Source organism: Legionella drozanskii LLAP-1 (assembly GCF_001467585.1).
Taxonomy (GTDB): domain Bacteria; phylum Pseudomonadota; class Gammaproteobacteria; order Legionellales; family Legionellaceae; genus Tatlockia; species Tatlockia drozanskii.
Genome location: NZ_LNXY01000001.1, coordinates 115,344 through 173,014, shown reverse-complemented (window position 1 = coordinate 173,014; position 57,671 = coordinate 115,344). Strand labels below are relative to the sequence as shown.

Below are 57,671 nucleotides of genomic sequence, written 5' to 3'. Positions count from 1 at the left end.
ATTTTCACCGCGTGCTACTCCACAACCGATGAAATCATTGGGACAACGGGCCAACTCGAACAAATGGCGCGGAGTTTTAGGTGGTTTATTAGCCGGTAGTTTATTAGCAAGTTTATTTATGGGCAATGGATTAGGTAGCGGTTTGTTATCTTGGCTGATAATAGGTTCAATAGCCTTTTTCCTCATTAATTTTTTTCGCAGAAGAATGCAGCCGGGGTTGCAGTCAGCGCAAACAAGTGCGTATGGACAAAGTTCATTTAACGAAAATTCTCAGTTTTATGCAGGATCTGCGAGCAATAACTTTTCAAGTTATCCAATGGATTTTGATTCGGAAGCATTTTTACGAGATGCGAAAGTGAAGTTTATTCGTCTTCAAGCGGCTTACGATCAAAAAAACTTACAAGATTTGAATGATTTTACTGCACCTGAAGTGTTTGCTGAAATTAAAATGCAATTGGATGAGCGCGGTCAAGAGCCTAATAAAACCGAAGTGAGTAACTTAGATGCTCAATTACTCGACGTTTCCAGACAAGCCGATTCAACAATGGCTAGCGTACGGTTTACAGGAGTAATTAAAGAGAATCAGGAACCGGCAATACAATTGGATGAAATTTGGCATTTTCGTCAATTCTTCAATAGTAAATCTTGGGTAGTTGGCGGTATACAACAAGAGGTTTATGAAGCTCAATAAACATCTAAACCTGGTTGACGCATGCATCAACCAGGTATAGGTTAGCTATGCTCAAATACACGAAGTCGATGCCCATCTGGGTCAATAGCGACGAAGTTTAAACCAAAATCCATCTGAGTGGGTTCTTGAATCATTGTTATTCCTTTTTTCTTCCAATCCTCATAGAGGTTCTGGACCGCCTGGGTATCAGCAACTAAAATTCCTAATTCAGAGCTTCCCCCTAAAGTAGCTGCTGCTGTAGGTTGTACATCATGCTTGGACCAAAGACCAAATCTAAGCCCATTTTCCAGGGCAAACAAAGCAAAAGTAGGCATCGATTCAGTGGGTTGATTTCCCAGTAAATTGCTATAAAAATCAGCGCTTGCAATGGGGTTATCAACATATAAAATGGCATAACTTGGATAAAGCATATTTATTCTCCAATTGAGGTAAGGTCACCATAGGTTTTAAAAAAGCAAGCTATGGTTCTTTTTGTTTCTTCTCACCGATAATCTTTGCTAATCGTTAAGAAGCCTCAATCGTAAACGAACATGCTGCCAAATTTTGTCAGTAGTATTTATTGCAGAGGTATGCCTTGCAGTTCACGCCATTCCTTCTGTAAAGTGTGGCGTCTTTTAGGGTAGCGGAGATTCATTAAAGTCAACTTTTTAATTCGATCAATTCGAAAATGGCGAAATTCTTGGCGCACTTCACACCAGGCAGCTAAAATGCGGACTTGGTCAAAAAAAACGACGGCGAATGGCCAGATAACTCGCGCTGTTTCGTTATCCTTGAGATCAATATAGGTAATTTCGATTTTTTGTTCGAAACGAATAGCTTGTCGGATAAGAACTTGCTCTTTATCTCCAGTAGGAATCTCATGCCCAGGGCCTACTAAAAGACCTGCTGTTTCAAGTTTATTACGCAAATCCTCGGGGAGTACCGCAGAAATTTTAGCTAGAGCATTGCGTGAGGAAAGTGCTAATCGTGAGTCAGTTTTTTTGGCGACCCACCTTGATCCGAGAACTAAAGCTTCAATTTCTTCTTCAGAAAACATTAAAGGAGGAAGCATGAAACAGGGTCGTAAACGATAACCTACCCCAGGTTCGCCATCAATTTGAGCGCCTTGTGCTTGAAGAGTAACAATATCGCGATATAGCGTTCGAAGACTTATACCAAGTTCTGAAGCAATTGTCGCTCCGCTGACAGGGTAGCGATTACGACGTAAAATTTGCAGCAAATCCAGCAGGCGTTCTGTGCGAGACAAGGTTGGATTCCGGTTGAACAATTAGGAAGACATACTGCCATCTTTGATAGTGGAAAACAACAATTTCATGTTTGAAATGTAGCAACACCCCAAGCGAATTTCTAGCGCTGGATCTTCTCTTTCTTGAGGGGGCATTGCTCAATCAGGTGAATATTTATCTACTCTTATCTGCAAGAACTTCAAATTTCAAGCAACAAGACGTAGCATTGGTATATCTCAACTAAGAGTGAATGCGATGCAAAAACTTTTTTCTTATGGCACCCTGCAGTTAGAAGCAGTACAAATAGCTACTTTTTCTAGACGGTTAGAGGGTAGAAAAGATTATTTACGAGGCTATGTTTTGGAGGATCTAGAAATAACGGACCCCTATGTACTTCAAGTTAGTGGTAAGAAAATGCATCAAATTTTATTCCCCACATTGCAGGATGCAGACCAAGTTGAAGGAATGGTTTTTGATATCACTGAGGCTGAACTATTAAAAGCAGACGAATATGAAGTGAAGGACTATGTGCGTATTAAAATCCGTTTAGCTTCCGGAGTTGAGGCTTGGGTGTACGCTCATCAGTCAACGGTTAGTCAGAATAAATAATCTGAGAAATTCTAAGAATTTAGGTTGGGCTTGGCCCAACACTTCCTTTTCGCCTAAAGTGACCATTACTTCCTTTTTCTAAACGGTAAATATCGCGGTTCCCAAAATAGGTCTTGAATTAACTTTTCTAAATCAGCCTCTTGATTTTTTTGCGCCAATCCTTCTTTTATCGCAGTTCTTGCGACGCGAATAGCGATATGTTTAGCGACTGTTTGTGCATCATCAAGTGAAGGAAGTAGCGGTAGGTAGCTGTCTTTTTTACTGGGTGCATGCTCGCTTAATACTTCGGCAGCTGCCCAAATCATTTCTTTGGATAGTCGAGAAGCTTGTACTGCTAAAATGCCTAAACCAATTCCTGGAAAGACTAGCGCATTGTTGCATTGTGCGATGTCTATTAGACGATTTTGATATTCTACGGCGGGAAAAGCTGTTCCAGTTGCTATGAGCGCTTTACCTTGACTCCAAGCCATAATATCAGCGGGTTGTGCTTCACATTTTTCATCTGGATTGGAAAGAGGGAAAATAACAGGTCGTATGGAGGTTGAGGTCATAATTTCAATGAGCTCTTGGGAAAAGGCACCAGGCTGGGCTGAACAGCCAATTAAAATAGTGGGTTTTACTTGGCGTACTGTGTCCGTTAAGCTAGGGAACGGCTTGTTGAGAATAGGCCATACGCTTATTTCTTTGGCTTTACGAGCATAGGGTTTTTGGGCTTCGGTCAGCTCACTATCGGAATCGACTAAAAGACCTTGTCGATCTATTAACCAAAAACGATGATAGGCTTCTTCTTGTTTTACACCTCTCCTAACCATTGCATCCACAATTTGATCACTGATTCCCGTTCCTGCAGAACCTGCGCCAAATACAACGATTCGATGATCCTCAAGGTTAATGCCAGTGACGTCACAGGCAGATAATAGAGCAGCTAGAGTCACTGCTCCCGTGCCCTGAATATCATCATTAAAGGTGCATAGCTCATTTTGGAATTGATCTAAAATTCGTCTAGCATTGCTACGACCAAAATCTTCCCAATGTAAAAAAGCATTGGGGAAATGAGATCGTACCGCGTTCACAAAAGTGAGAATAAAGTCATCATAAAGCTCAGAAGCAATGCGAGGATGCTGACAACCTAGATATAAAGGGTCGTTCAATAATTCTTGATTGTTTGTTCCAACATCAAGAAAAACGGGAAGTGTGCGAATAGGATTTATACCGCCGCAGAGGGTATAAACCATCAGCTTTGCTACGGGGATATCCATCCCACCAATGCCTTGATCCCCTATCCCTAAAACGCCTTCACCATCAGTTACCACTATTAAATCAATCTCAGGATTGGTGCGATTACTAATAATTTCTTCAATGCGATTTTTATAAGAATGAGCAATGTACAAGCCACGTGGTTGGCGATATTCGTGACTGAAGCGTTTCACTGCCGTCCCCACAATTGGAGTGTAAATGGTGGGCAGCATTTCTCCTAAATGTCGACTTAACAACTTATAAAACAGTACCTGGTTTTTATCATGTAGATTATTAAGATAAATATGTTGTTGTAGGCGAGTTTGATAACTAGAGTATTGAAGATAACTTCGTTTCACTTGTTCATCCAAGGTTTCAACTCGGTGAGGCAGTTTACCAAGCAACCCAAATTCATGCCGTTCATCTTGGGTAAAGGCAGTACTTTTATTCAGTTGCGGGATAGTAAGTAATGGTTTGCCGGAAATGGAGGTCTCTATATATAATTCACCTGTTTCTTCGTCACGAATAATTTTAAAATCTAGCATAGTCTTTTTTATCAAATATAAAGCATATAACAATAACGAATATACAACATTTATTCAATGTGACAAAAAATCTAAGTTCCCAAAATATCAACATAGCGTTAGGTAGAGACAAATGGTAACATCGTGAACTTTATTAGTAATACCAAGAGGATCTAATGCAAAAGTACCTGTTTATGGCTTGTATGTCATTATTATTGGCTGCTTGTTCAACACAGGAGGATGGACAATATTACCGTACACACCCCCAAGCATTGCAAAATGCCGTTAAGGATTGTCCTGCAAAGCAACCAGCCAATATAAGTTGCAAACAATTAGCAGAGGTCGCTACAGGGGTGAATGAGTTGGCTTATCAACTGCAAGTCAATCCGCAAGCCTTTGGTAAGAAAATAATAGCGCTACAAGAAACCTTAGCAAGTCAACAAGCGAACTTAAAAGCTAATCCTAATCAGCCTGAACTTAAAGTGACTGTTCAAAATAACGAAGAGCAGTTGGCTGAGTATTTAGCAATAGTAAGATGGTTAGAATCTCCATAGGGTCAATAATGAGAATTTTGGTAAGTAATGATGATGGTGTACATGCTCCTGGTATAAGAGCACTTGCTAATGAAATGTCTTGCATTGCAGAAGTTACGGTTGTTGCACCTGATCGAAATCGTAGTGGAGCAAGTAATTCCTTAACTTTGACAAGGCCGTTGAGAATTAAGCAACTGGACAATAGTTACTATAGTGTTGAAGGTACGCCTACCGATTGCGTGCATTTGGCACTGACAGGATTTCTCAATCCAATTGCTGATATGGTTGTTTCAGGCATCAATGATGGGGGTAATTTAGGCGATGATATTCTCTATTCCGGAACGGTGGCTGCGGCTATGGAAGGGAGATATTTAGGTTTACCAGCTATCGCGTTTTCCATGGTCGGTGATAACATCCAACACTATGACGCGGCTGCTTCTATTGCACGCCAATTAGTGCTGAAGATGCGTGCAAATATGCTGCCTTCTCAAACCATTCTTAATGTCAACATACCTGATCTTCCTTTAGAAAAAATCAGAGGCATAGAAGTGACACGCCTTGGTACCCGTCATGCAGCGGAGCCTATTGTTAAAGAGTATGATCCACGTGGTCGACCCATTTACTGGGTGGGTCCTTCGGGTATTGAAGCCGATGCAGGCCCAGGTACCGATTTTTATGCAATTGCTCAAAACTGTGTATCCCTCACACCTCTACAGCTTGATATGACTCACTATAAGGTGTTCGATACTCTATCAGCTTGGGTAGATGAAATTAATTGGGGTGTCTAACACTTGAACACTGTTTTCTTAGCAGAGAATGAAATATGTACAAACTGTGCGTATTAATAATAACCATCCTACTGACGGCTTGTGGCACAAATTCTAATTTTGCCCCTGTTGTTGAATTAAAATGGCAGCCAAACAACCCAAACCAAACTACTCATGTGGTGCGGCGGGGTGAAACGCTTTATGCAATTGCTTTCCGGTATGACCAGGACTATAGGCAACTTGCTGCCAATAACCATTTGCATAGACCTTATGCTTTACGTGTTGGTCAAGTCTTGCGTGTCAGAGGATTAGGTACCCAACATCGATATGTTGCCGTAAAACCTATTTATAAAGTAAAGCAAACTTCGCGAATAAAAAATAATAAATATTACCCTATACTTAGAAGGAACCAAACATCCAATCAAGGGCAAAAATGGATCTGGCCAGTCAATGGTCGGGTAGTATCTCGATTTGCTCCGCAGCAAGGAAAAAAAGGCATAGATATTGCTGGTAAAAAAGGTGAGATGATTTATGCAGCATCTGGCGGAGTAGTGGCTTATGCAGGTAGTGGGCTTACTGGGTATGGAAACTTAATTATCATTAAACATAACGATCAATACCTAACTGCATACGGCAACAATTCGCGAAATATTGTAAAGGAAGGGCAAAAAGTTAAACCTGGGCAAATTATTGCCGAAATGGGTGTTATAGATAGAAAGTATTGGGGTGTCCATTTCGAAATAAGAAAAGCTGGAAGACCAGTGAACCCACTGGATTATTTGAGGTGAGGTAAAAGAAGTAGTTATAAATGATATGCCAATAAAGCGATGTTTTTTCTTATTGAGATATAAACACGATAGGTGAAAAATGATGCAGGCAGACGACGAATCCATGAAAGAAGATGAAGTCCCAGAAGAAGAATGGGATGAATCTCCTCATGATGAAGAAATAGTGCTCTCTGAAGAGCATGAACCTGAAAATGCGGTAGTAGCAGAACCTCCTGATTTTAGTAACCAAGAAGCTTTTCCTAGCTTCCAGCGGGGTAGGCAAGCGTCCAAAATTATGGATGCAACGCAAATATATCTGAGCGAAATCGGCTTCTCTCCGCTACTCTCTGCGGAAGAGGAAGTTCATTACGCGCGACTTGCACTGAAAGGTGACGCAGCTGCGCGTAAAAAAATGATCGAATCCAATTTGCGCTTAGTTGTTAAAATTTCACGCCGATATTTGAATCGTGGATTGCCTCTCCTTGATTTGATTGAGGAGGGAAATCTAGGGTTGATGAAATCGGTAGAAAAATTTGATCCTGATAGAGGATTTCGCTTTTCAACCTATGCAACTTGGTGGATTAGACAAACCATCGAGCGGGCGATTATGAATCAAACCCGCACGATAAGATTGCCCATTCATGTTGTAAAAGAACTTAATGTTTATTTGCGTGCTGCAAGACAACTGACTCAAAAACTTGATCACGAACCTTCCGCAGAAGAGATTGCCGAAATGGTAGACAAGCCACTTGAGGATGTTGAAAAGCTACTGGGTTTGAATGATAAAGTAGCTTCTGTCGATACACCAATTGGTTATGACGAGAGCAAATCGTTGTTAGATACTATTGCTGATGAAAATAGTGTGAATCCAGCAGAGCTTCTAACTGACGAAAATTTACGTAATCATATTGAGTCTTTGTTGGATAAATTGACGGAAAATCAGCAGCAAGTAATCGCTAGACGTTTTGGTTTACGAGGTTTTGAAAAAGCAACTCTTGAAGATGTCGGTAAAGAAATTGACCTCACTCGTGAGCGAGTCAGGCAAATTCAAGTAGAAGCTTTGAAAACCTTGAGAGGACTTCTAGAACGTGTTGGTTTGACGCAGGAAGATTTGTTTTAGAAGTAGATTGGGCCACAAAAGGCCCAATCTACTGGCTTTGAACCTGGAACCTCCGCTTTCGCGGTCTTAAAGCTAGGTTAATCCTAGGGATTCATTTGCGCAAAATCCACTGCTAAACCTTGCCAGCAATCAGAATAATTAACCTGCCTGAATGGATGCGATAGTGCTTCCTCACTCACTAACCAAGGTAATCGTGTTTCAAACATAAATGCCAAAGTATCTTTATATTGCATTGGCGTTAATTCTTGGTTGATAGCTGCTCGATAAGCATCCGTATCGGGACCATGGGCAGTCATGCAATTATGAATGCTCACACCGCCTGGTACAAAGCCTTCTTTTTTTGCATCGTATTCGCCATATACTAATCCCATTAATTCACTCATTATATTGCGATGATAATAGGGCGGTCTAAAACTGTGTTCGGCAACCATCCAACGAGGCGGGAAAATAACAAAATCAAGATTGGCAACACCAGGAGTATTACTTTCTGAGGTTAATACGGTAAAAATAGAAGGATCAGGATGATCAAAACTCACGGTATTAACCGTGTTAAAAAGCGATAAATCATAGCTATAAGGTGCATAATTGCCATGCCATGCAACAACATTCAAAGGCGAGTGATTTGAGGTAGCAGACCAAAAACGCTGCTGATATTTGCAAATCAGGGTAATCTCTCCTTGGAGGTCTTCAAATAAGGCATGCGGATAGAGAAAATGTCGGGGATTAGCGAGTCCATTGGCACCAAGCGGGCCTAATTGTGGCAAGGTGAAGGGCGTGCCGTTATTTTCACAAATATAACCGCAGGCTAAAGGACAGGACAATTCAATTTTAAATTTTATCCCTCGAGGGATAACAGCGATTTTTCCTGGAATCATTGCCAGTTGGCCAAACTCCGTATAAATAATGAATTCACCAAGATAAGGTACAATGAGCATTTCACCATCACTATTACTAAAATAGCGATTTTTCATCGATTGATTGCATTGATAAATAAAAGCATTCGCTATGTTATTTCCGGCTATATAAAATAAACCATCCACGAAATCTTGATGGAGTGTAGGAGGTTGTAAAGGCGACCAACGTAAGGGATTCGGTGCTTGATCTTTAGCAAACGTTAGTGATTTAGCCTTCAAATAAGGCGCATAATCACCATGCACAACAGAGGGTAGGGTTCGATAAAGCCAGCTGTGCAAGTTTAGATGTCTCGGTCTGGTAAAAGCACTACCACTTAATTGTTCTGCATACAAACCAAGTGGGCATTGCTGCGGAGAGTTTTGCTCTTTGGGTAAGGCTCCGGGTATCGCCTCAGTTTGATGGTGATTTCCAAATCCAGCTAAATACACCTCTTTTCTCCTTGTTATCGCTGCTCGATTAGAATAACTTGAAAAAGTTAATAAAGTCGAGGTAGATATAGAGTATTACCGTTCTTTTTAAATGAACGACGAGGTATAATTTATTCATTTTTATATTAATTGAGGTGGTTATTAATGGCCGGTCATAGTAAATGGGCAAATATTCGTTTCCGCAAAGGTGCCCAGGATGCAAAACGAGGAAAAATTTTCACTAAACTAATTCGAGAAATCTCGGTGGCTGCGGGGGCTGGTGGTCCTGAGGAATCATCTAATTCCAGATTACGCGATGCGGTTTCTAAGGCACTTAAAGCTAATATGAAGCGCGACACAATTGATAACGCAATTAAGCGCGGTGCAGGTGGCTTAGATGGTGAAAATATGATGGAAATGCGCTACGAAGGATATGGACCTGGCGGAGTCGCTATTTTGGTTGATTGTTTATCAGATAATAAAAATCGCACGGTTTCCGAAGTGAGACATGCATTTACTAAGCATGGTGGTAATTTAGGTACAGATGGATCAGTTGCTTATTTGTTCAACAAACAAGGTGAAATTCTTTTGGCTCCAGGCCAATCTGAAGAAAAAGCGATGGAAGTAGCTATCGAATCAGGCGCTGATGATGTCCTCGTTGAAGAAGGGCAAATCGAAATCATTACGTCCGCCGAAAATTACCATAGCGTATTGTCAGCTATTCAGGAAGCTGAGTACGAAGTTGAGCAATCTCACTTAACCATGCGCGCTCAAACCATGATTCCGTTAGATAAAGACTCAGCGGAGACTCTAATAAAATTAATCGATATGCTTGAAGATCTGGATGATGTACAGGAAGTGCATAGCAATGCAGAGTTTCCTGAATCAGTCTTTGAGTAGATTCAATGAGTATTATTTTAGGAATAGATCCGGGTTCGCGCATCACCGGTTATGGCATTATTAAGGAAGAAAATCGAAAACTCTCTTATATCGATAGTGGATGCATTCGCACTGCGGAAGGTCCGTTAAGTCAACGTTTATTGGAAATTTTTGACGGTGTTTGTCAACTAATGGATGACTATTCTCCTGATGATGTGGCAATAGAACAAGTATTCATGCACCAAAATCCTAGTTCTGCTTTAAAATTAGGCCATGCGCGAGGGGTTGCGATGGTCGCTGCTGCCTCGCATCGAGTGCAGGTGAGTGAATATTCAGCTCGTGAAATAAAACAATCTGTTGTAGGTTATGGTGCTGCGCAAAAAGCGCAGGTTAAGCATATGGTTGTTAATTTACTGATGTTAAATAGTCCGCCACAAAATGATGCCGCCGATGCGCTGGCGATTGCGATATGTCATAGTCATACCCGACATGGTTTAGCGGCTTTACAGCAGTGCCGACAAGGTTCAAGGAGACGTGTGAGATGATTGGATGGTTGAGTGGGCAAATTGTTGATAAACATCAACTAGGTAAACTGGTGGTTGACGTGAATGGAGTTGGCTATGATGTGGAAACTTCCTTACAAACTTTTTTTCAACTTGAATCTCATCAAGGGTCAATCGGATTACATATTCACACTGTAGTTCGTGAAGATGCCCTGTTGCTCTATGGTTTTTTAGACAAATTAGAGCGCGCCTTGTTTCGAGCTCTAATTAAAGTGAATGGTGTTGGGCCTAAAATGGCTATTACTATTCTTTCTAGCATCACTCCTAATGAATTCATTCAATGCATTAATCAACAAAATACCTTGTACTTGACAAAATTGCCGGGGATCGGCAAAAAAACGGCCGAGCGCTTGGTTATTGAAATGAAGGATAGTATAAATCAGTTTACCTCAGCTGATTTTAATCAGATTTCATTAAAACCAATGACTAATATTCGGGAACAAGATGAGGCGATTAGTGCATTGGAGGCTTTGGGTTATAAGCAACAAGAAGCAGCTAAGGTCATTAATAAAATTGATGATGGAAATAAAACTTGCGAGCAATTAATTCGCCAGGCTTTGCAGATCTTGTCCGGTAGGTAATTAATTTTTAGTCCCTGCGCTCGACGAATCTTTAATGGTTAGTAGAGGAAGCACAGTTATTAAAACTATTAGGGTCTGAAAAAAGGTTACAAGTGCAAATAATTATACTTTATCTGCTGTTTGAGGGATAGGGAAATACACTCGTACAATTAACCCGGTTCCTGTAGTGGGTGAACCCAGTTCGACTTTACCGCCGTGTAAAATAGCGATCTGCTGCACAATGGCTAAGCCTAATCCACTGCCAGTGCTTTTATTACCTAAGACGCGGAAGAAGCGTTCAAAAACTCTCGATTGAAGTTCACTAGGAATGCCTGGTCCATTGTCACGAACTTCAAGAACCAGTTCTTGTTCCTTGGAGTAAACACGAACCGAAACCTTTCCATTTTCCTTACTATAACGGATGGCGTTGTCGCCTAAATTGCGAATTAAGATACTGAGAGCGGTGGGATTGCCGGCAAATCCAGGTGGGTGTTCGTCATGCTCAAATTCAAGTTCGATTTGTTTTTCTACAGCACTTGGTGCCAACATTGCTAATACTTCGCGGGCAATTTTAACCAAATTTACTTCGTCAATGTCATTAATATTGGCTGCTTCAGGCACTAATTTACTCATGGTTAGTAATTGCTGAACAATATGCGTGCTGCGATTTACACTGGCGATCAATTTCTGTAAGGCTAAGTTTTTCTCTTCGACATCGTTGGTATTTAGTGCAACCTGGGCTTGAGCTTTTAGCGCAGCAAGAGGGGTGCGAAGTTCATGTGCTGCGTCGGCGGCAAAGCGTTTTTCACGTTCAAAACCTTCTTGAAGTCGATAAAAAAGCTTATTTAGTTCATCAATTACTGGTTTAATTTCCTCTGGAACTTCTTGTAAATCCACAGGTTCTAAATGGGTGGGGGCTCGGTTTGCCACTTCTTGAGCAACTCGATCAAGACTATCTAACCCCCGACCGATAATAATCCAGATAAGTAAACCAGATAAAGGAAAGGTCAGGAGCATAATATAAAGATCGTCTTGAGCAATTCGATGTCCTAATTCGTTTCGGGTATCATAACGCTCAGCTAAGACTGTGCGTACTCCTGCTTTTTCATTATAAGCAGTAAAAACACGCCATTTTTGTTTACCAAGCATTTTATCGCTAAAACCATCCACTTCGGCGGTTAGAGGTATTTTGGGTGCAGTAGGGGAATGAAGTAACAGCTTTCCACCATTAGTCCAAACTTGGAAATTAAACTTTTCTAGGTAGTTTTTGGGGGGTAAGTCATTTAAAAATCGTCGTTGATAATAGTTATCAATTTTTTGCGGAATGAGCTCTAAAGCATCCTGAATTTTGTTCAGCGGTCGTTGATGAAGATCATCACCTAAAAGGGCTTGATACGATAAAGCAGAAATCGCCATTAACGTATCAAGATGTTCTTGAATATCTTTTTGATCAAGATAGTAATTACCTATCGCTGTAAGCGTAGTAGTGATGGTAATTGCTAACAACAAATTAATTAGCAAAAATTTGCGAATAGAAGATTTCACTGTACTGAATTACTCTCATTTTTTTCTGCCATATAACCCACACCACGAATGGTGCGGATAAAATTGGCATTGAGTTTTTTGCGCAAGTTGTGAATATGAACTTCCAAGGCATTGGAGTCTACGTCTTCATCCCAACCATAAATACTCTGCATCAACTGTTCACGTGATAATACTTGGCCACTGTTTTCCAGTAATTTTTGTAACAAAGCAAACTCGCGACGAGGCACATTTACGATAACATCATCAACATAAACAGAGTGTGCAGCAGGATCTAGAGTAACATTTCGATATTGTAAGACTGAATCAGCTCGTCCTTGCGAACGTCGAACAAGAGCGCGAACTCGTGCACTTAATTCATTTAAATCAAAAGGTTTTGTCATGTAATCATCAGCACCACAATCAAGACCTTTAATCCGATCTTCTACGGTTTCTCGCGCTGTGAGAATAATGACTGGTGTTGCATTACCGTCGTGACGAATCGCCTGGAGAAAACCTAAACCAGAAAGTTTGGGTAATCCTAAGTCTAGGATAATAAGTTCAAAAGATTCAGATTTAACGGCTGCTCTCGCTGCTTCACCATCTCTTAGCCAGTCGACAATATAGCCGAATTGAGTGAGACCTGCTTTAACAGCATCACCGAGTAATTCATCATCTTCAACCAGTAGCAATCGCATCGCTGCTCCCTAATAGTTCAAACAATTCATGGTGAATCGCTTGAGGGTTGACGTTCAATATCTTTTTCGATTAAGTGCCGGGTGAGGTATATTGCTTGAATGAAAACAAATACCAATGTAAACCCAGCGCCACCAAATAATTTAAAGTTAACCCATATGTCAGTACTATAATAGTAGGCTACATACAGATTAACAGACCCCATTAAAACAAAAAACAGAGCCCAAGCAAAATTTAAGCGCTGCCATATTTTTGGAGGTAAGCTGATGTTTCCTTCCATCATTTTTTGAATCAAAGGCTTTTTACTGATTAAACTTGAGCCAAGGAACACTAAAGAAGTTAACCAATAAATTCCTGTTGGTTTCCATTTGATAAACCAAGGATTGTGGAAAAATAAAGTGGCTCCGCCTAACACAAAAATGAGACCAAAGCTAATGAGATGCATCTTCTCATATCGCTGATGCTTAAAGCGATAAAAAATAACTTGAATGAGTGATGCAGCCATTGCAATAGCCGTTGCGTTATAAATTCCGAACCATTTATAACTTAGGAAAAAAATAAAAATTGGAAAAAAATCAAAGAATAATTTCATGGCCTTTATTAATTTTTAACATTTATTTAAGTATATCACAGGATTTCAAACACACTTACAAGCCCTAATTTAATTCCTTAGGTCTGATAACGCCCCTTATTATCTGAAGTTTCGTAAAGTTCTTTTTCAGTTCCTTCCTGTGGGTGAAGTTTACCATGTACATTCATTGCTGTTTGTAAAATCGAAAGCGCTGTGTCCCGGTTGTCACCCAGTGACAACAGTAAGCCAAGCACGTTTTCTACTACTTCTTTCTCGTTCGGTTTCAAGTGACTTTCTTCGCTCTTCATTCCTGCTTGATGAATTCTCTCAGCCTCTTCAATAAGTTGGTGTAGTTCCTGCGGCTGCTCTATTTTTTTGAATTTTGGGTCTACGCTGCCAGGGTTGTTAATTTTTCGTTTAGCTGAACTATTGAAGAAAAGATGATTATTATGCGAGACCGAATTTGCTTCCGATTCTGGATCTTCAGGTGATGTATTACGCTGCAGTTGCTTAGATAAGATGACGTCCGTTGATTCATCATGCGAGCTTTGAGAAGACATCGCTGCAAGTTGCTGTTTGGAGTAGGATCTCGAAAAACGGCAGGGTATCCAATTTACTAGCAATTTTGCATCCTCAGTAGGAATCTCAAAAGGTAGTTCATCGCTGCGATCCTCAGGTTTTTTAGAGTCAACAATAAACAGTTCTCTTGTGGCCTTGAAACAAGGAAGCATCTCACCTGGATAAATAATACGGTTGAAATTATGTTTTGCACCTAGCCACATAACCGCAGGACTTTCCTCTGTTAAATAGCCTTGTGAACGAAAATACCACTCCTCATAGGTTCCACTATTTTCGTGGCGTTTTGCAAAGTTATTTGCTGTCGCATGAACACTGTCTCTAAGAGAAGGTATGGTGGAGTAACAGTCCATAATCGCTTGTTGATTTTCAACAAAATCAGGGTCGCTGTTTACCCAATCTTTCCATCGAACAATTTTAAAATTCATTTGCTTCTCGATAGCGAGTTGATTGATCAATGCAATTTTTTGATCGATAGGAGTTTCAGCCTGGTGGATTACTGATTTTAATTTGAAAATTTGCTCGGAGGTTAATCCCAAAGTCTCCCTAATGTAAGTGAGCTTATTCGCATGATGAGGTTCTACATTCAAAAGAAGTTGAAATTGAGTATCGAATTCTTTTGCATTAAGTTTAAAAGGACGTAAAAATTGCTCTAGATTTCTTTCAAGATAATCGTTTCCCAAGCGAAGCGCTTGTTCTTTTAATTTTGCTTGTTCTTCTAATTGTGCTGCACGAGCAAGTTTTCTATAAATTGTCTCATTATTAGCATCTTGAGGTAATGCGCTAGCTTCTGTGTCTAATGTTGTATTTTCTGACTGAGAAGCGGACGAGGATTTTAGGTTTTCTTCGTCTTCGTATAATTGTTTAAGCCTAGCTTCTTCTTTCTCGAGCTCAATTGTTTTTAAATTGTGCCAATAGACTTCGTCCGCAACAAGGAAAACAGTAAAATCTTCGTTCTCGGCTTCTGCTTTTGACAATGCCTTTGAGGGTGCTTTTGTTGTACTTCTAGTTGCAGATAAAATTGTTGCACCTAGATAGTCTCCGTCACAATAATCATTACCTATGATGCTTAGGAGAACTAAACTTTTTATCCCATTTTTTTTTACTAGATTTTTGGCTTCTGATCCGTTAAATTTAGCGGTAAGAACCTCGCCATTTACAGGACCTTTGACACGTGTTCCTTTCATTCATTTTCTCATTTAATATACTTAAGTAAACCTGTTTTTAAGTTCCGAAAAAAATAATTTTTAACTAAAACTAACATTAACAATTTCTTGAAATTTGTATGAATTTGTATTGTCATTTTAGCATAACATGGTTTTTGTTGCGAAAAAAATATACAGACTATTTCAAAATGAGTATTTTACAACTAGAAAAGTTAAGGAAATATTAACAGATGATCAAATAATAGACTAATCTAATAATTAAATAGTTTAATTAATTCTATTTTAGGTGGAATACCAACTAATAATGGTATTATTGACCTAGAAATTTATAACGAATCCTCACAGCAAAGGTGAATGATGAATTTTGAGGAAGAGGAAAAACTTCAGAAAATTATTGCGGAAAAAGACAAAGAAATAGCTCGTTTAAAAGCTTCTCTGGAGCAAGAAAAATTAAAAATAAAGAATGAACTTCAAGCAACACAGGATTACTATGAAAGTATTCTTGCAGTCATGCCTGGGCACGTTTATTGGTTAGATAAAAATAATGTTTTCCTCGGTTGCAATGACTTACAAGCGGCGAATGCGAAATTGCAATCTCGAAAAGAAATTGTTGGAAAAACAAATTTTGATTTACCTTGGAAGGATCAAGCGGAAGAATTAAATAGGCTTAATAACCTAGTAATGGAATCGGGTATGCCTCATACCGCAGAAGAATATGCGGTAATGGTTAATGGATTAGCAATTTACTTTTCACAGAAAACACCGCTTCGCGACAAAAACAACAAAATTATTGGCGTTCTAGGGGTTTCAATTGACATCACTGAACGTAAAAAAATGGAAGTAGCGTTGCGTCGTGCTAAAGAAGCGGCTGAGGTTGCAAATCATGCCAAAACTGAATTTATTGCTAACATGAGTCATGATATTCATACTCCTTTAAGCGGGATTTTAGGTTTATCAAAACTGCTAGAAGATAAGCTTCAGAGTCCTGAAGAAAAGCAATATACACAGTGGATTAGTGAAAGTGGAAGGCAACTTTTAGAATTATTAAATCGAGTTTTACAAGTTGTATCGGATGATAACCTTAAGGAAACAGAGGTCAATGAAGAAATAGTTGATTTACGTCAACTTACTCAAGGTATTATTCATCTGATGTTACCTGCAGTAAAAATAAAAAATCTTGATTTAGTATTCGATATTGATGATGCGGTACCTGAAAAATTAATCACAGATGGGCAGAAACTTCAGCGAATTTTATTAAATCTCCTGAGTAATGCTATTAAATTTACGGAAAAAGGGACTATTACTCTCAAATTAAAAGTAGTAGTGGATGATACAGAATATGTGCAATTGCAATTTAGTGTACAAGATACGGGAATTGGTATTCCAGATGAGTTGCAAACACAAATTTTTGATCGTTTTTTCCGTATAGAGACTAGTTGTACAAATGAACAAAATGAACTGGCAGATCATGGCGTTGGCTTACATGTTGCTCAAAATTACGTCGTATTATTAGGCGGAGAAATCAATTTAGAAAGCAAGCTAGGAAAAGGCTCAATTTTTTATTTTACTCTACCCATGAAGGTAATTAATTACAGTAATGGTACTGACTTGCAAAATGCAGAAATTGTTAAAGAATCACCTCTATTTTTTACCGAAATGGCGACATCGGAATCTTCGCCTTTTGTCCTCTTAATCGAAACCAATGAGGTTGCATTGCGCTTTCTTGAAGGCCTCTGTGTGCAAACGGGTTGTCGATTTTTATCCGCTTCAGATAGGGAGCAGGTCTTGCAATTAGTCAAAGAAAAAGATTTTGACTTAATTATTACTGATGTTGAGTCACCGCGCATTTCAGCCGATGAGTTAACTCACTCTATCCGAAAGTGGGAAAAATCTTCTGATAAAAATGCAGTACCGATTGTTGGTTTAACCTCCCATGCTTTAGATGCATCTGAAGGATCTTTGCCCTCTGGGATGAATAAGATCATTTCTAAGCCCGTTGATCTTGTAATCATGCAAAAGCTTCTGAGGGAATTTGGCTTGCTAAAAGGGAACTAGGGTAATAATCAACTAGGCTGTTCATGGAGTGTTGGGAAGGCCTGGGGGATCTTCACTTTTTTTGAACAAAAATAGGTGTTGCTCCAATCAATAGCTCGATCCGTTCGGGGCTGAGTCCTTCGAGAGCCTCAGGATGCTCGGGTGCGCGTAGCGCTGTCTCGAAGACTTGGTGCACAGGACAGGCCTTTGAGACGTCGCTGGCGCTCCTCCTCAGGCTGAACGGTTCAGTAAAACTGGATTTGGCTCGAAATATTATTTAAAAAAAGTGAAGATACCCCAGCTATGGACCCTGCGATTGCGCATTAAGATACCCCTTGTGGTATCAACAGCAACAATTTTATCCAATCACCAATCTTTGTCCTGGTTTTAATCGGTTCTTATCAATACTAGGATTAAGTTGGGTGAGTTTTTGCGTGCTAGTATCATATTGTTTCGCAATACTATTTAAACTATCTCCAGCCTTAACCGTGTAGGCTCCATATTGCACCACACGCTTCCATATGATGAGTTGTGAACCGCTTTTTAAAGCAGCAGGTTGATTAATGTGATTCCAGCTTTGAATATTAGCAGTTGTGACATTGTATTTTTGTTCTAAGGTCTGATAACTATCCCCGGGTTGAACAATGTGGATGACTTTGTAGGTTTGTGAGGTGACTGGTTTATCGGCCTCAATGGTAGGGGCTGGTTTGCGTACTGCGGCCACGGCAGTGTTTTTGCTGCTCGGTATCAATACATATTGACCTATCTTTAATTTATCAGTCTTTAGTTGATTCAATTCTTGAATAAGTTTAACGGTTGTGAAATACCTTTGAGCAATTGAGCCTAAAGTATCTCCAATATGTACCTGATGCCGTGTCCAACTGACGCGTTTTTCTGTGGGGACGGTTGCCAGGTTACGATTAAAATGCGCCACTTTATCGGTTGGAATAAGCAATTTAAAGGGTTCATAGGGAGCTGTTGCCCACCGATTAAATCCTGGATTAAGTTTAATGAGATCTTTGTAGGACATGCCGGCAAGCTTTGCGGCATGATTAAGATCAATCTGACTGCCAATATTAACCTCTTCAAAATAGGGTGCATGAGGGATGTCTGGAAGAGTGATTCGATATCGTTGTGGGTACTTAATAATTTCAGCAAGCGCAAGTAGTCTAGGAACATAAGCCCTTGTTTCGTTGGGTACAGGCAAAGACCAGAAATGTATAGTACGAGCCGTTTGGCCGCTGCTTTTTATTGCGCGAGCGACAGTTCCCTCTCCTGAGTCGTAGGCCGCAATGGCTAAGATCCAATTACCGTTAAAGTATTTCCATAAATGGGTTAAGTAATTGAGTGCGGCATTAGTCGAGGGACGAATACTGCGCCGCGCATCAAACCACCAATCCTGTTTTAAGCCCCAATCATTTCCTGTTCTGGGCATAAGTTGCCATAATCCTGCAGCACCTACACCTGAATAGGCAAAAGGATTATAAGCGCTTTCAATCATCGGTAAGAGTGCTAGTTCACCCGGTAATCCTCGTTTTCTTACTTCTGTCACGATGTGATAAATATATGGTTCGGCTTGTGCTAGTTTTTGTAAATAATTCGGATGAGAGACAAGCCAGCGTAATTGGGTTTGGACATCTGGTTGGCTCACTTCATGATTTAAGCTAAATTGACTGCGTAAGACATCCCAAACGTTGGGGGCCATGCGCGAGTGAAGCGTAGGGGGGAGAAGATAGAAAATGCAAAAGAAAAATAATAGAGGACGTAAAGGGTTAAACTTCAATGGGGAGCCTTTTTTTATTATTATGGATGAACAGTTTACTATACCCATTCTACTTGAAGATACTGTTTTTTTGCTGTCGCTTTTTGCTTACTCCAAAACCAAATCGAATACGAATATCTCGGTTAATATTCGTTTAAAATCTGTCCTTTTCAGCTCGGAGTTGTTTGAATACTGATAAAGAATGGTCATTTTGACTTCCTTTATGCATGGCATAGTTTTTTACAGCGGCTTCTTCCGTTCTTAAAAAAGGATTAATCTGCTTTTCAATGGCGATAGTCGATGGCAGAGAGCAGGGATTTTCTTGGTTCAATAATTTTTGCATGAGCGTTTGAGCCGCTAAATTATCAGGTTCAACTGTGGCGGCGAAACGAAGATTTTGTAAAGTATACTCGTGTGCACAATAGACTTTGGTTTCATCAGCTAAGTTTTTAATTTTTTGCAAAGAACGGTGTAAATCTTCTAGGGTTCCGTCAAACACTCTTCCGCAGCCTGCTGAAAACAGAGTATCGCCACAGAATAGCCAACTGTGGTTGGGCTCATGAAGACAAAGGTGGGTTGAAGTATGTCCGGGTGTGGCTAAAATGGTGAAATGGTAGGAGTTAAGTTCTAATATATTTTTATCCTGCAGCGTATGAGTTATGTGGGGGATGCGAGAATCCTTAGGTCCATAAACTGCGATACCTGGATTGGCTTCTAGCAACTCTGCAGTCCCACCGATGTGATCAAAATGGTGATGGGTAAGCAGTATCGCCTGTAGTTCTAAGTTTTCTTCGGCTAAAAAAGCAAGGACAGGCTTTGCCTCACCAGGATCAACACAAACAGCCTGGCCTTTATTGGTATCAATAATTAGCCAGATATAGTTATCGGTAAATGCTGGAACAGGGATGACTTTCATCTAAAATCCTTTTTCTATCCTTTTTAAAAGTTTAGGCTAAACTGCGTCAACTATGAAAGAAGAAACACCAGGATTGAATAAAGTTCGCAAATAAGAGAGTGCCTGTTTCATTTCTTCAGCAAGCAGATGGGGTGGGTTAATAACCCATAAACCACATCCATGCATTCCAGACTGAAGAGAGTGCGTTAGGTTAAATTCGATGCGTAAAGCATTGTTAGCCGCGATGCCATCCATCCCACGCAATAGTTGCTCATGAAGTCGCTTATCTATTATCGGATACCAAAGGCAAAAAATACCCGTACCAAAACGCTGATAAGCTGATCTGATCGCTTTGGGGATTTCTTTATATTCCGTTTTTACCTCATAAGAAGGGTCAATAAAAATTAATCCGCGGCGCTCGGGAGGAGGGAGTAAGGCATTAAGACTCGCTATTCCATCGTTAGGGCTATAGAAAACACGCTTGCCAGAATGGGGTAATTTTTGTAAATGCTCAAACTCTTGCGGGTGCAATTCACAGCAATATAATCGGTCTTGATCTCGTAAAAGATCAATAGCTAAACAAGGTGAGCCTGGGTAAAAACGTAATTCATTTACTTTATTGAGTTTTTTAATCGAGTGCATATAAAGGTCAAAAACCGCCGGTAACTTCCCCTTTTGTTCCCAAAGAAGTTTAATACCTTGTAGATTTTCGCCGGTCTTGGAGGCTTGCTGATTTTTTAAATCATAGCTGCCTCGGCCCGAATGTGTTTCTAAATAAAACAGGGGCTTATCTTTGCCTGTCATGTAAGTCAATAATCGAGAAAGTGTGAGATGTTTAATGACATCGGCAAAACCACCGGCATGGTATCCGTGTTGATAGCTAAGCATAGAATAAAAACTCAATCAATTTGGGGGGCCAGTATATACTCAAGAACGTTCTCGAGTATAGCTGGCTGTGCGGTTTAATCGGAATCTTTTAGATGGGCCATTCCCTGTCGCCAAACAAAGGCCCGAATAATTCAGAACAATGATGAATCCGACTCCAAAATAGATTGCCAAAATCAAAATGCCACCACTCATAAGGGTAGGAAGTAAATCCAACATTTTCCAAGGTATCTTGCAGTAATTTTCTTCTCTCTTTAATGAGTTTATCTTTTGGAGTGAGATGTTTTAGTTGATCAAAATAATCACGATGAGCTCTTTCAGAACAGTCATCAAAAGTGGTGCCCAGATCTAATTCTTCACCGCTAGAGGCGTCACATAAGGTCAAATCAATTGCACCGCCGCTAAGGTGGGGAGGGCAATATTGATCCCCTACTTTCGCTGGGGGAGACGCGAATTTTTTGGTCTTTTCATAATTTTCTTGCTGGCTGAGATGAGGAAATTTTTTTTGAATTTCTTGGCTCATCCACTCAAAAATAATCGCTTGTATGGCTCTTGGACGATAAACGTCCCAGATTAGGAAGCCATACTTTGGAGGTAGAAAGTCAATAGCTTTAAGCAAGCGCTGAAGCACCGCAGCTCTCCCATAAATAAAGGGTGATGGACTAAAGCCAAGTTCAAAATACATAGGCCGAATAGAGATTCGTGGGTGGATATTATTTGTAAATTCAACAACTTCGAATTCGTTTTCAGAAAAATTCTGTGGGAGTGTATCAGACATCGTTGTTCGCCTTTCGTTTCAATAAAGACATGACGAGATTGAATAGGGGAAATAGTATCATTTAAGTGGTGTAATTGCATGAATGAGGTTATTTTGGCGATGGGGAAAACTATCTCCTCAATGTCAGCCCAGAAGTTTTAATTACTGAGCTAAGGGTTTGATTTCTTCATCGTATTGTAAAGCACGCTTTACCACTTTGCGGCCATAAAAGTATCGTCCGATGACATTGGTGACAAGCTGATTAACCATATGAGGAAAAAAGGGCATGGGGCGAAGCACATCAATAATGAGTACTGCGCGGAAATCATCACTTTCATTTCTAACTTCATGCGGCCAAGAATCGTCAAACATAACCGCTTCGCCTTCGCGCCAAGTATAGGGTTGATTATTAACGATAATTTGCGGAGGATTGTTCTGCGGAATATGGATGCCTAAATGATAGCGCAAATAACCAATATAAGGACCCTTATGCAGTGGAATTGATTTTCCTGGTTCGAGAATGGAAAAAAAAGCTTGAATTAAATGCGGAATTTTTTTAACCAAACCGCAAATAGTGGGACATAATTTTTGAGCTTTTTCTAGTTCATAACCAAGAAGATAAAGCATAAAAACATTCCAGTTTTTTTGGGTAGCATCGGATATCTCAGCTTCACCGGGGTCGATATCATGATAGCGTGGTAATCTGGGTGATTGGGCTAAGACATTTTCAAATTCTTTTTTGATGGTTTCGAAATGCTGAGTGACCTCTGTTAACGCGGGAAAAGTTTGCTCAATATCAAAAAAAGTTGGGCGTTGATCATAGCCTACATAACGTGCATATAAATTATTAATAATGTCTTTGAAATAGTGATAGTCCATTAGGGCTTCCTATAAAAATTTTGGTGTAAATCTATGGTATTAAGACTATGAAGTCAATTAATTCCACTACCAACTGAAATCAAAATATTTTTGATTAGAACCCCACTTATCATAGGCAACAATAGTCATTTTTCGAGCTGATAAAAGGGTGAATTCCATGGTGGGTCCCCAAAATGGGTTATGGAAACTAAAGCTATGACTGGCCTCATTACCCGGGAAATTGATTTCACATTGCAGTTGACCTGGCTCAGGAGACCCCATGCCGTCATTTAAACTGATATCAAATTGCGTTGAGCCATCGGAATTACCTGCTGCTTCCACTGGAAAAAAACCATTGTATTTACTGTGGCAGACAATTTCAGCTGATTGATTATGCTGATTATTCAGCTTAAAACAACTTCCATTGTATATGCAGGGCTTGGCAAAACTAAAATTTGCCATTAATGTTAAAACGAATACAGAAGAGCATTTGAACATGAAAATAATGATTCAAGTTAAGGTGCTTTTTCTTAACATAAGTATTATTTCTATGTCAATGAGTTCATTAATTTACACTCAACTAATTTATTTCTGGAGTTCTTTTGAAATTTTTACTATACCCATAATTATGAATAAAAATACAATTGCAGAGGGATTGATGAAATTAATGATTGCCATAATAGCTTTGGCTTTAAATACCTCAGTTTTGGCTGATGTAGGTCACCAACCACAGGATGAGGAATGCATCATCGAAGGTAGCCAAATACATCTTATGGGCAAATTAATAAGTATGGCACCTATATCACCTGATGAGAAAGACTCAAAACAATCTAAATTTTATTGGATCCTCTCGACAGATAAGCTCTATTGTGGTGAAGGCTATAATTCTGAAACAAGAGCTCTTTATCGTTTAGGAGAATCTATATCCCGATTCCAACTCATACTTAAACCTGAACAATATGAGGAAGAGCGTGAGTTATTGGGTAAAAAAGTTATTGTAGAAGGGAAAGTACGGTTTGCTAATTCAGATGACCATCATACGCAAATGTTGATTGATGTGAATACGATTGAATCTGCAAATTGCAACCCAGGATCGATGTCTTAAAACTCTCTCTTCAATTGACTCTTTTCTTTTTTGCTAGACTTAAAAGGATAAGATCTGAGAGACGTATATGAAAATTGCCTGGCTCACTGATATTCACTTAAATTTTCTAGATCGAAACTCACGACTAAGGTTCTATGAATTCATCGTTATTGCTAAGGTAAATTTAATCTTAATTAGTGGTGATATTGCTGAGGCGCCTACCGTTAAAGAAATATTAATTGAGATGGGAAGGGCAGTTAATCGGCCTATTTATTTTGTTTTAGGTAATCACGATTATTATTTCGGATATGTACAAGAAGTAAGAAATGAGATGTCTCAATTAGCTAATACAACGCCGTTATTACATTGGCTTCCGGTAACGAACCCTGTTTTATTAAAAAATGAGATCTATTTAGTGGGGCAAGATGGATGGGCAGATGGTCGTAATGGTAATTATTATCAGAGCCCAGTAGCAGTGAATGATAGTCGCTTAATCGTTGATTTATTTTTACAACAGAGTTTGGGTAAAAAACCTTTATTGGAGCAAATGCAGCTATTAGCTGACACTGACGCGCATCAATTAAAAGATAAAATAATTGAAGCAGCTACTCTTGGTGCAAAACAAATATTAGTGCTCACACACGTACCTCCTTTCAAAGAAAGTTGCTTTCACCGCGGAAAAAGGGATAGCAAAGATTTTTTCCCTTATTATTCATCCCAGGCAACCGGTAAAGTTTTGCTTGAGTCAGCAGAGGAATACCAGCAAATTAAATTTTCGGTATTTTGTGGACATACCCATGCTAAAAGTCTTTATAAACCTTTAGAAAATTTAACCATCAAAACCGGTCAAGCCGAATACTATATGCCTGAGATCCAAGAAATTATTACTCTTTGAGGCTCGCTTGAGCACAAGAGCCTCTCAAGAAAGTTACTACGCGTCAAAATTCTCTTTGGCAGCTTTGCGGCTCTCCATCTTTATTGCAAATGGGTGTGTTATGTTTCAGGCAAAATGATTTTGAGCGAATTTTACAAGGTGGGTTTGGTATGCTTTGAAAAATTACACCAAGACAACTTGCTTGGTTTTTGAAAGTTAGTGCCGGATCACAATGAAGTGTTTGCGATAAAGGCGTGCAAGATAATTTATCAAAGTTAAAACAATAGGGTTTATTCGACTCTTCTTCATTGACAGGGATGCAAGCGCAATATTGATAAATATCTTTATAACATCCATCTTCATCAGGACCACAAAGATAATAGCGTTCGCTGTGTGCTAAAGGAGTAAAAACCAACAAATAACTAGATAAAAGGGCAGTCAAGCTACGGTGAGTAAAATTCCAAACCAAGCAATGAGCTAGAATTGATTTTAATTTCATTTTTATGTATTCCATTCGAGTTTATGACTTGCTTAAAAAGCGATGAAATTATTGAATTTAATTCTTATAAAATCAAGAGTGTATCGAAATTATAAGCGAGGTAAAATATTATCCAACCATCTGGGAAGATACCAATTTATTCCTTTGAGAAGAGTCATCGTTGCAGGTACCAAAAAGGTACGAATTAAAAAGGCATCCACGAAGATAGCAACCGCAATGCCCAAGCCGAACGCTTTTACGATGAGGATATCAGCTACTAAGAATGAAAAACAAATGCAAATAACGATTATTGCTGCACTGGTGATGATTCGGCTGCTTTTCTCAATTCCGAAGATAATGCTTTTTTTGTTATCACCACAGAGCTCATAGGATTCTTTAATGCGAGTGAGTAAAAAAACCTCATAATCCATTGAAAACCCAAATAATGCGCAAAAAATAATCACAAGAAGACTGATGTCTAACTTACCCTGAGGCTCGAAATTAAGAAAATGATGTAGGTATCCTTCTTGAAACACCAGAACAAGTGCCCCATAACAGGCACAAAGACTTAAAATATTCATGAGAATGGCTTTTAAAGGTAAGAAAAGGGAGCGCAATAAAATGAGTAGAATGAGATAAGTAAACCCCATAATCCATAAAATAGCATAGGGAAGGAGCTGAGAAATTGAATTGAGCAAATCAATATTACTGACTGGTGTACCTGTTAAATGTAGGCTCATGCCTTTTTTGATAGTCATAGTGTCCAAATCATTAATAAGTTTCTTTGTTTGGGGGGAATCGACTTGATATTTACTGATAACAGTCATCACTGTTAAATAATGACGAGTAGTGGTTTCTAATAGTTTTTTAACGCCTGAGCCAATTAAGTTTTTATGGAGATTATACAAAGAATAGTATTGAGATTTAGTTAAATCCTGATCAGTATTAACAATAGATATTACTTTTTTAACTAGAGGATTATCTTTAATTTTATGAGAAATATCGTATAAATTATTGATGTTTTTCTGGGACAATATTTTGCTATTTGATTGCAATGATACAAGGATCGGATTTAATTCATTGGCATTAAATTTTTCTGCATAGCTATCAAAAAAAGCGCGATGCTCAGATTGATTGGGAAATAGATGATAATCGGATACGCCAAATTTGACTGATAAGAAGGGATAACCTAGTAATAGCAAAAAGCTAAGGATAGAAAAAAAATATAACAGAGGCCGATTAACCACTTTTTCTGCCAAGCTATGCCAAAAATTAAATTCATGACCTTCTTTCTTTTTAAATAATCTTACTGGCAGCAAATTAATTTTCTTATCAAGAACAGCAAGAATTGCCGGTAAAAGTATAATCGCTGTTAGAACTGCAACGAATACTGACGTTAATCCACCAATTGCTATAGAAAAAAGAATATTAATTGGAAATAACAATAAGGCACTTAAGCTGGCAAAAACAGCTAAACCACTAAAAAAAACAGCTTTTCCTGCAGTGGCTTGAGTAGCAGCTATGGCTTCTTTTACATCTAATCCATTACCTAACTCATCACGAAAGCGGCTAATCACAAATAAAGAGTAATCTAGGCTAAGACATAAGCCCAATAATAAAGCGATATTCAAAGTAAACACAGAAAGAGAAAAATAGTGGCCTAAAAAATAGAGTCCGGTAAGTATAATTAATGCGCTACCTCCACCTAACACCAGTGGAAGTAAGGCGGAAACGAGTGTTCCAAACACAATAACCAAGGTAATCAGTGAAATTGGGGTGGCAATAAAATCAGCTTTATAAAGATCGGTTTGTGTTTGCTGGTTCACATCTTCAACAAAAAATGGTTCTCCACCCATTTCCATAGTCATTTTGGCTGGTTTTTTAATCAAAGACTTAAATTGTGTCAGTAATTTGTCACTTATTTGCTTTTGACTATTTATGATGACAACAACATAAGAGCTATGTTTATCGTTTGCTATTTGCTTTTTATTTTCATAAGGATAAATTATTGTCGTTTTAATCGGAAAATCTTTTAGGTTTGCCAACGATTTTTTGACTTTATCAAGATATTTTTGATTGGTGGCTAAAAGATTTTTACTGTAATAGAGAATAAATATTTTATTGTAATTGTTATAATTCAATTTCTTATTTAAATATTGTTTGGTTTGTTCGCTTTCTGATTTTTCACTAAAAAATCCTGTAATATTAAAGGGATTTGTAAGATGTTTTACAAATGGAGTGCAAGAAATAATAATAATTACCCAAATAGCAATAATTGGCCATCGAAAACGATAAATTATTGTTCCTAATCGATAAAACATATTCGCTTTCATCCAAGTTAAATGGATGGATTATCTATTGAGCTTAGTATTGAGCTGAGAATTTTGCTTTTTTTGGATATCTTTGCTTTATTAAAGGTATCTAATAAATCATATATTCATCTGTCATGATTGAATTCCTTGATGTAATAAGAAAAGTAGATTTGTTTTCTTGTTTAGAAGAAAATGAGTTAATTGATTTAGTTTCTAGGTTTGAGCTGATCAATCTAAAAGAAGGAGAAATTCTTTTTTCCAGAGGAGATAGCTCTGATTATATTTACATTGTAATCAGTGGACATATCTCTAGTTATCTTTTGGATAAAGATCAGCAGTTTCAGGCTATTGGGACTATTGAACAAGGACAAATTTTAGGTGAGGCCGGTGTGCTTTCGGAAGAGCCGCGCATGCTCACCGTCAAAGCAATAGTTGCCACGCAACTTGCTCGCTTATCAGCTGAACAATTTAAAGCCTTATGCTATAACAACCCCGTTATATTGGAAAAGACGGCAAAAACGGTTATTGCACGTTCGCAGCTAACAATGAATTTTATAGCCGATGAATCCATTCAACAGTGGCATATTATTATTCCTGCAAATCCCCAAGTTTCAATTGAAGAATTCAAGAAAAGATTAAAAAATAATGCGGTAAATTACCAGAACATATTTTTAGTGGAAACCAATGAAGTTGCAGTGATAAAAGAAATGATAAGTCATCAGAATTATCAAAATAATCATATCTTTTTGCTTGTGATAATTTCTGCTGAAATTTTATCAAAATTAGTTGATTTAATTAAGGTTAAAGCGGTTTATTTATTAGCTGATAACCAGGGTGATTTATCCATTGAACCTAAACTTATCAGTCTAATAACTAATAAAATGAGTCAAGATTATGTGAAAATTGAATTAATTTTGCTACATGACGACAAGGTGGATCGACCCTCAAATACTATAAAATGGCTTGAAAAATTTCCTTTTTCTTTTCATTACCATATCAAACAAAATCGGGACGAAGATTATCAGCGATTATTGCGTTTTATCAATGGTACTTCTACTGTGCTGGTGTTGGGAGGTGGAGGAGCAAAAGGTTGGTTTCATGTTGGATTAATTAAAGCCTTGACTGAAAAAAATATAAAGATTGATGCTATAGGGGGTGTAAGTGCAGGAGCAGTTGTTGGTGCGTGCTATTTGTATGATTCTGAGTTTAATCATGTGGTGGATAATTTAGAGCGAATAACTAATACTTTTTATAGTATCACGCAAGTTAAAAATTTAACTTGGCCATTAGTGTCGTTTTTTAAGTCTTCTCAAGCATTAACTGTTTTGCAGGACATCTTTCAAGAAACAAAAATTGAAGATCTGTGGCGGCCTTTTTTCTGTGTCACAGCTAATTTATCTCTCTGTAGTGAGTCAGCTCACTATTCTGGCGAACTTGCTTCTCGACTTATGGCGAGTAATTCTATACCCGGTGTATTGCCTCCTTGTATTATTAACGGGCAATTACATTATGATGGGGGTTTAATTAATAATTTACCGATTGATGTTATGCGCAATCGGATTGGGAAAAAGAACAAAATCATTGCCTCATGCCTTTCAGCCAGTAGTCCTGATAATACGGTATATAATTTTCCGCAGAAAATCGGTCTATTTCAATTTTTAAAAGCTCGACTAACTAGAACAAAAGTGAAAACTTATCCAGTTGTTTGGGATAGTTTTATCAAGGCACTTTTATTAGGCTCTTCACTGAAAGAAAAGCAGACTAGTGAGTTTGCTGATCTTTTAATAAATCCGGACTTAAGTAAATTTAGCATCTATTATTTGAATAAGGATCAAGAACAAGAACTATTGGAATTTGGCTACCAAGAAGGCTTAAATATTACTAATAATAGTGAGAATTGATGATGATAGGCTTCAAAATTGTTCATATCTATAATAAGTTTCTACAATATCTTGGCAAGCGCGGGGTATTTGAGAACGCTCCTTATCCCGATCCGTATACATCCTTTCCACAAGCGAAAGTATTTGAAGAAAATTACAATCAAATTCTCGATGAGTATCTAAGTTTTTTACGACTTAAATTACCACAGCCTACTTTGATTCAATTAGGATTATATGGTGGTAATCATAGGAGTAACTTACCTTGGAATAAGGATACTACTGAAAAAGAAGAGATTCCTGATTGGACAACTATTATTTTAAAATTAGGTAATAAAATGATTGTTAAAAACCTTCAATATTTTCCTAAAACTGCAGAATTACTTAAAGAAATGCCAAATGTTGGTAATGTCTTTTTTTCTCAACTTGGTCCTCAAGCTACAATAAATCCACATTATGGTTATTTAAAAGGAGTTTTGCGCTATCATTTAGGCATTATCATTCCGGAAAATAACCTCTGTCATTTAGAAGTTGATGGAGTTTGTTATTACTGGAAACCTGGGGAAAGCGTGGTTTTCGATGATATGTTTTTGCATGCAGCTTATAATAAATCAAATCAAACAAGAGTGGTTTTATTTATCGATTTTTATAGACCTCTTCCTTTCCCCTATAATTGGTTGAATCGGCAATTCCTTAATCTAGTATCGAGAAGTAAATTCATGAAAAAAGCTATCAATAAAACGAATAGTTTTTAAACTTAAATTTAGATCATTTTTTATCTTTCAAATCTTCTTCTACCCAGAATAATATTCCTCCGCCAACAATAAAAAAGGGAAGAAGTATAGCCATCCCTAAGCGCTGGCTATCGAAGAAGCTTGTAAATATTCCGACTAATAATGGGCCAAAAAAGCTAGTGATTTTTCCTGTAAAAGAATATAAACCATACATACGAGTTATCTCTTCTGGCTTTGCTAATCGTGCTAAAAATGTTCGGCTAGCTGCTTGTACAGGTCCTACAAATAGTCCTAATATTGGTGCTGTTAGCCAAAATAAGGTGCTGGATTTTACGGTTAGCAAAAAACAAAAACTAATTAGCAAACAAAAAAGAGCGATAAGAATAGTTTTTTTTGAGCCAATCCAATCGTCCAACCAAGCAAACAAGGCTGCACCTATACCTGCGGTAATATTCATGACAATACCAAAAATGACGATCTCACTTACACTTAAGTTAAAGGTTCCTGCTGCGTAAATTCCTCCTAATGCAAAGATAGTATTTAAACCATCCATATAAATAATACGCGCAATTAAGAATAAAAAAATATCTTTATTTTGTGGTAAATTTTTTAAGGTAATGAGTAATTCTTTAAGCCCTTTGTTCACAGCCTTGGTAATCGGTAGATATTTCTTTTTCTGAGTTTGAACGCTGAGGAACATAGGCAGACTAAAAATAGCCAGCCAACCAGCTACGAGCAATGCTACAGCGCGGATATTGGCTGCATTTTCTTTATTGAATCCTAAATGAATACCATCATCAATAAAAAAATAGAGGGCCGATAATAAACATAAGATACCACCCATATAGCCACAACCCCATCCCCAGCCAGAAATTCGACCTAGATAATCTTTGGAGGCTATTTTAGGTAGAAATGCGTTGTAAAAAACCGCACTTTCCTCTAAAGCAAAATTACTAATAAAAACACAAATTAACACTAGAAAAATAGAATGTTCATTGGGATAAGCAAACCACAGCAGAGCTGTAGACATTATTCCGAGATAGGTAAAAGCAAATAACCAACGTATATGATAGCCACCAAAGTCGGCTATTGCCCCAAGAATGGGACTAAGAATAGCTATTAATAAAGCAGAAGCAGAAATGGTATATCCCCACAAACTAGTGCCATCAATTGCATTCGGGGCGATTTTTTTAGTGAAATAGGCAGCAAAAACGAAGGTAAGAATCACAGCAAAATAAGATGAGGTCGCAAAATCATAAAGTGCCCAGGCAATAATTTGTTTTTTATTATTCATTTTTATCTGCATTTAGCTTTTCATCTCACTCTTATCCTCTTTTTTTAGCTTGAGCTTTGCAAAAAATTAACGATCCATTTTGCTGTTAGATGGTTATCTAAATTTTTTTCTAAAGACATTAATCCTAGTTCAGTGCATTCCGCTCCTAAAATATCTTTACGGTCTTCAATAAGCGCTTGAGAATAAGCCTTAGTGAACTCAGGATGACCCTGTACAGTCATAAGATGTTCATTGATTTGCAGCATGTAAAATGGGCAAAAATCACTACTAGCAAGCACTTCTGCACCGGATGGCAATTCGACGACCTGATCTTGGTGGCTCACGAGTAAATGGAGCAGATCTTGTACTGGTTCCATCCAAGGTTTTTGTTGAACAATTTTATTCGTTGACACGCCAATGCCCCAGCCTTTAGGCGATTTGATCACTTTTCCACCCAATGCTTTGGCGATTAGTTGATGACCGAAGCAGATACCAATTATTTTTTTCTGCACCGCATGCAATTGAAGGATAAAATTTTCAAGCATCGCAATCCAGGGAATATCATCATTGACTCCGTGGCGGCTACCAGTAATCAGATAGGCGTCTGATGCATGGATATGGCCGGGTAATTCGCCATTTTTAACATCAAAGACTGTGAAGCTTAAATTAGGGTCCGCTTGATGAAGCAAATTGGCTAACATTGTTGGATAAATGCCATGTTCAACAATGTATTTTTCGCTGACGGCATCACATTGCAGGATACCAATATTCATAGAAACTCCAATTCTCAACATACCTCTTCATTCACTTTCAAGGACTCATTCAACTGCCCATTGATTGCCGCTCTAAGGATATCTCTATATTGTAGCTCATTAAAACGGATCGGGTTTCCAAATGAGGCCGCATCTTCGGTGGCCATCTTGGCAACTCGATCGATGTGATGTTCGTCGATGCCTAATTCTTTTAAAGAATGTTCTATACCTAGATTCTGACGTAATTCTAAAATCCAATTGAGAAAGCTAGTAAAATTGTTTTTTAACTGCAAATAGGCGGCTAAACGGCAAATTTTCTGTTCGATAGCCACCCGATTTGCCTGCAGAACATAGGGCATAAGAACCGCATTTAATCGGCCGTGGTGAGCGTCGTAAATGGCGCCTAAAGGATGAGCAAGTGCGTGCATGGCGCCCAGGCCTCGTTGAAATGCCGTTGCGCCCATTGTGGAAGCGACCAGCATCTGTGTGCGTGCTTCCAGATTATTGCCCTGATGAACGGCGCGAGGTAAGTACTCCTTCACTAATCGTATACTTTCAAGAGCAATGCCTTCTGCCAATGGATGATAATGAGGTGCACAATAGGCTTCTAAGCTATGCGACAGTGCATCCATGCCCGTTGCTGCCGTAAGAGAGGGGGGAAGTTCAAGCGTTAATTCTGGATCAAGAATGACAATACTTGGTAACATTCTGGGATGAAAAATAATTTTCTTAAGCTGCTGTTTTGTATCGCAAATCACTGAAGCACGACCTACTTCGGAACCTGTGCCTGCGGTAGTTGGTAAAGCTACAATAGGTGCCATAGCTGCCACATTGACACGCGACCAATTATCGCCAAGATCCTCAAAATCCCATAAAGGACGAGTCTGGCCTACCATGAGTGCAATGGCCTTGGCTGCATCGATAGCAGAACCGCCACCGAAAGCAATAATGCCATCGTGTTTCCCAGCGTGATAAGCATTAACGCCATCCATCACATTTTCACCGCTAGGATTTGCTTTAATCTGGCAAAATAGTGAAACGGACAAATTTGCGTGACGGCAATCTTGTAAGGCTTTACCAATCATTGGTAATTTTGCCAGAGCAGGGTCTGTGACGAGAAGAGGAGCTTGCATCGCCAACGAATGACAGGCCGCAGGGAGTTCATTAGCACGTCCTGGGCCAACACGGATGGAAGTAGGGTAACTCCAATTTGCTTGTAGCGCTAATCTACTCATGTTGTTTTATCTCTCAAAAGTTCTAATATGAAAAGATTTAGGCCGGGTAAGCGATTCATAGCCGATAGACGACAGGGTGCAGCCACGACCTGAATTTTTTACTCCGGTCCAAGCAAGGGCTGGATCAAGATAATCACAGCGGTTTATGAAAAAAGTACCGGTGTTTAATTGCTCGCCGATAGCTATTCCTGCGTCTATATCTTGCGTAAAAACAGCGGCAGTGAGGCCATATATACTATCATTCATCAGTTTAATTGCCTCTTCATCACTCTTAACCGCCATAATACCCACCACAGGTCCAAAAGATTCTTCAGTCATCACCCGCATTTGATGATTGACCTGAGTTAAAATTTGCGGAGCCATATAAGCAGAGCCAGGTTGATCCATTGAGAAATCTTCACTGTTAATATGAGCGATGGCCCCTTGACTTATTGCTTCTCTAATTTGCTCACGCACAAATTCTGCGGAAGATGGAAGAACCAAAGGGCCGAGCGTCGTTTCAAGATCATCAGGACGACCTAAGCGGTATTTATTGGCGAGAGAAATCACTTTTTTCAGAAAGGGCTCATAGACCTCTTGATGAACGTAGATGCGTTCAATACCGCAACAGGATTGACCAGAATTAAAAAAAGCACCATCCATAGTAATTTCTGCCGCTTTATCTAGATCTGCGTCGGCTCGAACATAGGCAGGATCTTTGCCGCCTAATTCCAGGCCTATATTAAGAAACCGTCCGGCGGCTGCACGTTCAATTTCTTTGCCGCCATTGACAGAGCCGGTGAAGGTTATTGCGTTAATTTGTGATGATTGGATAAGTTTTTGGGTGTCATCATGGGTAAGGTGCAAGTACTGGAAAACACCATCGGGCAAATTGGCGGCCTTAAACGCATTGGCGAAGCGCTCAGCGACCAAAGGCGTTTGCGTTGAATGTTTCAATAGGACCGCATTACCGGCCATGATCGCTGGGATAAGCGCGTTAACTGCGGTGAGATAGGGGTAATTCCAAGGGGCTATGATTAAAACAACCCCCAAAGGCTCGCGGTTGATGTAACGTATAAATCCTGATTTCTCAGGCAAGTATATCGGCGATAAAGCGGTCTTTGCAGTTGAAATCATATAGCGAGCGCGTTCTTCAAAACCATTGATTTCATTGCTTGCCTGAGAAATAGGTCGCCCCATTTGCCAACAAATTTCCCAAGCAATCTCTTGTTTATCTGCAACCAGCGCGTCAACTGCTCTAGTACAAAATTTCTCTCGTTCCGCCAAAGAGACTTCTCGCCATTGTTCTAGGCTTTGTTGGGCACGGGTTAGGGCGAGTTGAATGTCCTGGTCATTAGCAAAAGGGCGCTCAACATAGAGAGAATTATCGATAGGAGAATAGGTTTTTAAGGTATTACTCATTGCTGCTCCCTAAATAATTTCAAAATAACGATCTAATTCCCAATCGGTGATATGACGCCTAAATTCCCGTTCTTCCCACTCGCGTGAAGCAACAAAATGATCAACAAACTCATCTCCAAATAAAGAGCGGGCGGCGTTTGAATTTTTTAAGCGTTGTGCAGCATCCCATAAGGTATGGGGTAGCGCTAATTCTTCATCATGGGATTGTGCATAGGCATTACCTTTAATTTCCTGCACGGGTTCTAATTCATGTTCGATACCATATAAACCTGAGCCAAGTGCCGCTGCCAAAGCCAAATAAGGATTGGCATCCGCAGAGCCTAAACGGTATTCGATGCGCTGTGATTTTTCATTGCCAGGAATTAAGCGTAAAGCAGTGGTGCGATTTTCTACTCCCCAGGTTGCATCGGTTGGAGCCCAGAAACCCGGAATGAGACGGGTATAGCTGTTGACTGTGGGTGAAAGCATCGCCAATAATTCGGGCATTAAGCGTTGTTGTCCAGCGAGGAAGTGGCGCTGAATTTTGCTCATGCCGTGAGCATTCGCTGGATCATAGAAAGCAGAGCCTAAACCACCTGTATGCTGAAGAGAAAGATGAATATGTCCACTTTGTCCGGGGTAATGGGGTGACCATTTCGCCATGAAGGTGGCCATTTTATTATTACGTTGAGCTAAAACTTTCATAAAAGTTTTAAATAAAGCGGCTTTATCAGCTGCCGCTTCGACCCGATCTACCGCAATGGCTGCTTCGATCACACCAGGCCCGGTTTCTGTGTGCAAACCTTCGATGGGGAAATCCATGACTTCACCCATATTAAGAATCTGATGATACAGCTCTGCATGCACCGTGCTCCGAATAATGGAGTAGCCAAAAAAATCAGGGGTTATTGGTTTTAAATTGCGAAAACCTTTCGCACGAATACTATCCGGGGTTTCGTCAAACATGAAAAATTCATATTCCAAGGCAGCGTAAGCTTCAAACTCCATAGCAGCGGCTTTTTGGATCACATGGCGCAAGATTGCTCGGGGGCATATGGCTTCTGCTTTACCTGCAAACTCCGCCATAAACAGCAATTGATGATTTTCAAAGACGAGTTCTCGGCAGCTTTCAGGCAAAATACGCACAGCAGTATCAGGATAACCTGTGTGCCAGCCTGTGTATTTAGTATTATCGTAGAGTTTATTTTTAGAGTCCCAACCTAAGATAACATCGCAAAAGGAAAAACCATTTTCCAAAGCAGATAAAAATTTACTTGAACTCATGTATTTTCCGAGCATGACCCCATCGATATCAAAAATGCCGACTTTGACATGGGAAAGTTGGCGTTCTTCAATAATGCGTTGGGCATCTTCCTTGCTGGTAACTTTTCTGGGATTAAGCATTGCAATTCCTTTGCATTGACCTTAATTAGAGAGAATATCCTAAGTTTGAACTATGAATCTACCTCCCTAGAGTTATTCATCATTTTAACCTTCACCTTTATAAAATGATTCTATAATAACTATTAGCTGTACAACTTATAAGAAGAAGAGACTAAAATGGACAGTCAATTTCAAATGAAGTTTAAAAATAAAGTAGCAATTCTGGGATTTGGCAGTATTGGACAAGCCATTTTGCCGCTTCTATTCAAGCACCTGGGGCTTTCGTCCTCTCAAGTCCTTATCCTTACTAAAACAACTGATGGTCGCCCCATTGCAGAGAAATTTGGTCTAAATATTCAGCAAGTCACGGTAACGGAAGAAAATTATTTTGAGATACTCAATAAAAATCTGCAACGAGGTGATTTTTTATTAAATTTATCGGTAGGTGTTTCTAGTCTTGATTTAATCAAATATTGCCAAGAAAACCATATTCTTTATTTAGATGCGAGCACAGAACCCTGGGAAGGGCAATATATTGATCCCTCTATATCAGCTTCATTACGAACAAACTATGCTTTAAGAGAGTCTGTCTTGCAGCACAAAAAGGACAAAGCATCAACAGCCATTCTTACTCACGGCGCTAACCCTGGTCTAGTTTCTCATTTCGTAAAACAAGCACTACTCAATTTGGCCTTGGATAATGACATCAACAGTACGAAATTCAAGAAAACCAATGATTGGGGACGATTGGCGCAAATGTTAGAAATAAAAGCGATCCACATTGCCGAGCGCGATTCACAAACGTCAAATCAGATCAAAAAACCAAAAGAATTTGTGAATACTTGGTCTATTGAAGGCTTAATTTCTGAAGCAAGTCAGCCTGCTGAATTAGGTTGGGGTACCCATGAAATTCATTGGCCACAAGATGCGAAAAGACATACTTTTGGCTCAAATTGCGCGATTTATTTAAATCGTTCTGGCGTCGCAACTAAAGTTCGGACCTGGACACCATCTTATGGTTCATTCAATGGTTTTTTGATTACTCATGCTGAAGCACTTTCGATTGCTGATTATTTAACGGTTAGATCGGAAGGGGAGGTACATTACCGACCAACAGTGCATTATGCTTATTACCCCTGTCCTGATGCAATTCTTTCCTTGCATGAGTTAGAGGGTAAAGAAGGAACTCAGGAGGCTCTGCAATCGGAAAAGCGCTTTATTTTAAACGATATTATCGAAGGAACCGATGAGCTTGGAGTTTTATTGATGGGAAATAAAAAGGGTGCCTATTGGTTTGGTTCGCAATTATCGATTAAAGAAGCAAGGCAGCTTGTTCCCTACAATAATGCAACAAGTTTACAAGTCGTAGCAGGAGTATTGGCTGGCATGATGTGGGGAATTAAAAATCCAACTCAGGGAGTAGTTGAGCCAGAAAATATGGATCATGAATATGTTCTTGATTTAGCCTTTCCTTATTTGGGGAAAGTTGGTGGGTATTATACAAATTGGACTCCTTTACAAGAGCGCGCCGCTCTTTTTGAAGAGCAGCTCGACCCTGAAGACCCTTGGCAATTCATCAATTTTCGCGTTAACTAATGCTTACTTATGGAGTTTGCTACCAAGCCAAACTCCTACCGCAAGTGCTATTAAAATTAATCCCCCAATGGGAGCAAAATTGCTAGGTATAAATAAAAATTCAACAGGATGAATCTGGGTCATTTCGGAGACTTGATTGGTTCCATAAATACAAAATTCGCCGGACGGTAAAGAACAAAATTGGCCTTTGGGACAAGCTTTTAAGATAGCTTGTGTTGCACCAGTTCCGCAGTAAATATTCGCATCCTTTAAAAGTTTAAAAACCATGTCGGGATGTTTGGTAATTAATTCAGGCACTTAAGCTATTCCTTAGCATAAAATTATTCAAATATCTTAAGCAACCAAATAATGTTTGTCACTAGCTTTAGGTAGAGAAATGCGAATTAAATATCAATATCTTGAGAGTTAATTTGTATCTCTCCGTTTACGGAGCGAGCTACAACCAAGGTATATTCAGGTACTTCTAACCAGGTTGTCGCATTCTCTGTCAGAGGTTCGGAGGCTATAATAATGCTTGTTTTTATATCAGCATCTTTCATTTGATATTCTTTATCATAAAATCCATAGGATTCCCCATAGGTATACCAGAGAGAATGATAGGCTGCGTGCGCAGAAGGTTGAGACTCAAATGCAAACCAGCCATAATCTAAAACGAAGCGGGTAGCTGCAATAAATTGTCCATTAGTAATAAATAAATTAACTGGCGAATTTATTTTTATTTTATTTTTCTTTCTTACAAATTGCAGAATTTTTATCATTTCAAATACAGCATTGATAATTTCTTTAGTAGAGTAATCAGTTTGAGCTTTTTCCAGTTGAGATAAAAATAAATAGTAAAGCCATTCGCTATCTGTTGTTCCTTTTATTTCCTTTTTATAGGTTGTATCGATAAATTCCAATAAATCATAGCGCATTAATTTAAAATCATGTAAAGAACCGTTATGTGCGAGGACTACATTGGTTCCGGGAAACGAGAAAGGATGGACATTTTGAATAGTAATTACTTGCCTTTCACTATATGAAACCCCTCTTAAATGCGCTAAAAGACAGTGAGGCGAAATTTTTGAGGCGAGGCTTCTAAGATTTTCATCGTAAAAAGGGAGCTGTGGTGTTTTATAAAGATAGGGAAAATCAGGATTATGGGACTCGTTATTCCATGCCGCCATACCAAAACCTGCTAAATTAAGTAAATGTGACATGTAAATTGGATCATAACTTTGTTTTATAAACGAGTTATCAGATTTATATAAAAGATCTTCAATTAATATTGGTTTGCCCAGGTAAGATAATACTCTGCACATAATAGTTACCTATTGTAATTTTCGATTTGCAATCGTGAATCTAATTTATCAATGGATTTCTGTAATGCAACAACTGATTTACATATTAAATTATAGAGCTTATACCAAAGTTGATTTTGATTTTTCTCAATATATTTTAAGTTAATTTCGTTCATTTTTAATAAAATAGAACTCTCACAAGTAATAAATGTGACGGTAAAAGGATGGTTTTCCAAATGAATGTTTGCTAAAAGAGTATAGGGACCTATCACTGATAGTTTTGCTAGCTTGTTATCTTTCATAATGCTTGATTGAACTGCTCCGCGAATAACAATGTAACAAGAGCTTGACGGTTCGTTCTCTGCTATGATTTTACAGTTTTTAGGTGCATCTAAAAATTGACATTGTTTAAACAAATAACTCCATTCATCTTCATTAAAATAAGTGTTAAGATTTTTTAAAAGTTCTTTATATTTTTCAATGTCATAGTCTTGTAAAATACTTGGCTTTGTCATCGAATGTACCACCCTTCCATAAAGAGATAATTTTGACATGTCAGAATTGGCGATATACTCAATAACTCTCTCGTGTAAATTAATAAGATGAAGACAAACTTGACCTGTAATTGATTTTAAAATTTTATAATTAATTTCAGGGAAAATAAGAGCAACCATATTTAAATACGTTTTAGAGATAAATAAACAGGTTACATTATCATTTGCAATGAATGAAGTTGGAGAAGACTCATTTCCAATGTAGCTGGTCACTCCTAAAAACTCACCTGGTGATAAAGTACCTAAGTGAAATTTATTTTTGCCAATTGTTTTTTCTATTATGTTAACTGTACCCTCAAGAACTATAAAAATACCTTCAGATTTATTACCTTGTTTAAGAATTATTTTCCCTGCAATGTATGAGATTATTTGGCTGTAATTAAATAGTGAAAATATTTCCTTAATGTCAAAATATTTGTTAAGAGTGAAGTTTTCAGATTCATAAACACATTGTATATATTTGTCGGTTATTCTTTCATTCGTTTCTTTCTCAATCATTTTTATCCTTAAAAATTATTTCACATATATCATGCGTTGTATATTTATGAATTTGTTAGTGTATTTTAAAGTATAAACCATTATGAATTATCTGTAGGTTTAAATTGTATATTTTAATTAATTGTTGAGAAAATAGTATATAACTATATTAAGCTTTATCTTTATTTTGACTAAGTAATTGTTCCATTAATATGAGAAGGAGATTTATCATGATTAAATCTAATCCTAGCAAAATTCCTTATGATTTAAGTGACATCCAAAAAAAGGCACGACGATCGATTGGGAATGGGGCAGTTACAGAAGATTATCCTCTCGATTTAAAACTTGCATGGAGGCATTTAAATGCTTCTTTAGCGACAGAAATTATGTGTGTAATGCGTTATCGTCATCATCAAATTATTGCCACTGGAATAGAGCGACCGCAACTTGCAGCTGAATTTTCTGAGCATGCTGATGATGAACAGCGACATATGATGATGATAGCGGATAGAATTAATCAGTTAGGAGGAGATCCTGATTTTAATCCAGGCACAGTGCTGGAAAGAACAACCACTGAATACGGGAAAGGGGAAAATTTGTTGCAATTAATTGAAGAAGATTTAATTGCAGAACGAATAGCAATTATGGTTTACCGTGAGTTAATTCAATGGTTTGGATCAGGCGACCCGACTACTCGCCGTATGTTAGAAGAAATTTTAGCGGATGAAGAAGATCATGCAGATGATTTATCAGAACTAATGCGGGGTGTGCCGAGTAATATAGTGCGCTGAAGCCCTCCGCCTGATTACCGATAATGGCGTAGTTGGACCTTGGCCAACAATGTCTACCGTCCTGCGTTCTGGCGAATCCCCGTGGATTGACCACGGGGTGCCCCATAGCTGTACTTTATCGATCTTTCTAAGCAGCTAATTTTGAGTTATAACTAGGCCATCATCCTATTAATCATCCTAACTCAATGAACTCCCATGAATTGAGCAATTTGCTTAAAAACCGTTTAAACGATTGGTTTAATTTCTCCAGAAATCCAATATATGGACAAGTAACTACGGTTTATAATGAGCTTCCTTATGTGAGAACCATGCATTTATATGAGCTCACTCCCCGAGGTTCACTTATTTTTTTAACCTCAACTCATTCCGGCAAATGGCAGCATCTTATAAAAAACGCCCATGTTGCGATATGTTTGATGAATGCTGATTATGGCCAAATTCTCGTTGAGGGATCTGCATTGCTGCACACCAGGCAGACTAATTTAGCTCTGACATCCTTATACTGGGAAAATTATCTGGAAGAGTCTTGGCAAAATTTTTATATTTCTGAAGATTCAGATGTGTTGAAAGAAACAATTCCTAGCTCGTTTGGGATAGTTGAAGTGGTTCCTAAGACCTGGGAAATATTAGAGATCAACAAAATAGACTTTACCAAAGGAAAAAGGAAAAAGTATATTCTTCAAGAAGGGATGTGGAATGTAAATCAATTGCCGATTATTTAACTATTTTAGCGGACTTGTGTTTTTTCGCGATGTATATTAATTTTTTTACCTCAGCAATAAGGTTATTGTCCGAATCAGTTATTGGGACGGTAAATTCTAATTCAATCTTCTGTGCTTGGTTTAAATCCTGTCGAATTTTATTAAGTTGTTCTTGTGATAATTGAAATTTTGCATAAACGACACCCTTTGCTGGCATTTTATAACGAATAGAGGCTGATTTATCCCAAACGATGTATTCTCTGCCTAATAAATTCATCAACATTAGCATATAAAAAGGGTCGGTCATGGAATATAAGGAACCTCCAAAATGAGTTCCTACGTAATTCTTGTTCCAAAAACGCATTTTCATTTGGACGAAGATATCGGTCAGTTCCGCATTGAAATGCTTTACGCTGATTCCCGCACCTAAAAATGGAGGCCAAAATCTAATCAATTTTAATACTGATGAAAACTTCATTGAGGTATTTCCAATATCGTAATAACTAAAATGTGTCATTTATTAAGGGGTTAATCAAGATTAATTAGCTTGACTTAACTTTTGTATTTGGTAAACATGAGTGCGAATCAGTGGATTTTCTGCGAGATAGGATAGTCAACACAATATCTAAAGGTTGAAAAAATTAATCGATTTCATGTTAAAAATTTAGAAAAACCTAATCAAAATACCGCTTGGAAATTGTTTCTCGGTGTTTTGCTTGTTAGTTTTTATATGGTGCTTTTTTATCTGATGTTTTCTTCCGATCATCTGCTTGATTTTCACTCCTTTTATTTTTCTTCGCAAATGCTTGCGAAAGGGGGAAATCCCTACCAGGTGCTATCAACTATTTATTTCCCTACACTAAAAATAATGCCGGCTAATTTAAATCCCCCTATTGTTTTATGGTTTTTAAAGCCGCTGACTAATCTTAATTACCATGCTGCAGTCTCGATATGGATTTTGTCTTCATTTATTTTGGGATTAATTGGTGCAAGGATCGCATTTTCTTATGCTTTTTCTCTCGACTATATAAAAAAAAATGGTTTCTATTTGTATTTTATTTATTTATTAAGTTTTCCTACTTTAATGAATACAGGCCTTGCACAAATGGGTGCCATTCTCATGTTTTTATTAATGATTGGCTATCACTTCTACATACGGGAAAGAGATTATTTTGCTGCAATTGTGTGGGGCATTCTTATCGCAATAAAATTTTTTCCTGCTCTATTAATTGTTTATACTTTGGTGCAAAAACGTTACAGAGTAAGTATAGCCACCTTAGGTGTATTTCTATTTTTATCGTTGCTCCCTTTATGCATTTATGGAACAAAGATATACACTCAATATTTTTCGATGATGTCCCAGATAAATTGGTACGGAAAGAGTTGGAATGCCTCTATTTTAGGTCTGATATATCGACTATTGAATACTGGAACCGAGCAAAATTGGATTTTAATTAAGCTAATATATGGCGTTTTATTTTCTGTTTTTTTTATTTTATATTTAAGAAAAATTATTCAGATTGAAAAGTTAAAAATTAAACATCAATCCTTTGGTTTAACTCTAGTGATGATGTTATTTTTAAGTCCTTTCGGTTGGTTATATTATTTACCAATGCTCGTATTTCCTCTTTCTCTAACTTGGTTGATTTTTCTATCTGAAAAACAGCCATTGACACTTAAGTTTGCTTGGTTTTTTTGTTTGTTTTTCATTAATATTCCAATCAATAATCTTCCCTTAACTATGATGCCTTCCTTATTGGGTAAGTTAAGTTATTACTCTTTTAATTTTTATGGATTATTAATTCTGCTGTATTTTATGGCCTTCTGTCTGGAAAGCTAAAATTTAGGGTGGCATGTTGGGCCAAGGCCCAACCTACTTTGGATCCCAGCATTCAACAATATCCCACTCTCTCCAAGCCATATCCGGAGAGGATTGATAAATAAAATCTCTGTCTTTTATTTCTATTGACTAGATAAAAATTGATCTATTGATGAACTGAAATTTTATCGTTAGTATTTGAGATCTACACTTTGTTTGGAAATTAGATTTTCAATCTATTGATCTACCAAATAGGTCTAGGGAAGAACTGTTATTCAATGAAAAATAGTCAAATGGAGATTGGTCATGGCGTTTACAAGAGAACAGCAAGAAGTAATTATTGATCTCATCAACCGTGAGAATTTGCACGTCGAATACAAAGAAAATGCAGATTGGTCGAATTTTTGTGAAACGAACAAACAGTCTGATAAATTTTATTTAAAAATTAAAAATTTAGACGCAGCAAAAAGAATCGTTAAAAAAATTAACGAGTTAAACTCAAAAGATAACCTCAAAGATCCGAAAGATAGAATCACCTGTCGTGTAGCGGCAGGAGGTCGCAAGGATGTTGATTATAGCGAATCCTTTTCTTTAACCCCCTGGGTAGACGGGGACATTATTGTTAATCTTGAGCTTGCCGCTGCTGATAAATATGCCATTAAAATAAATAAAGAGAAGATGACGGTTAAAATAAAACCGGGTCCTCAAATTAAAGCATTAGATGAAATTCTTGAAGCTGAGGGCCTGGCTACCGTAAGCCCAGCTAGCTTAATCAATCGAGTGACCCCTTTTGGTCTTGCTGCTAACGGAGGGCATGGTACCGACATAAGAGCAGGGGCCTATACTGATAATATCGAATCACTTACTTTCCTGAAAATGGATGGAGAAACGGTAACCATCAGTAGAAAGACTCATCCGGATGATTTTGATCTCATCGCTTCAACTCATTTCGGTCTTTATGGGATGGCCGTGAAAATGAAGTTGAGATGTAAGCCAGCTGAAAAATTGAGACGTATTGAAAGATCAATGAGTCTTCCAGAATTTATTAAAGCAGTGGAAGATGGGAAATTGCCCCGTCCAGACTTTCCTATGTTCAGTTGGTATTATGTGCCCACTTACGCTGATGATCTGAATAATCCCGACATCAAGAACGTTAAAGTAATTGAATACCAATCGGTGCCCTGGAACACTGAAAATAAAAATTTTGATCCTGAGACTAAACATATTGAACAATGGCTGCAGGTGGAATTAGAAGAAGGTTTAAGAGTTACTGATGTATTAGCGATGTTCCCGGAATTAACGCCACTTTTTATGAAATACATTGTGGCTCGTTATGCTGTCGGTGATGAGGAAATAGAGACCATAGGTCCTGCGTCGGCATTATATCATTACCAAACAGAATACCCGAGAAGACTTAACGATCTGGATGGCATGTTTCCGGTAAGCGACGATTTGCATGAAATGATTGATGCCGTGAAGAAGATTGCAATGGATACTGAAGATGCAAAAAAAGATAATGAAGCCCCGGTCACTTTTGGAGCCTATGGCAGATTAGTCCAAAATAAGCAATATAAAGCCAGCTTATCGCCAAGCTCTCATCATTGCGATAAAAAACTGACCTGTGGTTTGGATATCGTGTCAAGTCCTGGTGCCGTTGGTTTTGAGAAATTTCGTGACAATTTCGTTACTTACCTTATTGAGGTCTTAAAAGCGAAATTGCATTGGGGGAAATATGTTCCTTTGGATAAGGGGATAAACTATAACGAAATGTATGGTGATGATCTGAAGGAGTACAAACGAGTTTTAAAGCAGTTTCATAAAGATAATAAATTAGATTTAGAACGCTCTCCTTTCTTAACTGACTTTCCCAGTGAAGTCCTTGATATGAAGGATAAATACAGGCCAACAGTAGAGAAAGTACCCACAGGACCCGAACTTGCAGCTGCTGCGCACTCTGGATTCCGACTTAGAGGATTAAAATGCTTCTTAAACTGGATTGCAGAACAAAATAAAGACCATGAAAGTGACCACATCGATGAATTAAAAACTGCTACCCATGAATTTCATCAAACTGAGATGGAAAAAATACCTGAGTTTTTAAAAAATACACTGTTTGGAAATCCTGTGCGCCCAAATCAAACACGCGGTTGCCCAACCTGTGTTCTAATTTAGAGTTGAACAGAAGGAGGAAAACTCTCCTGTTTCCTCCTGCTGCTCTGATGCTTATGGCACTATCTAAACATTCTTATTGATTAATGAAGGATATTCTTTAGCAAAAGCAGCAGCATAAAACTTAGAGCCTTCCGCTGATAAATGATCATCATCGTAGTATAAAGGCAAGCCATTATTAAATGCATAACACCATTTTTTGTCACAGAAATAGTTCAGTGGATCGAAGGTTTCAACCTGCGGAAATTCTTTGAGTATTTCAGCAAATAATTGTCGTAATGGTGCTTGACGCTGGTCCACTATTTTTCGTGGCATATTGCAGTTTTTTACAGTATGAGCATGAAGATATAAAGGACGGCTATCTAAGCATTCATTGATTGGGCGAAATAATTCAGGCACGTCATAGCTAATAATTACGCGCTTATGTTTAGTTATTAAAAGTTGCAGCGTTTCGCGCAGAGCGGGTCCCCAAAAGGATAAATCATCTATGGCTTGTCTTTTCGATTTATACCAGAGGCTCCAATCTTGTTTTTCAGAGTTATAGTCAAAACCGCTGCGGTTGTAGGCAAACATTCTAAAGCTAAAAATAACGGTTTTAACCGATGCTAATTCTTTATCGGAAAGGGCTTGTTCAGTCATCGATAGGCAAGTCGGATTCGCTGTTTTTCGATCAATTCCTAACAAAAAAGGGCATCCAGGACCCAAAATAATACTAATATGATTTTCAGGGTATTTTTGGAAAAAACCTGCAAGTAAATGATGAGCATGAGAATCACCCAGAATGATCACGGTTTTCTTGCCTCGATGAGAAGAAATACCAAGCCCTACCGGAATCGCTTTTTGAGCAATATCAGGAGGTAATTTTCCCGGAAATTCGGGCGCTGGATCAAGACGAGTTAAGGTTGTTCTTGAGAGAAATCCCTCTTGATAGTAAGTATACAAGCCTAAGCCAATGATGCAAAAAGATAAGCTAAGTAATAGGAGAGCTTTTAGTTTTTGTTTATCACCAAAACGAATGGGTTTTTCAATATAAAGATAACTTAGAAAAGCCAACAAAAAACTTAAAGCTAAACAGCCAACACGGAGAATTTTTGAAGGCATTCCTTGCTCCATTATCCGTGCAAAACTCAGTAAGGGCCAATGCCAGAGATAAAGTGAAAAGCTAATTAAACCTATTCCTACCATAATGCGGTTTGCTAAGAGCTTGCGATTGATCCAGGTTTCAGTTCCAGCGGCAATGAGCAAGGCCGTGCCTAACACTGGCAAAAGGGCATTATTTCCTGGAAAGACTTTTTCTGGATTTAAATAATAAACTCCCCCAGTAATGCAGACCAACCCTGCAAAGGCGAGGGTGTTAACGCAGAGGGAATAGTGTTTGCCAATCGATTTGAGAGAGAAATTGGGTTTGAGGCTATGAGAAACCGCTAATAAGCTACCCATTAAAAGTTCAAAAAAACGGCTCTGAGGTAAGTAGAATGCTGCTGTAGGATTTGTATTTACTCCTTTTAAATTCAAGAAATATGAAATACCAAAAAAAACTAAGGTTAAGGCAAGTATATTTATTTGCTTTTTATAAGCAGCCCAAATGAAGAAGGGCCAAATCAAATAAAACTGCTCTTCGATCCCTAAAGACCATAAATGCAGCAAAGGCTTAAGATCAGCAGCCGTATCAAAATAGCCGCCAGCTTTCCATAAAGCGAGATTGGACGAAAACAAGCCTGCCGCCGCCATGAATTTACCATATGCTTTAAATTCATTGGCTAATAAAGCAAACCATCCCAAGATAAAAAAACCAAGCAAAACAATAAGTAAGACCGGGAAAATACGATTAATTCGACGTACATAAAAATTGAGGAAGGAAAAATTATTAGTCTTTAATTGATTAAAAATAATGCCTGTAATGAGGTAGCCCGAAATCACAAAAAAAATATCAACCCCAATAAAACCACCAGGTAATTGTGTGGGAAAGGCATGAAACACGAGGACTAACAAGACTGCAATAGCTCGTAGGCCATCGATATCAGCTCGGTAGGGAGGAGAGGGAAAAGTATTGGTATTTGTTGACATCTTATGCTTGTAGTCCTTTCTGCAAAATCGTAATTGATCAGTGCTGTAATTTATAAATTTTTGCTGTTGCGATTGCCGCTATGATAGCAAAAAATGAGGTATTAAAAATGAGTCTCTTGCTGTCTTTGGCTGTCATAAAATATCTAATTCTATACGACCACTTAATAAAATAGTGGCAATTTTCGATTAATTGGAAACCAGGTAGCTAGGGAAGAGGATGAGAAGTTAGATCACGACAATGCGAGAACTTTTCCCACACTTTAAAGAGTTTCTTTCAAAGTAGAGGCGTGATAACTTTCAGTTGCAGGCCTACCCAGGGACATTGATATCACATAGGTAAAAGCGGCCGCTACGATGAGGAAGGCTAATAAAGCAAAAATTAAGCTGAGAGTGGGCCGATTATTATTTTTACTTCGCTGAAAAACAAAATCCAAGCTTAAAATTATAAGTAAAATAGCAATCAGAATAAGAATAATCCACGTTAGCATCCTTGCTCCTCGTAGTGTAAAAAGAAGATTATTTTTACATAGAATGCTTCAAACTATAAACTAACTCCTTTGAAATAGCCAATATGAGCGGCTCAACCTTCATTTTATTGATACTGATTAGCGTTTATATTGTATGACGCAAATTCCTGGAAGATTGACCCTCCTCAACTTGATCGATTTCTCCTGTTTTTAGTTCCTCTGCTATTGCAATGATCCCGTCTAATGAACGTTGCACCTCACCTTTAGTGAACGGATTATAAGAATCTGTAGTGTAAGCCGAATAAAGCATGCCTAAGGGAAATATCACTGCAAAAGCCAGCTTTCGCAGTGATTCACATAAATAAACGACTGTATCTAAGAAAAACTCAGGGCCACCGCAATATTCAGAATAAGATAGCCAATAAGGAGCCATGCAGCCAAGTCCTACAATTAGCATAGCTATTGCATGAATGCTGCTCGCTGCGCCAATAAAAAAATCTGTAAATAGATTGCCTCCAAACGTGGAATCAACACTAAAAGTAATCGTTTCACCACTATCTATGGAAGGAATTTTAACGGAGTTGTCTTTGATACGCTTAGCAAGCTCGATAATGGATTGATAGTTGGTGGGTTTGCTATTTAATTCCTTGTTAATTGTTTTAGCATCCTTTAAAAGCTGGCAGTGAAACTGATATTGCATACTTGCATTGGTCCGTTCGTAAACTCTATTCGCGCCGTCCTGAGGAAAGATAACCCAAGGAAAATGTTCTTTTCCGCGATAAAGTTCCGGAGTTGCAAAAACCTTCTCCAAATCAATTTCTTCCTCAAGATGATCAGCGTATTCAATAGCCTCAGCAGAAGACACTTTAGTGAGGTAGTATGACCAACTTGCCCTACAAATTTCTGTAAGGGTGGATTCTAAATGTAAACCAATACGCTTGATTTTAGGTTGGGTAAAAAACATGTGTTCCCCTCGATTAAAAAAAAAGCAGGCATTCTACTATGCTTGCATAAAAACGCATGAGAGCTCTCATCATGAGACACTCATCGTCTTCTGATTTTGTTCTTCATCTACTTCCTCACTAGTTTCTGTCTCAGAGAAAAATGCCTTAATTCTATCGAAGAATAGTTTTTCATTAGCTAAACTTTTTTGTGGCTGAATAAAATGGTAAACACTTAATATATAATCAATGGAAGTATTCTCGCATTCACTTAATCTGCAAGAAATATCTAGATCTTTCATGCAGTGATTAATAAAGCTAACCGCAATAAATTGATCATGATTTTCAAATTGCTTATGTAGATATTCAATTCCCATTTTCATTTCTTTTATAAGTGCTGATTGATACTTAGGAAATTGGCTAAAATGTTTCTTAGCTAGATCCGCTATTTCATCGGGTGACATCTTAGAAAGGGTGACAATGGTTTCAAAAACTTCGCACTCCAGATGTTTTGATTTAACTAATGGCTGGGGTAAAGCGACCTCATCACTTGAAACACCGGTGCCAACATATTGTTCAAATACTCCACTCATCACATCCATAGGATGAGAGAATAGGCCTAAGTCTTCCTGATCACGAGAAAATCGCAAGTTGAGTAAGCATTTTCCAAAATCAATTAATGTGACCTGAACATGAGACGCGGTTTCGACGACCCCCCAATTGGTGTTGCAGGCATCGTCTTTTCCCAAAAGTTCTAAGAGCACGGCTGCTGTGCCGAGTCCGACTAGCCGCTTACTACTGGTTGGAGCGCAGACGTAACCTTCGCTATTCAGGTTCCGTCCAAGTATTTTGGAATTTTCAGCATTATAAGTATCTTTCCAGGTTGTAAACTGATCTAGAAAATCCGCGCCGACCAACGGCTCCTTTTCCGTTCCATTTTTATTTGGTGTTAATTTATAAAAGGCTGAATATTTAGGACAAGAAGGGGAATTAATGTGGCGTATAAACTGGGCACAAAATAGTTCTCTAGAAATTGCAAAGCCTTTTTCATCGGCATCTATTTCGTCGTCAAACTCTTCATATTTATATAACGACTCATTACAATCATAATCTCCTTTTTTTAACAGCTTGTATTTATTTTTAGTGGCATGCTTAACAATACATTCTACCGTATTGCCTTCAGGTGCTTCTTTGAAGTAAAAATATGGAGTAGAGTTAGTTGATTTCGCTTTAGCGACCTTAAAAAAATGTGGCATTAATATCTCAAGGTAAATAATTTTGCGAAGAATAATAAAATTCCCGGTTTTAATCAATATTTTGACTATTTGTATTTTATTGTGCTGGTTGGAAGAGGGTGAATGCGCTGTACAACGTGATTTTCAAACCTGGCCCAATGTATTGGCTATTGGAAGATTTAGTCATGCCGATACAGGATTCGGCCGCATCCGAGTGTGGTTAGAAGCCCAACAACGTATCGGCGACGACAGTAGTAAATTTACTCAGATTTTATTTCGTCCTGGATTGGGTTATGCCCTTACAAAAAATCTGAGTATGTGGATGGGTTATGGTTGGATTCGTACCGGAGTCCCTTTGACCAACGCTCCTTTCGGTGAACACCGAATCTGGGAACAGTTGTTATGGGAGAAAACAAACCCGCATTTCACCTTCATCAGCCGAACACGCCTGGAACAGCGCTATTTTCAAAACAGATTCAAGATGGCCTTTAGAGTCAGACAACTCCTTAGACTTGTAGTTCCTTTAGACGATCGCTCGAGATTCAGTTTTGTCAGTAACGATGAACTATTCTGGCATCACAATGACTATATAGGCAGGAAAAATAGTGAAGGGTTTGATCAGAATCGTTATTTCATTGGCCTGGGCTATAAAATCAATACAAATGCAACGACGGAAATTGGATATATGAATCAGTATATCCGTCGTTTTGATGTGCCTAATTTTCTTGCTCATATAGTCTCGGTTAATCTTTTTCTTAATTTTTAAAATAAGTGCCTTGCATATCCCAGCAAAGTTCTAAGGGCTTGCCCAACGATTCAAACAAGCAACCAGGGTTTCGCAGCAGGATCAAAATCACTTTAAAATACTTTTTCTCTAGAAAATAATAGATACATTGAGGCTTTAATTTGTATAATATGCCTAAATTTTATTTATTCCTTGAATTATGACAAAAAAAATATTAGTGCTTAGTTTAGATTATGATGATTGTTTATTAAGAAAATATGATCGTTATGACCATTTGCGGCGTGAAAAATTTGATGCGGTGGATTTTGATGAGGTGGTGAATAACTATCAAGCACCAAAGGGTAAAATAAAATGGAAAAAGCGATTATTGAAGGATAATAAGGCTCTTTTTGCCTATATTAGTTCAATTGCAGCTAACTATGATGAAATCATTGTATGTTGTGGGTCGAATCGTCAAAATGAGTATTCGGATGCTACAAATTCTTGTAGAGACGATTTATATTCTGGCTCCTGTTACGAGGGTTTAGAGATTTTAGTTTCTCATCTTCGAACCTTAGTTGGGGTTCCGGTTCAACTGGAGCAGACAACGACTGCAGATCATTTCTTACAACGCAAATCAGGAGAAACTTTTTCAAGTACTCTTGAGTGGGCTAAAGGACTTAAACCTAAATCCTCGTTTAAAGACTGTCCGAATGATCGAACAAAAATTTCTTTGCATTATCGTTTAATGCATTATTTCGCCGATAAACTGGAGTCTTTCTGGGCAAAACAAAAAGAAGAAGTGAAAATTGATTATTTCGCCATAGATGATAGTTATCAGGGACAGTTAAAATTACCCAATCCCGCAATTATTGATGGGCTGAATGAGGTGTATAGAGAACGACCTCAATTGATTCCTGATAATACCTCATTATTTACCTTGCCTTATCAAAATGGGGAATTAAAAATGGATTGTATGACCAAGATTGAAGGAACCGGAGCAATTGATCGTAATTTTGATTTTAACATGGAGCGCATGATGCTCTGCTCTCTGAAGGGCGACGAAATAGAGCAACGAATAAAATTATTTGATCGTAAATCATGTAATTGCTGGAATGTATTTGCTAATCATAAAAAGGAAGAGGCTTTTTTTAGAAACTTACAAGATCCAGAGACAGCGTTTGTTAATGAGTTTATAGAAAGACACAAACTAGCCTATAGTAGTGGATTTTTTTGTGGTTTATTTAATAAAACCAATCTTTCTGATTATGAAACATTGAATACTCGAGCTATTTTAAAACATGCTAAACATCGAACTTTTTTTGGTTTTAAAAACAGAACTTGTCAGATCGTGGAAGAGATGGGCTATAACGTAGAGCCTTAGTTGACGAGCTGTTACTCAGCTTTAAAAAGGATAATTGATCTAAAAAAGATTTCTGCTAACGTGCTCTCCTGTATCCATAATCTCTTGCATCAGTGGATTCTCACTTAATACTGAGCGTATTTCCTTAAATGTTCCATGATGGCTAAAGGCTTTGAGAACGCTAGCAGTAGCTTCGTTGAAATTGTCTTCTTTAGCTGCAATAAGCTTTTTAATTTTTGTTAATTCTTGCTCATATTCTTGAGAATTTTCAGGATGAATATCCTGCAAAATTCCTTTTATTTCAGAAATAATATCCGGATCATCACCACTCTCGCCCTTAAATAAATTGCTACCAAGAAGTTTAATAATTGCTGTAAGGTTTTCCTCTCTGAGTTCTGGTGGTATTTTTGTAATTTTTAATTGATTTTTAATACTATCCATCTTGTCGATGAGAGTTCTTCTCGCGTCTGCTTGTAATCCCGCCATTCGAGTGGCTCTTCCTTCCGTGATCCATTTCTGAGCTTTACCGAAAGAAGCGATATAGATTAATAGACCAGAAAATATTTTTAATAACCCAACGCCAATGTTTAAATAAGGATATTTTATAGTTAATTGTTTAGCCAGTTTTTGGTATCTTTCCGCTGCATTTTTGTTATCTGGTTGAGCTATAAGTTGTGAAGTCCGAGTGACAGTTTCTAATAATAAACGCTTGCCACTAACGCCTAATTCGTGTTGTTGTTTAATTAAAGTGATAACTTCTTGCTCGAGATCTAGAAATTGCTGTTCAGAAGTGCTGGCCGTATCTTGAGCCTTATCAAGTTGTTTTTGCACCTGAGAAAGTCGTAAACTCAACAAATCATCCACCCGGGAGTGTGGACAATTTAAATCACGCCACTCAATCATCCAGGCTAGTTTAGGATCATTAAAGATGGTGTCAAAATTGTTATTAATATAGGCATCGACCGTATTCCAAATAATTTTGGAATGATGATTCATCCCGCGTGCTTTCACCACTGTAGGCGCTGCATGCAAAGCACGCTCAAATTCTTCACGAGTTAAGGGAACTTTGGCTTCAATGGATTTCATTAAATTATAATAAGCAGAAGAAACACCTCCGCGATCAATCGCATCTTTACAGGAAAAATTAACACTATTAGGATCCAATTTTTCGAGTATATGGTTAGTCAGTTCAAATTTAATAAAATGAAACCATACGGCTTGACGCTGAGCACTTGTCAAGGGTTTACCCTCTTCTATGCCTATTTTTGCAAAACTTTTTTGGAGTAATTTTTTTAATTCCTTTTCCTCATTTCTAAAAATGAGAGAACGTGCTTCAGCACTAATATAAAAATCTTTGGTAGCATTTTTTGCAGTTTTATCTTGGCTCGCGATTTTAAAAAACTCGTCAAAGGTTTCTTTAAAATCATGCTGATCTGTCGTTTTTAAAAATTCTGATTGATGCATCAATCCCTTATCGGCAGGTAGGGTGATGACAACAAGATTGGGATGGCGACCTTCTAATTTATGCAATGCTTCCGTTAATGCTTTTTCTTTTTTACCCTCGAAGTCATCGCGGTCACGGCCTAGATTATTAAAATAGACATGGGTTATTTTACGTGGCTTTGAAGGATCGTACTCAGCATCTGCATGGAGATCTAGCCAACGTTCAAATAAAGGACTTATTCTGACTTCGCCATGATGACGTTGGGCTTGAGTGCCTATACGATATTCCCTAAGACGCCTGTCTAGGTTGTATTGATAATGCCTTATTGTTGCAAGGCTCGTAGTATGTTGAGGTTTAAAATCGCCGGTTGTCATCGCAGTTAAGCGACCATAGGCAGAGCCTGCTTGAGCAGGAGTTTGACTATGTAGATTAATAGTCGACGGACTAGATGGAAAAAAATGAGCAATACCTTTTTCAACTGAAGAGCTCATTGGAGTATGTTCTAAAGGAATTTTCTGAATAGCGGTAAAAGTGGTTTCTAAAATATGATTATCATTATCATAAATTGATAGTATGAACTCATCTAATGATCTGATTTGTTGTCTGATATCTTCTTCTTTGTTGGGGGTTTGAGCTAAATCACTTTTTATCGCAGTTCTTAGGGCTCTTGTTTTTGCCAGAGACTCTTCTCGTTCTTTCCTTTTTGCAAGCTCTTCAGGTAGGAATTCTCGTGTTTCATTATTTTTTTCTTCATCAATTTCAGCCTCTTCGATTGCAGCAGTCTCAACAAAATGTTTCAGCCCAATATTATTAGCAAGTTGCCTGGTTAGATTTTGTCGTGGTTCATCGAAAATGGTTTTTATATTTTCTTCTGCAACTGTGAAAAAACGAGTATAGAGATCAGCATAAGCAAAACGCGGGTTATAATCCTCTTGCTGATGAATTTGACGAAGTCCATCAGCAAGCTTGGCATCAAGCGCTTCTAAACTGTTAAAAACAGACTCAGGAATTTTTAGCGCCCTTAAATAAGCATAACAATTTTGGTTATGAAGACTTTCACTAGTTATCCCAGTAGGGTTGACAGAAGGAATGCCCATATATTTTTCGTTTATAGTGAATCTAATTTAATTTTAGTCCTAAAATGCTTAAGAATTTATTAGCATTCCTCAAAAATTGGAAAAACCAATATAGCCGATTGATCCCTAACCTAAGGAGATCATCAATCTTAGCTTTTTATGACTGGTCAACTTTTCATCAAAACCTGAACTAATATTAGAAGTAACAGGGATAATAAGGAAATGGCATGGAATACAAAAATGTTATGGTCGCAATTGATGAAAGTGACTCATCTAATCTGGCCTTAAAAGAAGCCATTCGATTAACCAAAGAATTTAATGCAAAGCTACACGTTCTTTATATTGTGGATGAAACTATTTTTAATAAAGTGGATGAATACGTTGAATTTGATTTACTGTGGAGCGCTCATAGAGAGTTTGGAGAAAAGATATTAAATAAAGCGCAACAGGTGCTAAATACCTCAGAAGTTGACTTTACTACAAAGTTAAGTGAGCTTAAACCGAATGAAGGTCGTCTTGCTGAAAAAATTGTATCGGAAGCAAATTCTCTTCCTGCAGATATCCTCGTTGTTGGGACACATGGGCGAAAAGGATTTAGTCGTTTATTTCTAGGAAGTGTTGCTGAGAATGTAATTCGTATTGCGAATTTGCCGGTGTTATTAGTGAGAGAATTAAAACTGTGAGGCTGCATTAATATTTAAGAGTACTAGGTTGGTAAGACTTGTCATAGCGAATTCTTGTAGCTTTGGATTCCCGTTTTCGCGGAGGGGGATAGAAACCCTGAAAATAACCAGTTCGTCATTCTCTGCGAAAGCGGGTGCCAAATAACAGATCTTTAATGCTTTTCTTTTTTATCACCCAATAACCAATTAACACTTACTTCAAGTTCATCAGCAATTCTATTGATTGAATTAGAATCAACAGCAACTACTCCATTGAGTAGAGCTTCAATTTTGAATTTGGGCAATTTAAATAATTTAGAACAAATTTGAACTCGTTCAGTTATGAGACTGGGAACTCCCACTAAATCTAATTCTCTGTTCAAACGTTCAGATAGTTGTTTATTAGCCATGATAATCTCCTCAGATTTTGTATTAGTGTAAACCATGGAAGATTAAGGATTGATTAAGTACATCAAGAAAATTTACTGAGGATGAAATAAAGCTATTAAGGCTTATTAATTAGGAAGCTATAACTCTTCCACTAACTGGCTTTTATGGGAGAATCACTCCCGCTTTCGCGGGAATGATTAGGAGAAATTAAGGACAATGAGCAGCAACAAAAGTTGGTTCAACGCTAACTTCTTTATCTTTGCCGGTATCTCTATTAATTTGCGAATGCAATTGTGAATACAATAAAGAATAACGTTTTTGCATGGTCTGAAGCCGCTGTTCTGTTGAAGAAATTTTCTTATCCTTTAGTTCGGAAACAGACGATTCTCTCTCTTTCCCAGCATTGTTGTCTTGCGAAAACAATAAAGAATAGCGATTTTTCGAGGTGTGATCCTGGCTCGAACGATTAGATCTCCAATCAGGAATAGACGCTTCGTTATTCTCTTTTTCTTCTTGTTTCTCTTCAGCCTTATTTACTAACTGTCTAAAGGTCGATATTTCGATATTGAAGGCCGATAAACTTGTTTTAAGAGAAGGAGAAAGCTCGCAGGTTTCCACTAATTCATTGATCTTAGCAACTTCGGTTTCAATGTCTTCGAGCCGTTGTTTGTTCGATGGATCAGGATTAAGTCTTGATAGGGTACCGAACTCGATTTTGAGCTTATACAAGTTAACAAAAAGTTTAGCTTCGAGGTTTTGCATCTTGAGTTGTTTATAGTCTAGATCTTGCAGTGTCTGGAGAAGTTTATTTCCCTCCTTAACCAGACTTTTCTTTGGTTCATCCTTTAACAACCATTCTAAAGTCTCAATATGCGCTTCTTTCTCTCGATTAAGTAGCTCGAGTTGTGAGTTTTCTTTTTCCCAATCAATGACGTAGTTTTCGTCCATCACGAAAACATCTGATTGTTTCTTATCCTTAAGATAACGAGAAACGTCAGCGATTAAGTAACGGTTTAGATCCCTGATTAACTCTTCAAGCATTTGTCGCTGTATAGTCGGTTGACTTGAGTTGCTAGAAGTAGAAGATTTAAGCACTCGACCAAAATTGACTGGTTTAGCCGTTTCTAAGTCATTTCCTAGTGGCTCTATTTGTGTACTCAATTCATGGCTCTCATCTTGATCGTAGAAAAATCCATTGTTGAGCATATCGATAAGAATGGTATCGAGTTGAGCATCGGTATCATTGGGTATCGGGAAATGTGTGCGTTCTGTCTGAAGTTTATTGAGCGTTAACATCATCTTCCTACCACCGGAAGTTCTGCTAGCCATTTCTAATCGCCTTTCGCTTGGATCCTTTATTTTCTCAAGGTAACGATTACCATCTTCTAAAAAGGTTATATCACGTCTAATCAGAGCCATACTCGGTATTGCCGCTTGCTGTTGACTCAGCACTGGGCCTAGAGCAGTAGCTCGATGTGGGAACATCGTTTCATTGAGTTTAGCAAAAACTTGTTCTGTTTCCGGATTTAGACCATCAAAGGTTTTCTTTAAGCGAGAAACTTCAGTAGTAGATAATCCTGTGAGTATTGCTTGGCAACCCGATAAATCTTTGTGTTCATGATATAGAGAATAAGCCACCCAAATCCAGCGATCGACAATAAGCGTTCTTTCTTCCATGGAGGAGGCATTTAAAACAAGTGAGCTAATATAATTGGTGAGATTAACGTTTTGATCGGTAAATGCTGCCATAGAAGGACATTCTTCAGGCTTCCAGGGAGGCGAAAATAATTCGTCGGTTGAAATTTGTAAAAACAGTTTTTGGTCGAGCGCTGCGATACTATTCGCATACCCTGTGATAACTTGCTTATTTAATTTTTCTACTCTCGAGGCAAAAATGGGATTGAATCTGATCTTATTTTTTACAGCAGGATTGATGAGAAACTCATTATAAGCTTGCATGTCGAAGGTATTCGCATGGAGATGTTCATTTAACCGCTTGAGAATCTTGGCTGGAT

Annotated in this window: 54 protein-coding genes (2 of these 54 cut by a window edge); 22 read left to right on the top strand and 32 right to left on the bottom strand. The window is 38.2% G+C overall.

Annotated features, from left to right (window positions below):
- Nucleotides 1-691 carry the 3' portion of a Tim44 domain-containing protein gene (locus Ldro_RS00805; protein WP_058494519.1) on the top strand. 125 nt of this gene lie to the left of the window's left edge, so the window shows 691 of its 816 coding nt (coding positions 126-816); its start codon lies off the left edge, out of view; its stop codon occupies nucleotides 689-691.
- A gap of 41 nt (nucleotides 692-732) precedes the next feature.
- Here the strand turns inward: Ldro_RS00805 and Ldro_RS00800 are convergent, their stop codons facing one another.
- Both Ldro_RS00800 and Ldro_RS00795 read right to left on the bottom strand, forming a co-directional pair.
- On the bottom strand, nucleotides 733-1,101 hold the full coding sequence (locus Ldro_RS00800; protein WP_058494518.1) for a VOC family protein: 369 nt from the start codon (nucleotides 1,099-1,101) through the stop codon (nucleotides 733-735).
- A gap of 146 nt (nucleotides 1,102-1,247) precedes the next feature.
- Nucleotides 1,248-1,937 (bottom strand): helix-turn-helix transcriptional regulator, encoded by a 690-nt coding sequence (locus Ldro_RS00795; RefSeq protein WP_058494517.1) that lies wholly within the window; start codon nucleotides 1,935-1,937, stop codon nucleotides 1,248-1,250.
- A gap of 235 nt (nucleotides 1,938-2,172) precedes the next feature.
- Here Ldro_RS00795 and Ldro_RS00790 point away from each other — a divergent pair, with 235 nt between their 5' ends.
- Nucleotides 2,173-2,526 carry a gamma-glutamylcyclotransferase family protein gene (locus Ldro_RS00790; protein WP_058494516.1) on the top strand — a complete coding sequence of 118 codons (354 nt, stop codon included), beginning with the start codon at nucleotides 2,173-2,175 and terminating at the stop codon, nucleotides 2,524-2,526.
- Between the two features lie 65 nt (nucleotides 2,527-2,591).
- Here the strand turns inward: Ldro_RS00790 and Ldro_RS00785 are convergent, their stop codons facing one another.
- Entirely contained in the window at nucleotides 2,592-4,307 is a 1,716-nt protein-coding gene (locus Ldro_RS00785) for an NAD-dependent malic enzyme (protein WP_058494515.1), read from the bottom strand.
- Nucleotides 4,308-4,462: 155 nt separating this feature from the next.
- On the opposite strand from Ldro_RS00785, the gene Ldro_RS00780 reads away from it, so the two are divergent.
- From Ldro_RS00780 to rpoS, 4 genes are all read left to right on the top strand, one after another.
- On the top strand, nucleotides 4,463-4,840 hold the full coding sequence (locus tag Ldro_RS00780; RefSeq protein ID WP_058494514.1) for a hypothetical protein: 378 nt from the start codon (nucleotides 4,463-4,465) through the stop codon (nucleotides 4,838-4,840).
- An 8-nt stretch (nucleotides 4,841-4,848) separates the two neighbouring features.
- Nucleotides 4,849-5,607, top strand: coding sequence for a 5'/3'-nucleotidase SurE (surE, locus tag Ldro_RS00775; RefSeq protein ID WP_058494513.1), 759 nt, complete (start codon nucleotides 4,849-4,851; stop codon nucleotides 5,605-5,607).
- 35 nt (nucleotides 5,608-5,642) lie between these two features.
- The gene (locus Ldro_RS00770) at nucleotides 5,643-6,374 is read left to right on the top strand and encodes a peptidoglycan DD-metalloendopeptidase family protein (protein ID WP_058494512.1); all 732 of its coding nucleotides are present in this window, start codon (nucleotides 5,643-5,645) and stop codon (nucleotides 6,372-6,374) included.
- An 82-nt stretch (nucleotides 6,375-6,456) separates the two neighbouring features.
- Entirely contained in the window at nucleotides 6,457-7,473 is a 1,017-nt protein-coding gene (gene rpoS, locus Ldro_RS00765; RefSeq protein WP_058494511.1) for an RNA polymerase sigma factor RpoS, read from the top strand.
- A gap of 83 nt (nucleotides 7,474-7,556) precedes the next feature.
- On the opposite strand, the gene hmgA is transcribed toward rpoS, so the two are convergent.
- Entirely contained in the window at nucleotides 7,557-8,816 is a 1,260-nt protein-coding gene (gene hmgA / locus Ldro_RS00760) for a homogentisate 1,2-dioxygenase (RefSeq protein WP_058494510.1), read from the bottom strand.
- A 144-nt stretch (nucleotides 8,817-8,960) separates the two neighbouring features.
- Between hmgA and Ldro_RS00755 the strand changes: the two genes are divergently transcribed.
- Genes Ldro_RS00755 through ruvA form a run of 3 tightly spaced genes read left to right on the top strand, consistent with a single transcriptional unit; the run spans nucleotide 8,961 to nucleotide 10,818 of the window.
- Nucleotides 8,961-9,695 carry a YebC/PmpR family DNA-binding transcriptional regulator gene (locus tag Ldro_RS00755; protein WP_058494509.1) on the top strand — a complete coding sequence of 245 codons (735 nt, stop codon included), beginning with the start codon at nucleotides 8,961-8,963 and terminating at the stop codon, nucleotides 9,693-9,695.
- Nucleotides 9,696-9,700: 5 nt separating this feature from the next.
- Entirely contained in the window at nucleotides 9,701-10,219 is a 519-nt protein-coding gene (ruvC, locus tag Ldro_RS00750; protein ID WP_058494508.1) for a crossover junction endodeoxyribonuclease RuvC, read from the top strand.
- Nucleotides 10,216-10,818 carry a Holliday junction branch migration protein RuvA gene (gene ruvA, locus Ldro_RS00745; RefSeq protein WP_058494507.1) on the top strand — a complete coding sequence of 201 codons (603 nt, stop codon included), beginning with the start codon at nucleotides 10,216-10,218 and terminating at the stop codon, nucleotides 10,816-10,818. Before ruvC ends, ruvA begins: the two co-directional genes overlap by 4 nt.
- 102 nt (nucleotides 10,819-10,920) lie before the next feature.
- Here the strand turns inward: ruvA and Ldro_RS00740 are convergent, their stop codons facing one another.
- The 4 genes from Ldro_RS00740 to Ldro_RS00725 all read right to left on the bottom strand — a co-directional run bounded on the left by Ldro_RS00740 (nucleotide 10,921) and on the right by Ldro_RS00725 (nucleotide 15,348).
- Nucleotides 10,921-12,342: an ATP-binding protein gene (locus Ldro_RS00740; RefSeq protein ID WP_058494506.1), complete on the bottom strand. Its 1,422-nt coding sequence runs from the start codon at nucleotides 12,340-12,342 to the stop codon at nucleotides 10,921-10,923.
- Nucleotides 12,339-13,016 (bottom strand): response regulator, encoded by a 678-nt coding sequence (locus Ldro_RS00735; RefSeq protein WP_058494505.1) that lies wholly within the window; start codon nucleotides 13,014-13,016, stop codon nucleotides 12,339-12,341. The genes Ldro_RS00740 and Ldro_RS00735 overlap by 4 nt, the downstream gene beginning before the upstream one ends.
- Nucleotides 13,017-13,042: 26 nt before the next feature.
- Nucleotides 13,043-13,606 (bottom strand): septation protein A, encoded by a 564-nt coding sequence (locus tag Ldro_RS00730; RefSeq protein WP_058494504.1) that lies wholly within the window; start codon nucleotides 13,604-13,606, stop codon nucleotides 13,043-13,045.
- A 77-nt stretch (nucleotides 13,607-13,683) separates the two neighbouring features.
- Nucleotides 13,684-15,348, bottom strand: coding sequence for a hypothetical protein (locus Ldro_RS00725; protein ID WP_058494503.1), 1,665 nt, complete (start codon nucleotides 15,346-15,348; stop codon nucleotides 13,684-13,686).
- A 333-nt stretch (nucleotides 15,349-15,681) separates the two neighbouring features.
- Here Ldro_RS00725 and Ldro_RS00720 point away from each other — a divergent pair, with 333 nt between their 5' ends.
- Entirely contained in the window at nucleotides 15,682-17,382 is a 1,701-nt protein-coding gene (locus Ldro_RS00720) for an ATP-binding protein (protein WP_238583932.1), read from the top strand.
- A gap of 337 nt (nucleotides 17,383-17,719) precedes the next feature.
- Here Ldro_RS00720 and Ldro_RS00715 read toward each other — a convergent pair whose 3' ends face one another.
- The 6 genes from Ldro_RS00715 to Ldro_RS00690 form a co-directional block, all read right to left on the bottom strand.
- Nucleotides 17,720-19,192 carry a lytic transglycosylase gene (locus Ldro_RS00715; RefSeq protein WP_083497863.1) on the bottom strand — a complete coding sequence of 491 codons (1,473 nt, stop codon included), beginning with the start codon at nucleotides 19,190-19,192 and terminating at the stop codon, nucleotides 17,720-17,722.
- Between the two features lie 85 nt (nucleotides 19,193-19,277).
- The gene (gene gloB / locus Ldro_RS00710; protein ID WP_058494500.1) at nucleotides 19,278-20,039 is read right to left on the bottom strand and encodes a hydroxyacylglutathione hydrolase; all 762 of its coding nucleotides are present in this window, start codon (nucleotides 20,037-20,039) and stop codon (nucleotides 19,278-19,280) included.
- A gap of 36 nt (nucleotides 20,040-20,075) precedes the next feature.
- Entirely contained in the window at nucleotides 20,076-20,906 is an 831-nt protein-coding gene (locus tag Ldro_RS00705) for a 23S rRNA (adenine(2030)-N(6))-methyltransferase RlmJ (protein WP_058494499.1), read from the bottom strand.
- An 88-nt stretch (nucleotides 20,907-20,994) separates the two neighbouring features.
- The gene (locus tag Ldro_RS00700; protein WP_058494498.1) at nucleotides 20,995-21,681 is read right to left on the bottom strand and encodes a M15 family metallopeptidase; all 687 of its coding nucleotides are present in this window, start codon (nucleotides 21,679-21,681) and stop codon (nucleotides 20,995-20,997) included.
- Nucleotides 21,682-21,822: 141 nt separating this feature from the next.
- Complete coding sequence (locus tag Ldro_RS00695; protein ID WP_058494497.1) at nucleotides 21,823-22,539, bottom strand: aspartyl/asparaginyl beta-hydroxylase domain-containing protein; 717 nt, start codon at nucleotides 22,537-22,539, stop codon at nucleotides 21,823-21,825.
- Nucleotides 22,540-22,605: 66 nt separating this feature from the next.
- Entirely contained in the window at nucleotides 22,606-22,980 is a 375-nt protein-coding gene (locus Ldro_RS00690; protein ID WP_058494496.1) for a hypothetical protein, read from the bottom strand.
- 34 nt (nucleotides 22,981-23,014) lie between these two features.
- Between Ldro_RS00690 and Ldro_RS00685 the strand changes: the two genes are divergently transcribed.
- Both Ldro_RS00685 and Ldro_RS00680 read left to right on the top strand, forming a co-directional pair.
- Entirely contained in the window at nucleotides 23,015-23,623 is a 609-nt protein-coding gene (locus Ldro_RS00685) for a DUF4431 domain-containing protein (RefSeq protein ID WP_065235873.1), read from the top strand.
- A 67-nt stretch (nucleotides 23,624-23,690) separates the two neighbouring features.
- Complete coding sequence (locus Ldro_RS00680) at nucleotides 23,691-24,497, top strand: metallophosphoesterase family protein (RefSeq protein ID WP_058494494.1); 807 nt, start codon at nucleotides 23,691-23,693, stop codon at nucleotides 24,495-24,497.
- 43 nt (nucleotides 24,498-24,540) lie between these two features.
- Here Ldro_RS00680 and Ldro_RS00675 read toward each other — a convergent pair whose 3' ends face one another.
- Nucleotides 24,541-24,975, bottom strand: coding sequence for a hypothetical protein (locus Ldro_RS00675; protein WP_238583931.1), 435 nt, complete (start codon nucleotides 24,973-24,975; stop codon nucleotides 24,541-24,543).
- An 89-nt stretch (nucleotides 24,976-25,064) separates the two neighbouring features.
- Nucleotides 25,065-27,275: an MMPL family transporter gene (locus Ldro_RS00670; protein ID WP_238583930.1), complete on the bottom strand. Its 2,211-nt coding sequence runs from the start codon at nucleotides 27,273-27,275 to the stop codon at nucleotides 25,065-25,067.
- A 125-nt stretch (nucleotides 27,276-27,400) separates the two neighbouring features.
- On the opposite strand from Ldro_RS00670, the gene Ldro_RS00665 reads away from it, so the two are divergent.
- Together Ldro_RS00665 and Ldro_RS00660 are read left to right on the top strand one after the other, a co-directional pair.
- The gene (locus Ldro_RS00665) at nucleotides 27,401-29,167 is read left to right on the top strand and encodes a patatin-like phospholipase family protein (protein ID WP_058494492.1); all 1,767 of its coding nucleotides are present in this window, start codon (nucleotides 27,401-27,403) and stop codon (nucleotides 29,165-29,167) included.
- Nucleotides 29,167-29,898 (top strand): aspartyl/asparaginyl beta-hydroxylase domain-containing protein, encoded by a 732-nt coding sequence (locus Ldro_RS00660; RefSeq protein WP_058494491.1) that lies wholly within the window; start codon nucleotides 29,167-29,169, stop codon nucleotides 29,896-29,898. Before Ldro_RS00665 ends, Ldro_RS00660 begins: the two co-directional genes overlap by 1 nt.
- A gap of 13 nt (nucleotides 29,899-29,911) precedes the next feature.
- Here Ldro_RS00660 and Ldro_RS00655 read toward each other — a convergent pair whose 3' ends face one another.
- Genes Ldro_RS00655 through Ldro_RS00635 form a run of 5 tightly spaced genes read right to left on the bottom strand, consistent with a single transcriptional unit; the run spans nucleotide 29,912 to nucleotide 35,921 of the window.
- Nucleotides 29,912-31,171, bottom strand: coding sequence for an MFS transporter (locus tag Ldro_RS00655; RefSeq protein WP_238583929.1), 1,260 nt, complete (start codon nucleotides 31,169-31,171; stop codon nucleotides 29,912-29,914).
- Nucleotides 31,172-31,215: 44 nt separating this feature from the next.
- A complete protein-coding gene (locus tag Ldro_RS00650; protein WP_058494490.1) occupies nucleotides 31,216-31,923 on the bottom strand; it encodes a glutamine amidotransferase-related protein in 708 nt (235 codons plus the stop codon).
- Nucleotides 31,924-31,937: 14 nt separating this feature from the next.
- The gene (locus Ldro_RS00645) at nucleotides 31,938-33,137 is read right to left on the bottom strand and encodes an iron-containing alcohol dehydrogenase (RefSeq protein ID WP_058494489.1); all 1,200 of its coding nucleotides are present in this window, start codon (nucleotides 33,135-33,137) and stop codon (nucleotides 31,938-31,940) included.
- Between the two features lie 6 nt (nucleotides 33,138-33,143).
- A complete protein-coding gene (locus tag Ldro_RS00640) occupies nucleotides 33,144-34,538 on the bottom strand; it encodes an aldehyde dehydrogenase family protein (protein ID WP_058494488.1) in 1,395 nt (464 codons plus the stop codon).
- Between the two features lie 9 nt (nucleotides 34,539-34,547).
- Complete coding sequence (locus tag Ldro_RS00635) at nucleotides 34,548-35,921, bottom strand: glutamine synthetase family protein (RefSeq protein ID WP_058494487.1); 1,374 nt, start codon at nucleotides 35,919-35,921, stop codon at nucleotides 34,548-34,550.
- 156 nt (nucleotides 35,922-36,077) lie between these two features.
- On the opposite strand from Ldro_RS00635, the gene Ldro_RS00630 reads away from it, so the two are divergent.
- Nucleotides 36,078-37,496 carry a homospermidine synthase gene (locus tag Ldro_RS00630; protein WP_058494486.1) on the top strand — a complete coding sequence of 473 codons (1,419 nt, stop codon included), beginning with the start codon at nucleotides 36,078-36,080 and terminating at the stop codon, nucleotides 37,494-37,496.
- A 3-nt stretch (nucleotides 37,497-37,499) separates the two neighbouring features.
- On the opposite strand, the gene Ldro_RS00625 is transcribed toward Ldro_RS00630, so the two are convergent.
- The 3 genes from Ldro_RS00625 to Ldro_RS00615 all read right to left on the bottom strand — a co-directional run bounded on the left by Ldro_RS00625 (nucleotide 37,500) and on the right by Ldro_RS00615 (nucleotide 39,828).
- A complete protein-coding gene (locus tag Ldro_RS00625) occupies nucleotides 37,500-37,793 on the bottom strand; it encodes a hypothetical protein (protein WP_058494485.1) in 294 nt (97 codons plus the stop codon).
- A gap of 86 nt (nucleotides 37,794-37,879) precedes the next feature.
- Nucleotides 37,880-38,797: a class II glutamine amidotransferase gene (locus tag Ldro_RS00620; protein WP_058494484.1), complete on the bottom strand. Its 918-nt coding sequence runs from the start codon at nucleotides 38,795-38,797 to the stop codon at nucleotides 37,880-37,882.
- Between the two features lie 5 nt (nucleotides 38,798-38,802).
- Nucleotides 38,803-39,828 (bottom strand): cyclic nucleotide-binding domain-containing protein, encoded by a 1,026-nt coding sequence (locus tag Ldro_RS00615; RefSeq protein WP_058494483.1) that lies wholly within the window; start codon nucleotides 39,826-39,828, stop codon nucleotides 38,803-38,805.
- A gap of 209 nt (nucleotides 39,829-40,037) precedes the next feature.
- On the opposite strand from Ldro_RS00615, the gene Ldro_RS00610 reads away from it, so the two are divergent.
- Nucleotides 40,038-40,598 carry a ferritin-like domain-containing protein gene (locus Ldro_RS00610; protein ID WP_058494482.1) on the top strand — a complete coding sequence of 187 codons (561 nt, stop codon included), beginning with the start codon at nucleotides 40,038-40,040 and terminating at the stop codon, nucleotides 40,596-40,598.
- A gap of 185 nt (nucleotides 40,599-40,783) precedes the next feature.
- A complete protein-coding gene (locus tag Ldro_RS16875) occupies nucleotides 40,784-41,320 on the top strand; it encodes a pyridoxamine 5'-phosphate oxidase family protein (RefSeq protein ID WP_083497861.1) in 537 nt (178 codons plus the stop codon).
- Here the strand turns inward: Ldro_RS16875 and Ldro_RS00600 are convergent.
- The gene (locus tag Ldro_RS00600) at nucleotides 41,313-41,777 is read right to left on the bottom strand and encodes a YiiD C-terminal domain-containing protein (RefSeq protein WP_058494481.1); all 465 of its coding nucleotides are present in this window, start codon (nucleotides 41,775-41,777) and stop codon (nucleotides 41,313-41,315) included. The genes Ldro_RS16875 and Ldro_RS00600 overlap by 8 nt on opposite strands.
- A gap of 252 nt (nucleotides 41,778-42,029) precedes the next feature.
- On the opposite strand from Ldro_RS00600, the gene Ldro_RS00595 reads away from it, so the two are divergent.
- The gene (locus tag Ldro_RS00595) at nucleotides 42,030-43,139 is read left to right on the top strand and encodes a glycosyltransferase family 87 protein (RefSeq protein ID WP_058494480.1); all 1,110 of its coding nucleotides are present in this window, start codon (nucleotides 42,030-42,032) and stop codon (nucleotides 43,137-43,139) included.
- 285 nt (nucleotides 43,140-43,424) lie between these two features.
- Nucleotides 43,425-45,290 (top strand): FAD-binding protein, encoded by a 1,866-nt coding sequence (locus Ldro_RS00590; RefSeq protein WP_058494479.1) that lies wholly within the window; start codon nucleotides 43,425-43,427, stop codon nucleotides 45,288-45,290.
- 63 nt (nucleotides 45,291-45,353) lie between these two features.
- On the opposite strand, the gene Ldro_RS00585 is transcribed toward Ldro_RS00590, so the two are convergent.
- The 4 genes from Ldro_RS00585 to Ldro_RS00570 all read right to left on the bottom strand — a co-directional run bounded on the left by Ldro_RS00585 (nucleotide 45,354) and on the right by Ldro_RS00570 (nucleotide 50,018).
- The gene (locus Ldro_RS00585; RefSeq protein ID WP_058494478.1) at nucleotides 45,354-47,354 is read right to left on the bottom strand and encodes an acyltransferase family protein; all 2,001 of its coding nucleotides are present in this window, start codon (nucleotides 47,352-47,354) and stop codon (nucleotides 45,354-45,356) included.
- A 260-nt stretch (nucleotides 47,355-47,614) separates the two neighbouring features.
- The gene (locus Ldro_RS00580) at nucleotides 47,615-47,842 is read right to left on the bottom strand and encodes a hypothetical protein (protein WP_058494477.1); all 228 of its coding nucleotides are present in this window, start codon (nucleotides 47,840-47,842) and stop codon (nucleotides 47,615-47,617) included.
- 124 nt (nucleotides 47,843-47,966) lie between these two features.
- Nucleotides 47,967-48,785, bottom strand: coding sequence for a hypothetical protein (locus Ldro_RS00575; RefSeq protein ID WP_058494476.1), 819 nt, complete (start codon nucleotides 48,783-48,785; stop codon nucleotides 47,967-47,969).
- Nucleotides 48,786-48,854: 69 nt separating this feature from the next.
- Nucleotides 48,855-50,018, bottom strand: coding sequence for a hypothetical protein (locus tag Ldro_RS00570; protein WP_058494475.1), 1,164 nt, complete (start codon nucleotides 50,016-50,018; stop codon nucleotides 48,855-48,857).
- Between the two features lie 22 nt (nucleotides 50,019-50,040).
- On the opposite strand from Ldro_RS00570, the gene Ldro_RS00565 reads away from it, so the two are divergent.
- Together Ldro_RS00565 and Ldro_RS00560 are read left to right on the top strand one after the other, a co-directional pair.
- Complete coding sequence (locus tag Ldro_RS00565) at nucleotides 50,041-50,763, top strand: DUF2490 domain-containing protein (RefSeq protein ID WP_238583928.1); 723 nt, start codon at nucleotides 50,041-50,043, stop codon at nucleotides 50,761-50,763.
- A 178-nt stretch (nucleotides 50,764-50,941) separates the two neighbouring features.
- Complete coding sequence (locus Ldro_RS00560) at nucleotides 50,942-52,105, top strand: hypothetical protein (RefSeq protein ID WP_058494473.1); 1,164 nt, start codon at nucleotides 50,942-50,944, stop codon at nucleotides 52,103-52,105.
- 39 nt (nucleotides 52,106-52,144) lie between these two features.
- Here the strand turns inward: Ldro_RS00560 and Ldro_RS00555 are convergent, their stop codons facing one another.
- The gene (locus tag Ldro_RS00555) at nucleotides 52,145-54,625 is read right to left on the bottom strand and encodes a hypothetical protein (protein WP_058494472.1); all 2,481 of its coding nucleotides are present in this window, start codon (nucleotides 54,623-54,625) and stop codon (nucleotides 52,145-52,147) included.
- A 206-nt stretch (nucleotides 54,626-54,831) separates the two neighbouring features.
- Here Ldro_RS00555 and Ldro_RS00550 point away from each other — a divergent pair, with 206 nt between their 5' ends.
- Complete coding sequence (locus tag Ldro_RS00550) at nucleotides 54,832-55,287, top strand: universal stress protein (RefSeq protein ID WP_058494471.1); 456 nt, start codon at nucleotides 54,832-54,834, stop codon at nucleotides 55,285-55,287.
- A 152-nt stretch (nucleotides 55,288-55,439) separates the two neighbouring features.
- Here Ldro_RS00550 and Ldro_RS00545 read toward each other — a convergent pair whose 3' ends face one another.
- Nucleotides 55,440-55,676, bottom strand: a complete 237-nt coding sequence (locus Ldro_RS00545; RefSeq protein ID WP_058494470.1) for a hypothetical protein — start codon at nucleotides 55,674-55,676, stop codon at nucleotides 55,440-55,442.
- A gap of 187 nt (nucleotides 55,677-55,863) precedes the next feature.
- Nucleotides 55,864-57,671: the 3' portion of a RasGEF domain-containing protein gene (locus Ldro_RS00540; protein ID WP_058494469.1), read on the bottom strand. The gene runs 343 nt beyond the window's last position; only the last 1,808 of its 2,151 coding nucleotides appear in the window; its start codon lies off the right edge, out of view; its stop codon occupies nucleotides 55,864-55,866.

Coding starts and splice junctions, on each gene's coding strand:
- ruvC (WP_058494508.1), top strand. CDS start 9,701: ATGAGTATTATTTTAGGAATAGATCCGGGTTCGCGCATCACCGGTTAT.
- Ldro_RS00675 (WP_238583931.1), bottom strand. CDS start 24,975: ATGAAATTAAAATCAATTCTAGCTCATTGCTTGGTTTGGAATTTTACT.
- Ldro_RS00655 (WP_238583929.1), bottom strand. CDS start 31,171: ATGAATAATAAAAAACAAATTATTGCCTGGGCACTTTATGATTTTGCG.
- surE (WP_058494513.1), top strand. CDS start 4,849: ATGAGAATTTTGGTAAGTAATGATGATGGTGTACATGCTCCTGGTATA.
- Ldro_RS00790 (WP_058494516.1), top strand. CDS start 2,173: ATGCAAAAACTTTTTTCTTATGGCACCCTGCAGTTAGAAGCAGTACAA.
- Ldro_RS00630 (WP_058494486.1), top strand. CDS start 36,078: ATGGACAGTCAATTTCAAATGAAGTTTAAAAATAAAGTAGCAATTCTG.
- Ldro_RS00590 (WP_058494479.1), top strand. CDS start 43,425: ATGGCGTTTACAAGAGAACAGCAAGAAGTAATTATTGATCTCATCAAC.
- Ldro_RS00545 (WP_058494470.1), bottom strand. CDS start 55,676: ATGGCTAATAAACAACTATCTGAACGTTTGAACAGAGAATTAGATTTA.
- Ldro_RS00695 (WP_058494497.1), bottom strand. CDS start 22,539: ATGGACTATCACTATTTCAAAGACATTATTAATAATTTATATGCACGT.
- Ldro_RS00780 (WP_058494514.1), top strand. CDS start 4,463: ATGCAAAAGTACCTGTTTATGGCTTGTATGTCATTATTATTGGCTGCT.
- Ldro_RS00555 (WP_058494472.1), bottom strand. CDS start 54,625: ATGGGCATTCCTTCTGTCAACCCTACTGGGATAACTAGTGAAAGTCTT.
- Ldro_RS00700 (WP_058494498.1), bottom strand. CDS start 21,681: ATGTCTGATACACTCCCACAGAATTTTTCTGAAAACGAATTCGAAGTT.
- Ldro_RS00580 (WP_058494477.1), bottom strand. CDS start 47,842: ATGCTAACGTGGATTATTCTTATTCTGATTGCTATTTTACTTATAATT.
- Ldro_RS00560 (WP_058494473.1), top strand. CDS start 50,942: ATGACAAAAAAAATATTAGTGCTTAGTTTAGATTATGATGATTGTTTA.
- Ldro_RS00755 (WP_058494509.1), top strand. CDS start 8,961: ATGGCCGGTCATAGTAAATGGGCAAATATTCGTTTCCGCAAAGGTGCC.
- Ldro_RS00585 (WP_058494478.1), bottom strand. CDS start 47,354: ATGTCAACAAATACCAATACTTTTCCCTCTCCTCCCTACCGAGCTGAT.
- Ldro_RS16875 (WP_083497861.1), top strand. CDS start 40,784: ATGAACTCCCATGAATTGAGCAATTTGCTTAAAAACCGTTTAAACGAT.
- Ldro_RS00785 (WP_058494515.1), bottom strand. CDS start 4,307: ATGCTAGATTTTAAAATTATTCGTGACGAAGAAACAGGTGAATTATAT.
- Ldro_RS00665 (WP_058494492.1), top strand. CDS start 27,401: ATGATTGAATTCCTTGATGTAATAAGAAAAGTAGATTTGTTTTCTTGT.
- Ldro_RS00570 (WP_058494475.1), bottom strand. CDS start 50,018: ATGCCACATTTTTTTAAGGTCGCTAAAGCGAAATCAACTAACTCTACT.
- ruvA (WP_058494507.1), top strand. CDS start 10,216: ATGATTGGATGGTTGAGTGGGCAAATTGTTGATAAACATCAACTAGGT.
- Ldro_RS00680 (WP_058494494.1), top strand. CDS start 23,691: ATGAAAATTGCCTGGCTCACTGATATTCACTTAAATTTTCTAGATCGA.
- Ldro_RS00730 (WP_058494504.1), bottom strand. CDS start 13,606: ATGAAATTATTCTTTGATTTTTTTCCAATTTTTATTTTTTTCCTAAGT.
- Ldro_RS00615 (WP_058494483.1), bottom strand. CDS start 39,828: ATGATTGAGAAAGAAACGAATGAAAGAATAACCGACAAATATATACAA.
- Ldro_RS00595 (WP_058494480.1), top strand. CDS start 42,030: ATGGTGCTTTTTTATCTGATGTTTTCTTCCGATCATCTGCTTGATTTT.
- Ldro_RS00645 (WP_058494489.1), bottom strand. CDS start 33,137: ATGAGTAGATTAGCGCTACAAGCAAATTGGAGTTACCCTACTTCCATC.
- Ldro_RS00650 (WP_058494490.1), bottom strand. CDS start 31,923: ATGAATATTGGTATCCTGCAATGTGATGCCGTCAGCGAAAAATACATT.
- Ldro_RS00720 (WP_238583932.1), top strand. CDS start 15,682: ATGATGAATTTTGAGGAAGAGGAAAAACTTCAGAAAATTATTGCGGAA.
- Ldro_RS00690 (WP_058494496.1), bottom strand. CDS start 22,980: ATGGCAAATTTTAGTTTTGCCAAGCCCTGCATATACAATGGAAGTTGT.
- Ldro_RS00575 (WP_058494476.1), bottom strand. CDS start 48,785: ATGTTTTTTACCCAACCTAAAATCAAGCGTATTGGTTTACATTTAGAA.
- Ldro_RS00800 (WP_058494518.1), bottom strand. CDS start 1,101: ATGCTTTATCCAAGTTATGCCATTTTATATGTTGATAACCCCATTGCA.
- Ldro_RS00725 (WP_058494503.1), bottom strand. CDS start 15,348: ATGAAAGGAACACGTGTCAAAGGTCCTGTAAATGGCGAGGTTCTTACC.
- Ldro_RS00550 (WP_058494471.1), top strand. CDS start 54,832: ATGGAATACAAAAATGTTATGGTCGCAATTGATGAAAGTGACTCATCT.
- Ldro_RS00640 (WP_058494488.1), bottom strand. CDS start 34,538: ATGAGTAATACCTTAAAAACCTATTCTCCTATCGATAATTCTCTCTAT.
- Ldro_RS00600 (WP_058494481.1), bottom strand. CDS start 41,777: ATGAAGTTTTCATCAGTATTAAAATTGATTAGATTTTGGCCTCCATTT.
- Ldro_RS00705 (WP_058494499.1), bottom strand. CDS start 20,906: ATGCTTAGCTATCAACACGGATACCATGCCGGTGGTTTTGCCGATGTC.
- Ldro_RS00735 (WP_058494505.1), bottom strand. CDS start 13,016: ATGCGATTGCTACTGGTTGAAGATGATGAATTACTCGGTGATGCTGTT.
- Ldro_RS00635 (WP_058494487.1), bottom strand. CDS start 35,921: ATGCTTAATCCCAGAAAAGTTACCAGCAAGGAAGATGCCCAACGCATT.
- Ldro_RS00670 (WP_238583930.1), bottom strand. CDS start 27,275: ATGTTTTATCGATTAGGAACAATAATTTATCGTTTTCGATGGCCAATT.
- Ldro_RS00620 (WP_058494484.1), bottom strand. CDS start 38,797: ATGTGCAGAGTATTATCTTACCTGGGCAAACCAATATTAATTGAAGAT.
- Ldro_RS00685 (WP_065235873.1), top strand. CDS start 23,015: ATGAAAATAATGATTCAAGTTAAGGTGCTTTTTCTTAACATAAGTATT.
- rpoS (WP_058494511.1), top strand. CDS start 6,457: ATGCAGGCAGACGACGAATCCATGAAAGAAGATGAAGTCCCAGAAGAA.
- Ldro_RS00715 (WP_083497863.1), bottom strand. CDS start 19,192: ATGGGTATAGTAAACTGTTCATCCATAATAATAAAAAAAGGCTCCCCA.
- Ldro_RS00610 (WP_058494482.1), top strand. CDS start 40,038: ATGATTAAATCTAATCCTAGCAAAATTCCTTATGATTTAAGTGACATC.
- Ldro_RS00660 (WP_058494491.1), top strand. CDS start 29,167: ATGATGATAGGCTTCAAAATTGTTCATATCTATAATAAGTTTCTACAA.
- gloB (WP_058494500.1), bottom strand. CDS start 20,039: ATGAAAGTCATCCCTGTTCCAGCATTTACCGATAACTATATCTGGCTA.
- Ldro_RS00770 (WP_058494512.1), top strand. CDS start 5,643: ATGTACAAACTGTGCGTATTAATAATAACCATCCTACTGACGGCTTGT.